Below are 49,748 nucleotides of genomic sequence, written 5' to 3' on the forward strand. Positions count from 1 at the left end.
ATCTATGGACCAATGTCAGGTCCACTCATTGACATTGTGCACCGCACAAGCCATTTCGCGGTCGCGGCGCCGCTCCCCCCCGGCGCTCCGGATTCATTCCATCAAGCGACTTCAGGAGAACAGCCATGCTGGGCGTTGGTCAGACACTGCCGGACTTCAAGATCATCGGCGTCAAGCCGGGCTTCAACAACCACGAGGAAAACGGCGTCTCCGCCTTCGAGGCCGTCACCCAGGACAGCTTCGAGGGCAAGTGGAAGGTGATCTTCTTCTACCCCAAGGACTTCACCTTCGTGTGCCCCACCGAGATCGCCGAGTTCGCCTCGCTGGCCCGTGACTTCGACGACCGCGACACCGTGGTCCTGGGCGGCTCGACCGACAACGAGTTCGTCAAACTGGCCTGGCGCCGCGACCACGCCGACCTGTCGAAGCTGCCGATCTGGCAGTTCGCCGACAACGGCGGCAAATTCGCCCGCGACCTGGGCGTCCTCGACGAGGCCGAGGGCGTCGCCCTGCGCGCCACCTTCGTGGTCGACCCGCACAACGTCGTGCAGCACGTCTATGTCACCAATCTGAACGTGGGCCGCGCCCCGGCCGACACCCTGCGTGTCGTCGACGCCCTGCAGACCGACGAGCTGTGCGCCTGCAACCGCCCGGTGGGCGGCGAGACGCTCGCTGCGTAAGGCGGCGTCCTGAGTGGCGGGAGGCGGCGGCGTTTGTATCGCCGCCTCCCGCGCTCGCTGTTTTTTGGGCGCTATGCTCGGCTCGCCCCCGGTCCGATCTCCGATCGGCCGGAGGACAGGCTCCGCCTCGCGACTTGAGCGCGGTCGCGCCCGACCACCCATGACTTCATGCGGCTCAAGCAGCGCGCGACCGCGTCGCGTGCGATAGCCGCTTCCCGAAGGGAACCTCCCAAAATGTCGATCGACGCCCTGCGCGACCTGATGCCCGCCTACGCCAGGGACATTTCGCTGAACCTCGGCTCCCTCGCCTCGGAGACGGTGCTGAACGACCAGCAGAAATGGGGCTGTTTCCTCGCCTCGGCCCATGCGGTCGGCGTCGCTCCGGTGGTCAGGGCGATCGAGGCCCAGGCGGCGGCCATCCTGTCGCCCGAGGCGATGAATGCGGCCAAGGCCGCCGCCGCCATCATGGGCATGAACAACATCTACTACCGGTCGCTGCATCTGATGAAGAACCATGAATACACGACCATCCCCGCCCGGCTGCGGATGAACGTCCTCGCCAATCCGGGCGTCGACAAGATGGATTTCGAACTGTGGTCGACGGCGGTCTCGGCCATCAATGGCTGCGGCTCCTGTCTGGACGCCCATGAGGGCGCGCTGCGCAAGCACGGCGTGCCGGCGACCCAGGTGCAGGCGGCGCTGCGCATCGCCGCGGTGGTCCACGCCGCCAGCCGGATCGTGGCGTCGGAAACGGCGCTGGCCGCCTAGGATCCGGACTCCGCCGGGGCCTCGGCGTACTCCAGATAGCGGAGCCAGCGCTGGTAGCCGGCGCCCATGACCGCATCGACGCCGTCGGCCATGGCGCCGATGCCCGGGCCTTCGACCGTCATGGTCCAGGTCGGTGTCCAGCCCCGGTTCGCCGCGGGCCAGCTGACCACCAGTTCCGCCCGGGTCGTCTTGCCGCGCAGCGGTCCGAAGGGCGCGTCGAACACCATCCGGTCGGCCGTGACCGAGACGGTGCGGCCATGGTCGAAAGCGGTCCCGTCGGCCAGTGTCTCGCACCAGCAGCCGCCGGGCGCGAGGTCGAGGCTCAGATTGGCGGCCGAGCCCGAATAGGTGTGGGCGGCGTCCCACCACCGGGGGAGCGCCACGAATGCGGCTGGAATGTCATCGGGCGCGATCTCGGCGCCGGCCGCATAGCGCAGGGTGAAGCTGTCGGCGGTGCGCGACACGACCTCGGCGGCGGCCGGCGCCGCCAAAAGGGCCAGGACGACGGCGGCGATCAGGGGCTTGAGCATGGACGATCCTCCCGCCGCCATGGGGCGACGAACGGCGCCGGTCGTCAAGCCGGGGTGAAGGTCAGGGGCGCGCCCCAGAACTGGGCGACCAGATCCGATTGCGGCCCGGCCTTGCCGCTGGTCAGGAAGTCCCGGCGGCCCGAGCCGCCCAGATCATATTCCGGATGGCGCTCGAAATAGCGCGCCAGGGCGTCCGCCACGGCGGTCGGCTGGTGGATCACCGGCGTGCCGGGCGGCAGGGCCGCGGCGAACAGGTCGGCGACGATCTCATAGTGGGTGCAGCCCAGGATGGCCTGGTCGGGATGGCGGCCGATGCGGCGCCGCAGGGCGTCGACATGGTCCTCGACCACCACCTTCAGCTCCTCGATCGGGGCGCCCAGCTCGATCAGGCCGGCCAGACCCGGGCATGGTTCGGAGAAGACGGCCAGATCCTCGCGCCGCTTGTCGATCTCGATCTCGTAGACCCGACTCATCGCCGTGGCGGCGGTGCAGAAGACGCCGGTGATGTCGATGGCCTCGATCTTGTCGGGGCGCCGCTCGGCCTCATAGGTCCAGGGCAGGCCCGTGGCCGCCTCGATGGTCGGGACGATGATGCCCAGCACATTGATCGGTCGGCCGTGGCGCGCCCGCGCCTCGGGCACCCAGCTCTGCTGCAGCCGGCGCAGGGCGATGGCGCTGGCCGTGTTGCAGGCCAGGACGATGACATTGGCCCCGGCCTCGAACAGCCGTTCGCAGCCCGCGCGGGTCAGTTCGACGATCTCCTCGCCGCCGCGTCCGCCATAGGGGGCGTTGGCCTGGTCGGCCAGATAGACGAAATCGCGGTCGGGGAACCGCCGCGTCAGTTCGCGGTGGACCGTCAGCCCGCCCACGCCGGAGTCGAATACGCCAATCGCCATGGCGCGGGCTTTAGACTTGCCGCCCCCTCCCGTCCACCGGGGAAGATTACGGCCCGTTCATGTGACAGTCAGCAGCCCGAGCGCCTAGGGTCGCGGAAACGAACGCCCCGCACGGAGTTTCTCATGCACAGACGTCACCTTCTCATCGCCGGAGGCAGCATGCTCGCCCTCTCGGCCTGCGCCTCGAACGGAACCCCCATGGGCGGAGCTGCGCCAACCTCCACCCTCGCGGCCGACGCCGCCGTCGCGAGGGCGGTCCTGCCGGTGCAGACACCGCGCGCCGAGCTGCTGCAACCCTGGACCGGCCCGTTCGGCGGGGTGCCGCCGTGGGACAAGGTGACGGCGCCGAAACTGCGCGCCGCCCTGCTGGAAGGCATTGATCTGCAGCGCGCCGAGATCGAGGCGATCGCTGACAATCCCGAGCCCGCCACCTTCGCCAACACCATGGTCGCCATGCAGATGGCCGGCGAGCCGCTGGACCGAGCCGGGTCCATCTATGGCGTCATGACGTCGAACATCGGCTCGGACGACTACAACGCCGTCGACACCGAGGTGTCGCCCCTGTTGTCGGCCGCCGGCGACGAGATCACCTTCAACGAAAAGCTGTTCGCCCGCATCAGGACCGTGGCCGACAACGCCCTCGCCATGGGCCTGACCGCCGAGCAGACGCGCATCGCCGAACGCAGCCGCGACGCCTTCGTGCGCAACGGCGCCGCCCTGGACGCCGCCGGCAAGGCCGAGCTGGGCCGGATCAACACCGCCCTGGCCAACGCCTTCACCGCCTTCAGCCAGAAGGTCGTGGCCGACGAGAACACCTGGACGGTCATCCCGACCGAAGCCGGCGTGGCCGGCCTCCCTGCCTCGAACAAGGCCGCCGCGGCCGCCGCGGCCCGCAGCCGCAATGTGCAGGGCTGGGCCATCGTCAACACCCGCTCCAGCGTCGATCCCTTCCTCAGCTTCGCCGACGACCGGGCCTTGCGCGAAGTGGTCTGGAAGAAGTTCGTCAACCGCGGCGACAACGGCGACGGCAACGACACCAATGCGATCATCGCGGGGATCGTGAAGCTGCGTCAGGACCGCGCCCGCCTGCTGGGCTTCACCAACCACGCCGAGTGGCGGATGCAGGACACCATGGCCAAGACGCCGCGCGCCGCCATGGATCTGATGAATCGCGTCTGGGCCCCGGCCAAGGCGCGGGTGGCGGAAGAGGTCGCGGACATGCGCGCGATCGCCGGTCACGAGATCGAGCCGTGGGACTATCTGTACTACGCCGAGAAGGTCCGGAAGGCGAAGTACGACCTCGACCAGAACGAGCTGAAACCCTATTTCGAGCTCAACAACGTTCGCGCCGGCTCGTTCGAGATGGCGCGCCGCCTGTACGGTTTCACCTTCGACAAGCTGCCCGCGGGCGCCGTGCCGGTCTTCCATCCGGACGTGACCGTCTATGAGGTCAAGGACGCCGGCCGGCCCATCGGCCTGTACTACGCCGACGACTACTCACGCGCCGGCAAGCGTTCGGGCGCCTGGATGACGACCTACCGGTCGCATTCGACCTATGACGGCGACAAGAACACCCTCGGCTCGAACAACAACAACTTCACCAAGGCCGAAGGCGGCGAGCCGATCCTGATCTCGCTCGACGACGCCGAGACGATGTTCCACGAGTTCGGCCACACCCTGCACGCCTATGCGTCGAAGGTGACCTATCCGGCGCTCGGCGGCACGCCGCGCGACTATGTCGAATATCCGTCGCAGGTGCATGAGCACTGGGTGCTGAGCCGGCCGATCCTGGACGGCTTCATGAAGCACTACCAGACCGGCGAACCGATGCCGCAGGCGCTGGTCGACAAGGTCCAGGCGGCCCAGACCTTCAACCAGGGCTATGCCACGGTCAGCTATCTGTCCTCCGCCCTGGTCGACATGGACCTGCATACGCAGACCACGCCGCCGACCGACATCGACGCCTTCGAGCGCGAGAGCCTGGAACGCTACGGCATGCCGAAGGAGATCGTGATGCGGCACCGCCTGCCGCAGTTCAATCACCTGTTCACCTCGGACGCCTATTCGGCCGGGTATTATTCCTACCTCTGGTCAGAGGTCATGGACGCCGACACCTGGGCCTATTTCGAGGAGTCGGGCGACGTCTTCAATCCGGATATCGCGAGCCGCTACAAGGCTATCATCCTCGCCGAGGGCAACACCACCGACCGCGCCGAGGCCTATCGCCGCTTCCGCGGCCGCGACCCGGACGTGACGGCCCTGCTCAAGGTGCGGGGCTTCCCGACGTCGTAAGGGGCCCTACAGCCCTTCGGGCTGCTTGAGGCCGCCGCGCGGGGCGCGGGTGCGAGATGAAGAGGCCGGCGGAGCGATCCTCCGGCCTCTTTCGTCTGTGCGGATCACGCCGGCCGGGCGGGGGCGACCATGGCGAGTATGCGGTCGCCACGGCGGGCCCGGGCGTAGTCGTCCTGACGCGAGGCGGGCAGGCTGCGCACGGCTTCCTGCTGCACCCGACGGACGCAACTGTCGTTGACCACGGCGCGCGGGCCGAGGGCGCAGACCCGGCGGGCAGCCGCGGCGGCGCGGGCGTCGAAGGTTTGGGCGCCCGAGCCGGTCGACAGGTCGAGGTCGCTGAAGGGGATGCGAACCTCCTGGGCGGTCGCCGGCGCGGCGTAAAGCAGGGCGGCGGCGGTGAGGGAAAGCGCTGTTCTGATCATCTGAAGTCCTCCGGTCGCGGGGGGATGCGACCACAAGGCAGATGAGGGTCTCATATGACAGCCACCAGACCAGAACCGTGATGTTTCCTTGATTCCAGACCGAGTACTGCTCAGCCGTTCAGAAGCCTGACTTATGTCAAAGCGGGGCCGCCCGGGGGGAGCGGCCCCGTTTGGCGTCAGACGACCAGCGGAAGACGGCTCAGGGCGTAGTCGACCTGGACGCGGCCCGGAAGCAACCGTACGGCCTCCGCCTTGACGGCCGCGCGGCAGAAGGCGCGGTCGTTGACGAGACTGCCGGGTGCGCGCGCATTGCGGCACAGTTTGCGGGCGGCGGCCTCGACCCGGCTGTCGAAGGCGTCGGCGCCGGCGGCGCTGGACATGTCCAGATCGCCCCAGGCGATTCGCGCCTCCTGGGCCGAGGCGGATCCGGCGGCGGCGAGGGCGAGGACGGCGGCGAGAGAAGCGAGGGCTTTCATGACGAACTCCTGGGGAGGTCAACGTCGCTCTTGGCGGCGACGGGGTGTCAGATGCGCCCGGCCCGTTGCAACCGCGTGAGCATTCGGAGGCGAAATCGCGACGCTGGATGAATTCGCGGAAACCTGAACGGCGATCAGCCGCTGTTGCGCAGGCCCGCCGCCACCCCGTTCAGGGCCAGCAATATGCCCTCGCGCACCCGCGGATCGTCGTCGCCGGCGCGGCGGCGGCGGATCAGTTCGATCTGCACATGGTTCAGGGGTTCGACATAGGGCATGCGCAGGCGGATCAGGCGATCCAGCTCGGGCTGGCCGCCCAGCAGCGCCGCCTGCCCGGTGATGGCCAGGACCGCCGCGCGGGTTCGATCCCACTCCCCCTCGATGGCGGCGAAGATGCGCTCGGCCAGCGCACTGTCCGGCACGAGGGACGCGTAGCGGCGGGCGATGGTCATGTCGGCCTTGGCCATGACCATCTCCATGTTCTGGATCAGGGTGCGGAAGAAGGGCCAGTCGCGGGCCATGGTCCGCAGCTCGTCCATGTCGGTGCCCCCATCCAGGAGTTCGGTGACCGCCGAGCCGAAGCCGAACCAGCCCGGCAGCATGACGCGCGACTGCGACCAGCTGAACACCCAGGGGATGGCGCGCAGGTCCTCGATCGCCGTCGACGCCGTGCGCGAGGCGGGCCGCGAGCCGATCTTGAGGTCGGCGATCTCGGCGATCGGCGTGGCCGCGCGGAAATAGTCGACGAAGCCGTCGGTCTCGTAGACCAGGGCCCGGTAGGCGGCCATCGAGGCCCGCGACAGGGCGGCGGCGGTCTCGCCGTGTCTGGCTGTGAAGGTCTCGTCCTCCGGCGGACGCAGCGACGCCAGCAGCACGCCGCAGGTCAGGGCGTCGAGGTTGCGCCGCGCGACCTCGGGCTCTCCGTATTTGTTGGCGATGACCTCGCCCTGTTCGGTGACGCGGATACGCCCGGCCACCGTGCCCTGGGGCTGGGCGATCACGGCGGCGAAGCTGGAGCCCCCGCCCCTGCCCACCGCCCCGCCCCGGCCATGGAACAGCTGCAGCCTCAGCCCGGCCGCGTCCGTCACCCCCTTCAGGGCCTGCGACGCCTCGTGCAGCTCCCAGGTCGAGGTCAGGTAGGAGCCGTCCTTGTTGGAGTCGGAATAGCCGATCATCACTTCCTGAACGCCGCGCGCGCGGGCGACGGCGAGGGCCGACGGCTCCCGCAACAGACGCTCCAGCGTCGGGCGCGAGGCGCGCAGGTCGTCGATGGTCTCGAACAGGGGCGCGGCCTGGACCGGACAGGCGGCCGGGTCGGACGGCCGGTAGAGACCGACCTCCTTGAGCAGCAGATAGACCTCCAGCAGGTCCGAGGCCGCGTCGGTCTTGGAGACGATGTGGGTGCGGATCGCCTGCGGCCCGAACAGGCGCAGGGCCTCGGCCGCCGCCTGCAATATGCCGCGCTCCTTCAACGTCTCCTCGGCACAGGCCGCATAGGGATTGAACAGCGGCCGCCCCGAGGCGAGTTCGGCGGCGAGGACCGTCAGGCGCGCGTCCTCTTCGAGGGCGGCGTAGTCGTCGCAGACGCCCGCAACCTTCAGCAAGTCGGCGACGACGCGCTCGTGCACGTCCGAATTCTGGCGCAGGTCCAGGGTCGCCATGTGGAAGCCGAAGACGTCGGCGGCCGTGATCAGCCCGGCCAGACGGTCGTCCTCGAACACCGCGCCGTGGTTGCTGACCAGACTGTCCTGCAGCACCGCCAGATCGGCGCGGAAGGCGTCCGGCCCGGCATAGGGTTCGGCGGCGAATGAAGGCGCGCGCGGGGCGGGCTGGCCGGTCAGGACCGGATGGGTGGCGGCCAGCCGGGCGTAGATTTCGCTGAGGGCGCGGCGGTAGGGCTCGTCGGCCCGGTGGGGCGAGCGATCGCCCGACGCCTCGGCCAGCGCCCTGAGCGCCGGTGAGATGGCGCTCAGCGACCCGGACAGGCTGAGCTCGGCCCCCAGGGCGTTCACCTCGTCGAGGTAGAAGCGCAGCACGGCCCGGGCCTGGCTGCGGAAGGCGGCGGTCAGGACCGCCCCGTCGACATTGGGGTTGCCGTCCCGGTCTCCCCCGACCCAGGTGCCGATGCGGATGAAGGGGGCCAGGTCCGGCGCTTCCAGCCGCCGGCGCCAGTCCGCCAGCTGCGCCGGGGCGACGTGCAGGAAGACGCGGTCGAGGAAGGAGACGACGGTGTCGATCTCGTCCTGCACCACCAGCCCCGTCCGCCGCACCAGACGCGTGGCCCACAGGATGGTGACCTGCCGCCTCAGCCCCGCGTTCCGGGCGTCGATATCGCAGGCCGCGCCGGTCTGGTCGCAGGCGTCCAGCAGGTCCGACACGGCGGCGATACGGTCGATGACGCTCTTGCGCCGGACCTCGGACGGGTGGGCGGTCAGCACCGGCGAGATCAGGGCGCCGGCCAGAAGCTCGCGCACGTCGGCCCGGCTGGCCCCCGCTGCGTCCAGCCGCTGAAGCGCGCCGTCAGGCGTGTCGGCCCGGGCCCCGGCCGCCGTCTGTTCCTGGGCCCGGCGCTTGCCGGCCCGGTCCTCGGCCACATTGGCCAGCAGGGAGAAGGCGGCGAAGCCGTGGGCCAGGCCGACGGCGTCGTCCAGCGACAGCGCGGCCAGCAGGGCCTCCAGCCGTGAGGCGTCGTTGGAGGCCGGGTCCCTGTGATAGGCCACCGACGCCTGCCGCACCGCCTCGATGCGGTCGTACAGATCCTGCCCGCCCTCGTCGCGGATGACCTCGCCCAGCAGCCCGCCCAGCAGGCGAACCTCATCGCGCAGGCGGTCCCCATACTCAGGAAGGGGGGCGGCTGGGCTCATGGGCGGCGCCTCTCTGGAAGCGGCATGGGAGTCGGCACAAGCGCCGGGGGGCGACGTTGAGTCAACCGCCGAAACGGGTCTTTTCGGTCAAGTTTTGCTGCAGTGCGGACAATTAATGTTGCGGCGCGGCAGTTTCGTGTTTCCATGCCCGGCGGGGGATTTTGCGAGGTCCGACATGTCCACAAGTCCGGTCTATCAGGAAGTCACGGCGGCCAACGCCGCCTATGCCGAAAGCTTCGGCGACAAGGGCGGGCTGGCCCTGCCGCCTGCCCGCGCCTTCGCCATCCTGACCTGCATGGACGCCCGCCTCGACCCGGCGAAATACGCCGGCCTGGCCGAGGGCGACGCCCATGTGATCCGCAACGCCGGCGGGCGCGCCAGCGACGACGCCATCCGCTCGCTGGTGATCTCGCACAAGCTGCTGGGCACGAAGGAATGGTTCGTCATCCACCACACCGACTGCGGCATGCAACTGTTTGACGGGGATACGATCGCCGGCCTGCTTGAGACCAGCCGGGCGACGGCGTCCTTCGACGGCTCCGTCTGGACCAACACCGGCGCCGAGGGCGGATCGACCGCCGGGCATTACGTTCAGTGGCTGGCGTTCAAGGACCTGGGCAAGAGCGTCGTCGACGACGTGAAGCGGATCCGCGAACATCCTCTGACGCCGAAGGACGTCCCGGTTCACGGCTTCATCTACGACGTGAAGACGGGACGGCTGCTGCCGGTCGAGACCTGACGCGCGGGCAGAGTCGACAAACCGCCCCTTTTCCCCCATAAGCCGCCGCTTCCGACGCAAGTGAACCTCGCGTCTCCACCCACACGACCCCGGTTTCGGCCGGACGAGGTGGGCGAGAACCCTCCGCCGACGTGATCGTCGCCGGAGGCCATTTCGCTATGGAGACCGTTTCATCCGTCGGATTGGGTGGCCGCAGGGCCGACGAGGTTGTGAATGTTCGAGGCTCTGAACGAGCGGCTGACAGGCGTCTTCGACCGGATCACCGGACGCGGCGCCCTGTCCGAGAAGGACGTCTCCGATGCGATGCGCGAAGTCCGCGTGGCGCTGCTCGAGGCCGACGTCGCCCTGCCCGTCGTCAAGGACTTCATCGCCTTCGCCACCGAACGCGCCACGGGCGAGGACGTCATCCGCTCGGTCAAGCCCGCCGATCAGGTGGTCAAGATCGTCTATGACGGCCTGGTCGAGATGCTGGGCGGGGACGAGCCGACCCCGATCAATCTGAACGCCACGCCGCCCGCCGTCATCCTGATGGCCGGCCTGCAGGGCTCGGGCAAGACCACGACCTCGGCCAAGCTGGCGCTGCGGCTGACCAAGTTCGACCGCAAGAAGGTCATGATGGCCTCGCTGGACACGCGTCGTCCGGCGGCCATGGAGCAGCTGCAGACCCTCGGCAAACAGATCGAGGTCGCGACCCTGCCCATCGTGGCCGGCGAGTCGCCGATCCAGATCACCCGGCGCGCCCTGCAGTCCGCGAAACTCCAGGGCTTCGATGTCCTGATCCTCGACACCGCCGGCCGGATCACGCTGGACGAGGCCCTGATGGCCGAGGTGGCCGAGGTCGCCGCCGTCGCCAAACCCGTTGAGACCCTGCTGGTCGCCGACAGCCTGACCGGTCAGGACGCCGTCCGCACCGCGAAAGCCTTCCACGACCGTCTGCCCCTGACCGGCCTGGTCCTGACCCGCGCCGACGGCGACGGGCGCGGCGGGGCCATGCTGTCCATGCGCGCCGTCACCGGCCTGCCGATCAAATACATCGGCGCGGGCGAGAAGGTCGACGCGCTGGAAGTCTTCGACGCCCGCCGCGTCGCCGGCCGCATCCTCGGTCAGGGGGACATCGTCGCCCTGGTCGAGAAGGCTTCCCAGGAGCTGGACCAGTCCAAGGCCGAGGCCATGGCGCGGAAACTGGCCAAGGGCCAGTTCGACCTCAACGACCTCGCCGCCCAGCTGCAGCAGATGAAGAAGATGGGCGGTCTTCAGGGCATCATGGGCATGCTGCCCGGGGTGGCCAAGATGAAGGCCCAGATGGCCGACAGCGGCGTCGACGACCGCATGATTGCCCGCCAGGAAGCCATCATCTCCTCGATGACGAAGGCCGAGCGCAAGAAGCCCGACCTGCTGAACGCCAGCCGCAAGAAGCGCATCGCCAAAGGCGCCGGCGTCGAGGTTCAGGACATCAACCGCCTGCTCAAACAGCACCGCCAGATGGCCGACATGGTCAAGTCCATGTCCAAGGGCGGCGGCAAGGGCATGAAGCAGATGGCCGCCATGATGGGCGGCCTCGGCGGCGGAATGGGCGGCGGCCCCGACATGGCCCGCCTCAAGGCGATGGGGGGCGGCCGCATGCCCGAGCCCAGCGCCGACGACATGAAAGCCCTCCAGGACCGCCTCGCGGGTCTGGGCGGCGGACAACTTCCGGGGGGGCTTCCGGGTCTGCCCGGCCTTCCCAAGAAATAGTCCTTCCCTCCCAAGAAATAATCCGACTTAACGAAAGAGACTGAAAATGCTGAAGATTCGTCTGGCCCGCGGCGGCGCCAAGAAGCGCCCCTACTACTACATCGTCGTCGCCGACAGCCACTCGCCGCGCGATGGCAAATTCATCGAGCGCGTCGGCACCTACAATCCGATGCTGCCGCGCGACGGCGAGCAGAAGCGCGTCACCCTGAAGACCGACCGGATCACGGAATGGCTCGCCAAGGGCGCCCAGCCGACCGACCGCGTGGCCCGCTTCCTGAGCCAGGACGAAGCCCTGGCCGACAAGGTCAAATGGACCCAGTCGAACAACCCGAAGAAGGCCGAGCCGGGCAAGAAGGCCCAGGAACGCGCCGCCGAGCGCGCCCAGCGCGAAGCCGACCGTGCGGAAGCCGAAGCCGCCGCCAAGGTGGAAGCCGCCGAAGCCGCCGTCCGCGCCAAGGAAGAAGCGGCCGCTGCTGCTGAAGCCGCGAAGAACGCGCCGGCGCCCGAGCCCGAAGCCGTTGCTGAAGAGGCCCCGGCCGAGGCCGCCGCTGAAGAGGCTCCGGCCGCTGAAGCCGTGACGGAAGAGGCTCCGGCCGAAGCTCCCGCGGAAGAAGCTCCGGCCGCTGAAGCGACCGAAGAAGAGAAGACCGAGGCCTGATCCGGTGATCCTTCTCCCCTCCGGGGGAGAAGGTGGCCGCCGAAGGCGGTCGGATGAGGGGGATGTTGGACGCGACGCGGAACGGGTGAGATCGGGCAATCTTTAACAGCCCCCTCATCCGTCCCGCTCCGCGGTCCACCTTCTCCCCCGAGGGGAGAAGGACGAATGACCGAAAGCAAACTCATCCTCGTCGGCCAGGTCGCCGGCGGGTTCGGGGTCAAGGGCGAGGTGCGGGTCACGGCCTGGACCGCCGACCCCATGGCCCTGCTGTCCTATGGCGTCCTGCTGCGCGCCGACGGCACGCCCGGACTGACCCTGACCTCGGCCCGGCCCGAGAAGACCGCCGTGGTCGGCCGCGCCAAGGAGATCGCCACCAAGGAACAGGCCGACGCCCTGCGCGGGCTGAAGCTGTACATCCACCGCGACCGCCTGCCCGAACCCGATGAGGACGAATTCTACCTGACCGATCTGGTCGGGCTGGAGGCGCGCGACCCGGACGGCGTCGTGCTGGGCCCGGTCCGCGCGGTGCAGAATTTCGGCGCCGACGACATGCTGGAGATCGCGCCCGCGTTGGGCGGCCCGACCTGGTACCTGCCGTTCACCAAGGAGGCCGTGCCCGAACTGCACATCGCCGACGGCTGGCTGCTGGCCGTCAAGCCGACCGAGATCGGCGAGCGCGAACCGGACTGACGATCCGGCGAAGACCGCCATCCGGCTGCACCGCATGAACTGCAACGCCCGGACCGCCATCCGTGCGGAACGCGCTGATCCGGCCATGCAGCGAATTGGAGCCCGCGCCGGGCATGGCGCGTTGCCCCGTCATGCCCTCCACCGTCATCCGCCGCTTCAGCTATGACGAGCCCCGGCGCCGCCTGCGCGTGACTTTCGTCTCGGGCGACGTCTACGACTACGTCGGCGTGCCGCCCGAGGTGGAGGCGGCCTTCCGGGCCGCCTTCTCCAAGGGCCGCTTCTTCGCCTCGGACATCCGCGACCGCTACCCGTTCGAGCGGGTGCTGATCGCCACGCCCTAGGGATGGATTGCGCAGCTCTTCCCATCCCTGTCGTCACAGCTCACCACGCATGTGGAGACCGTTGCCAACCACAAGTCTTCGACGGGTCGTTGACCTTGGCAAATGCGGTCAATGGCTATGTGTTGGCTTTCAGGGCGCTGACGGCGCACAGCTCTTGATCGCTTCCACCGTGTCGTTGACCCAGTGCGCGTACGGACCCTGCGAGCCGCGGATTTCCAGATCAACCTGCGACCAATCTGGCGCGTAACCCGCCGTAGTGATGACCCAGTATTCGGCGTGTGGAGCACGGGGCGCAAGCGGTAGGTTCCGGGGACGATCCGGAATCAGAAGTACAGGCGCCGGGCGTAGTGGCGGCAATCGCGAATAGGCGGCGATCGCGTCCCGAAAGCCAATGCAGGTCCGGTCGGTGACCCGACCCTCGCGCCTGTTCCCGGCAAGCGTCGCCACCCATGATTGATCAGCGGCAAGAACGATCTCCATGCGCACGCCCGACGCCCCCCTCGCCACAATACTCACCGGCGTCAAAGGCGTAGCCAGGGGCGGCTCGAATGGACCTGCAGGGGAGGGCGACGAAACACACCCGCCCAAGGCGCCGATCACGCCGACTGCCGCGAGGGTGGCGACGCATTTATGTAGCAGGACAGGGTTGCGCATCCGGATTTACCTCCGCTCCCAGCTGGTTGTAGGGCGTGTCTTTATTGTATGCGTAAATTCGGTACCCGGTTGGCGAAGAAGCGTCGAGGACGACAACATAGACCGACACGTGTGAAAGTTCTGCGCGTTCCGGATTGGTAGCACTGTACTGGCTGGACATATTGATGAATTCCGCCCACTCGCCGCCGCTCAGGTTTCCGTCGCCGCTTGGATGATTATGGATGTCTCCCATCCAGTTTCCCGAATGAACCCCCGCAACATCAATGGACACATTCGGCACAGACCCGAGCACTGCGGGATCACCGACAGTGATATTCGGTTGAAGGTTAACTTGCCCATTGGCTCCCAAAAGCAGGTAGGAGCCGAATTCCCGGTTGGCGAGGCTGGAGCCGTCATTCAATGACGCGGCCTTCGCAATCAACGCCGCAGCGCCGGCAGCCGCCGCGGCATCAGCATTCCAGATTTTTCGTGACACGGGATCGGCGCAAGGATCCACCTGACCTTCCGGCGGCGTCTCGTCCTCTTCCTCCAGTTCCCACTGATTGGTTCCACCGGGCTCGTTGGCGCCGCCTCCACCGCTTCCGCCCCGGCTCGGATAGGTTCCATCGGGCCTGCGGCGCTGACCCGTTACCGTGATGTCGTCGAGGGGGTAGCCGGGATCGGTCATGTCCGCTCCTTCGGTTCGACGTGAGCCTATCCTGCCTGTTTCGCCTAAAACAAGCGCGGCCTGATCACCTTGGGTTGATCACCCCTCCTCGTCCGCCGCCATGCCCATCATGTGGAAGCCGGCGTCGACGTGGATGACCTCGCCGGTGGTCGAGAAGCCGAGGTCCGAGCACAGCCACAGGGCGGCGCCGGCGACGCCCTCCATCGAGGTGTCCTCCTTCATCGCCGACATGGCCCGGCCCTGGCTGATCATGCCGCGGCCGCCCGAGATGCCGGCCAGCGACAGGGTGCGCATGGCCCCGGCCGAGATGGCGTTGCAGCGGATGCCGCGCGGCCCCAGGTCGCGGGCGATGTAGCGGGTCGCCGCCTCCAGCGCCGCCTTGGCCACGCCCATGGTGTTGTAATTGGGAATGGCCCGTTCCGAGCCGAGATAGGTCATGGTCACCAGCGAGCCGCCGTTGGGCATCAGCTTCGACGCCCGTTTGGCCACGTCGACGAAGCTGAAGGCCGAGATGTTCATGGCCAGCAGGAAGCTGTCGCGGCTGGTGTTGTCGACGAACGAGCCCTTGAGCTCGTCCTTGTTGGCGAAGGCCACCGAATGGACGACGAAATCGATCGTGCCGAAGGCCTTTTCCAGCTCGGCGAAGGCCTGGTCCATCGAGGCGTCGTCGGTGACGTCGGCCTGGATCAGCAGCTTGGCCCCGACGCTCTCGGCCAGCGGCCGCACCCGGCGCTCCAGCCCCTCGCCGAGGTAGGTGAAGGCCAGTTCGGCGCCCTGGGCGGCCAGCTGGGAGGCGATGCCCCAGGCGATGGAGTTCGAATTGGCGACCCCCATGATCAGGCCCTTCTTGCCCTTCATGAGTTCGCCGGTCGGCATGTTCCAGCCTTCGGAAGCGGCCATGGGATGCATCTCCATCTTGCGTCGGCCGCTCAGGTCGGGGCCGTTCCGTGTGGCCGGAGGGGTAGCAGCGGCGGCCGCGCGGGGGAAGTCGCGATGGCGCCAGGGCCTCCCGCGTTCCCCCTGTCGCAAATCGACGTTATGGTTGTGCCGCTTCGACAGGAGGACGGCATGAGGGTCGATCGTCTGAAGGGGGTGGTGGAAATCACCGGCGCCCGGATCGTCCACGAGGTCGCGCCGCCGGCCGCGGGCCGGGCCGCGTCCATGGAGGCCAGGACGGCCGAGGCCGTGGATCTGCTGAAGGCGCGGGTCGACGCCACCGTGCCCGGCCAGCTGGAAACCCCCGAACGGCAGGCGCTGCGCACGCTCCAGCTTCAGGAGGGCGGGCGCAAGGCCTCCCTGTCCGAGCTGGAGCGGACCATCGGCAGCGACGATCTGGTCGACCTCAACTATCTGCTGCGCGGCCTGGACGCGGCGCGGCCGGTGGGGCGGATCACCATCCTCGACGGCGGCGGGCGGGCGCTGGGCGACGCCACGGGCTTCCTGATCACGCCGAACCTGCTGCTGACCAACCAGCACGTCTTCCCCGACATGGCCACGGCCGCCGGATCGCGCGTCGATTTCGACTGCGAGCTGGACCGGCTGGGCTTCCCGCGTCCGACCACCACCTTCGCCTTCGATCCGGGCCGGTTCTTCGTCGTCGACCCCGCCCTGGACATGGCCCTGGTCGCGGTCCGCGCCCGGCCGCTGAGGGGCGAGGGCCGGCTGTCGGACTTCGGCTGGCTGAGGCTCAGCCCCGAGGTGGGCAAGATCAACGTCGGCGAGGCCATCACCATCATCCAGCATCCCAACGGCCGGACCAAACAGGTGGCGATGCGCGAGAACCGGCTGCTGGACATCACCGCCGACCACCTGACCTATGAATCCGACACCGCGCCGGGATCGTCGGGCGCGCCGGTGTTCAACGATTCCTGGCAGGTCGTGGCCCTGCACCATTCGGGCGTGCCGCGTAAGGACGCCCAGGGGCGCTGGCTGCTGCGGAACGGCAAGCCCGCGACCGACGACGACGACGACGCCGACATCGACTGGATCGCCAATGAGGGCGTCCGCGCCAGCCGCATCGCTGCGACGGCCCTGTCGCTGGCGCCCGCCGGGCCGCTGCGGGACGAGCTGGAAGCCTGTTGTCTGGGCCGCGCCGAGCCGCCGGTCCCGGCGACGGAGCGGTCGGCGGCCCCGGCGCAGGTTATGGACGGCGCGCCCGCCGTCGGTTCCGCGGGGTCCACGGTCCTGACCCTACCCCTGACCATCACCGTCAGTCTCGGCCAGACGACCGGGTCGGCCTTCGCCGCGAGCGCGGGCGCGGGGGCCGGGGCGATCGAGAAGGTGGTCGAGCCGTGGCACGACCCGGACTACCCCTCGCGGACCGGCTACGACCCCCGCTTTCTCGGCCTCTCCGTGCCCCTGCCGACGCTGCGGGACGCCTCGGTCGCGGCGCGGATGCACGACGGCGGCATGGTGGTGCCCTACCAGAATTTCTCTCTGGTCATGCACAGGGCCCGGCGCGTCTGCCTGTTCACCGCCTCCAACGTCGACGGATCCGACGCCGCCAAGGAACCGGATCCGACCCAGTCCTACAATCGCGACGCCCTGGGCGGTCTGGGCGAGAACGATTTCGAGCGCTGGTTCCTCGACCCGCGCCTGCCGGCCGAAGCCCAGTTGCCGGACCGCTTCTTCGACAAGGACCGCAAGGCCTTCGACAAGGGCCATCTGGTCCGGCGCGAGGAGGTCTGCTGGGGCGCCGACTACGCCCAGGTGCGCCGCGCCAACGGCGACACCTATCACGTCACCAACTGCACGCCGCAGGTGGCGGGCTTCAACCGCTCGAACCGCCGGGGCGTCTGGGGCCTGCTGGAAAACCTGATCGAGGCCCAGGGCCGGATCGAGCGCTACGCCCTGTTCGCCGGGCCGCTGCTGGCGGCGGACGATCCGGTCTTCGTCGGCGTGGACGACGACGGGCCGATCCAGGTGAGGATCCCGCGCGCCTACTGGAAGGTGGTGGTCGCCCGCGGTCCGGCCGGGCTGGAGGCGTTCGGCTTCCTGCTGGAGCAGGATCTGACCCAGGTCGCGTTCGAATTCGCCGTCGACCCCGTGTGGCGCGCCCGCATGGTCCCGCTGAAGACCCTGCAGGACCGGATCGGCCTGATCCGCTTTCCCCGGGCCGTGATGCGGGCCGACAAGGGCGTCTGAGGCCTCAGCCGGCCTCGGCCTCGCGCCGGCGGGTGAGCCGCTGCAGCAGCGGCGCCGCCGTGACGCCGTGGACCAGGATCGAGACCAGGATGATGAAGCCGACGATGGCCCACAGCCGCTCGCTGTCGCCGAACGCGCCGTGGTTCAGCGCATAGGCGACGTAATAGACCGAGCCGACGCCGCGGATGCCCAGGAAGGACAGCAGCAGCCGCTCGCGCATCGGCTGACGCGATCCGATCATGGCGATCATTCCCGCCACCGGCCGCACCACGAAGACCACGGCCAGGCCGATCAGGGCGTCGCTCCAGGTCAGGGAGGCCAGCAGGCCGTTGGCCAGGGCGCCGCCGAACAGGACCAGCAGCAGCATCATCAGCAGCCGCTCGATCTGGTCGGAGAAGTCGTGCATCTCCTGATGGAACTCGTGATCCCGCTCCCACGATCGCAGGGTCAGGGCGCAGACGAAGACGGCCAGAAAACCGTAGCCGTGCGCCAGCTCGGCCGCGGCGTAGGCCAGCAGGGTCGCCGCCAGGCCCACCAGGCCGTCGCCGAACCGGGCGGCGCCCTGGCCGCGGCGGAAGACCAGACGCCCGAACAGCCGGCCGCACAGGACGCCGACGCCAAGCCCGGCCGCCAGCTTCCAGCCGACCTTGATCGTGAACCAGTCGGTCAGGCCCGAGGTCGTGGCGAGGCCTCCGGCCGCCGCCAGTATGGCCAGATGCACGAAGGGGAAGGCCAGGGCGTCGTTCAATCCGGCTTCCGAGGTCAGGCCGAAGCGCACCTCGTCCTCGTCGCCCGATTGCGGGGGGCCGACCTGGACGTCGGCGGCCAGCACCGGATCCGTGGGAGCCATAGCCGCGCCCAGCAGCAGGGCCATGGCCAGGCTGAAGCCGAGGCCGGCCATGCCCAGCCAGGCCACGGCCACGATCGTCAGGGGCATGGCCACGGCCAGCAGCCGCCAGGTCGAGGACCAGCGCCGCCAGCCCAGCCGCCGGTCCAGCTTCAGCCCGGCCCCCATCAGGCTGATGATGACCACCAGTTCGGTGAGCCGCTCGGTCGCCGTGTCCCACGTCCTCGGGTCGGGGTTGAACGACAGCAGGCCGGTGCTGAAGATCACCAAGCCCAGGGCCACGCACAGGATGGCCAGGGTCAGCGGCAACCGCTTCAGACCCACCGGCGCCCAGGACACCAGCAGGATCACGGCCCCGAGGCCGAGCAGGAACAGAATGTAGGGGTCGAGGGTCAGGGAATGTCCAACTCGGATGTCAGGCCCAACCTAGCGCGCCGGACGCCGGTTGGCTCCCGCGATCAGACCTTCGACAGGATCAGCGTGCCGTTCGTCCCGCCGAAGCCGAAGCTGTTGGACATGACGTGCTTCAGCTCGCCGTCGTGGCGTTCGCGCAGGATCGGCATGCCCTCGAACTCGGGGTCGAGGGTGTCGATGTGGGCGCTCTGGGCGGCGAAGCCGTTCTTCATCATCAGGAGGCAGTAGATCGCCTCCTGCGCCCCGGCCGCGCCCAGCGAATGGCCCGTCAGCGACTTGGTCGAGGAGATCATCGGCAGGTCGTCGCCGAAGACGTTACGGACGGCGCCCATTTCCTTGCTGTCCCCGACCGGCGTCGAGGTGCCGTGCGGGTTGAGGTAGTCGATCCGGGGATGGCCGGCCATTTCGAGGGCGATCTTCATGCAGCGCTCGGCGCCCTCGCCCGAGGGGGCGACCATGTCGTAGCCGTCGGAGTTGGCGCCGTAGCCGGTGACCTCGGCGTAGATGGTCGCGCCGCGCGCCACGGCCCGCTCATACTCTTCCAGCACCACGATGCCGGCGCCGCCGGCGATGACGAAGCCGTCGCGGTCCTTGTCATAGGCGCGGCTGGCCTTGCCCGGGGTTTCGTTGAAGTCGGACGACATGGCGCCCATGGCGTCGAACATGTTGGACATCGACCAGTCGATGTCCTCGACCCCGCCGGCGAAGACCACGTCCTGCTTGCCCCAGGCGATCTGTTCGGCGCCCGCGCCGATACAGTGGGCGCTGGTCGCGCAGGCCGAGGAGATCGAATAGTTGATGCCCTTGAGCTGGAACCAGGTCGCCAGCACGGCCGAGGGGCCCGAGGCCATGGCCTTGGGCACGGCGAACGGCCCGATGCGCTTGGGCGAGGTCTTCTCGACCGTGGTGGCGGCGGCCTGAAGGATGACCTGGGTCGAGGGGCCGCCCTCGCCGACGATCAGGCCGATGCGCTCGGACCTGATCTCGTCCGCGGTCATGCCGCTGTCCTTCAGCGCCTCCTCGAAGGCGATGTGGCCCCAGGCGGTGCCGTTGGCGAGGAAGCGGGCGGCGCGCCGATCGACCAGCGGAGCCCAGTCCTCGGCCGTGGCGCCCAGGGCCGGCGGGGCCCAGACCTGCGAGCGGAAGCCGTATTTGATGTGGTCCGGCGCGGCCACGACGCCCGACCGCGCCTCGCGCAGCGAGGCGGTGACCTCTTCCTGGCCCGTGCCGATGGAAGAGACGATACCCAGGCCGGTGACGACGACACGCCGCATGATGGTTTCCCTTGTCAGTCTTCAGTCGCCGCGTTGTCCGCGGTCTTCAGTGAAAGCGGATCAGCCGCCGACCAGTTCAGCCGCGCCGCCGAACAGGCCGACGCGCATGTCCTGGCAGGTGTAGATGACCTCGCCGTCCGCCTCGAGCACGCCGTCGGCGATGCCCATGACGAGGCGGCGGTTGATGACCCGCTTCAGATCGATCTTGTACACCACCTTCTTGATGTCAGGCGTGACCTGGCCGGTGAATTTGACGTCGCCGACGCCCAGGGCGCGGCCCTTGCCGGGTCCGCCGATCCAGCCGAGGTAGAAGCCGACCAGCTGCCACATGGCGTCCAGCCCCAGACAGCCCGGCATGACCGGATCGCCGATGAAGTGGCACTGGAAGAACCAGAGGTCCGGATGGATATCCAGCTCGGCCTCGACATAGCCCTTGCCGTGCGCGCCGCCGTCGCCGTTGATCGTCGTGATCCGGTCGAACATCAGCATCGGCGGGGCCGGCAGCTTCGCATTGCCGGGACCGAACAGGTCGCCCCGGCCGGCCGCCAGCAGGGCTTCATAATCGAACGACGACGGATGTTTTGACTGGCTCAACGGCGGCCTCCGGCAGGTGTTGCCGTCGGGGTACACGAGGCAGGCGGCAGGCTCAACATGCGTTGTGACGCCCTGCCGCAGGGGAAGGGACGGCCTAGCGGCCCCGCCCGGCCGGCCGCGAGGCGCTGCACAGCGCCCGCTCCTGGGCCCCGAACACCGCCGTCTGGCGGACCCAGCCGCGCAGGCGGCGCACCCGGACCTCGCACCAGCCGTCCTCGCAGGCGTCCATCGAGGCCAGGGCGTGGGGGCTGAGGCGGGCCCGCACGGGGGCGGTGTCCGAACGGCCGGCGCGGATCGGAACCTCGACGTCCGAGGCGTTCAGCAGGCTGCGGCGGCTGGAGACCACGCTGCGGTGGACCCAGGCCACGGCCCCCTCGGGATCGCAGATCTTGCGCCATTCGGTGGTCTCGGCGATCACCTGCACCGGCAGGCCCGAGGCGCGGTATTCCCACAGGATGCGGTAATCCAGCCCGGGGCCGTAGCGGGCCCGGACCTCGGACGACTTCAGCGACAGCCAGCGCGGCACGGGCTGGCCGCTGGGCGTGGGCCGCCCGTCGGGCATGGTCTGGCCCGCCCCGGCGATCACGCCGGCGCCGAGAACCGCCGCGATGACAGCCAGCCTTTGGAGGCGGGAGCGAGCTTTGCTAGACACCGTCTGCATCCGTGAAATCCAAGGCTTCGAATGTCAGCGCCCCGGCTTAAGGTCGTATTAACCAGACGCCTTCCGGACGCGGTCGAAACCCGCGCGCGGGAGCTGTTCGACGCCGAACTGAACCTGACCGACCGGCCGATGGATCGCGCGGCTCTGGAGGCGGCCGTCGCGCGCGCCGATGTGCTGGTCCCGACCATCACCGACGTGATCGACGCCGACCTCATCGCGAAGGCCGGCGACCAGCTGAAGATGATCGCCAATTTCGGCGCCGGCGTGGACCATATCGACATCGACGCCGCCGTGGCGCGCGGGATCATCGTCACCAATACGCCGGGCGTCCTGACCGAGGACACGGCCGACCTGGCCATGGCCCTGATCCTCGCGGTCAGCCGCCGCATCGTCGAGGGAGCCCAGGTGGTGGCCGAGGGCCGTTTCGAGGGCTGGACCCCGACCTGGATGTGCGGGCGCAAGCTGTGGGGCAAGCGGCTGGGCATCGTCGGCATGGGCCGCATCGGCCAGGCCCTGGCGCGGCGCGCCCGGGCCTTCGGCATGCAGGTCCACTATCACAACCGCAAACCCGTCCCGGACATGATCGCCGAGGAGCTGGGCGCCACCTGGTGGGACGATCTGGACCAGATGCTGGCGCGGATGGACCTGATCTCGCTGAACTGCCCGGCGACGAAGGAGACCCACCATCTGCTGTCGGCCGACCGGCTGGCCCGGCTGCAGCCGCACGCCATCCTGATCAACACCGCCCGCGGCGAGCTGATCGACGAGGCGGCCCTGGCCGGCGCCGTCGCGCGCCGCGCGATCGCCGGCGTGGGGCTGGACGTCTATGAGCACGAGCCGGCCATCCATCCGGGCCTGCTGAATCACGCCAATGTCGTGCTGCTGCCGCACCTGGGCTCCGCGACCCTGGAGGCGCGTCAGGACATGGGCGACCGGGTCATCGCCAATATCCTGACCTTCCAGAACGGCCACCGTCCGGCCGACCGGGTCATTCCGGCCATGCTCTGACGCCCCAAGCTTGACGGAACCGCCAAGCCCGGCTTGGTTGGCCCCGGGGAAGTATCGGGGGCGTATCGACATGGCGGGAATGAACAAGGCGGCGCGAGCCGCCCTGTCGAGGCGCGGCCTGCTGGCCGGCGCGGGTGTTCTGGCGGCGGTCGCCGCCCTTCGGCCCCACGCCGCCCTGGCCCAGGCGGACGGGGGCGTCGCCGCCTATCCGCTGGAAACCTTCTTCGCGCCCTCGCGCACCCGCGCCGTCACCCTGTCGCCGTCGGGCCGCCGGATCGCGATCCTGGAGCAGCTGGGCACGGAGGACGAACCGCGCGGCGTCATCGATCTGATCCAGTCCGATGATCCCGAGGGCCCCCGCCGCCGGATCGAGCTGGGCCCCATCGAGGCCGAGGCGATGGAATGGGGCAATGACGACCGTCTGCTGGTCCGGATCGCCATCAGGCAGAACACCGGAACTCACAGGCTCACCGGATCGAACCGCATCGTCGAGGGCGTCGACTATGTTTCGCGGCGCGTGATCTCGGTCGACGCCAACGACGGCGACGCCGTGGTCATGTTCCAGGATCAACGCCAGCGCATGCGCTACAGCCTGGACATGGGCCGGGTTATCGACCTGCTGCCCCGGGAACCCGACCATGTGCTGATGACCGCCTGGGAGCGGGACGGCGTGCTGGGCCTGCACAAGGTCAATATCACCACGGGTTCGGCCGAACGGCTGGAGCGGGGCGGCTCCGGAACCTTCGCCTGGCAGACCCAGGCCGGGGTGGCGGTCATGCGTCACGACATCAATGTGCGCGGCACCATGGAAACCGTCTACGCCCGCGCGCCGGGCGAGACCGAATGGACCCTGGCGCGGCGGACCCGCGTGGTCGATGCGCCGGACTTTTCCTGGGTGGCCGAAACCGATCGCCCGGGGATCGTCCTGGTGTCCGCCAGGGGCGAGACCGAGGACACCGAATCCGTCCGCGAAATGGATCTGCGCACCCTGGCCGCGGGTCCGCCGATGAATGCCCGCCCGGGCCGCGACGTGATGTACGGCCTCAAGGATTCGGCCGGCCGATACCTGGGCGCCGCCTACTATGGCCAACGGCTCGAGTATGAGTTCGCGGAGCCCGCCCTGGCCGCGCACCACCGCGCCCTGAACCGCTTCTTCGAGAACGACTGCGACGTCTACCTGACCGACGTCGACGTCGCCCGCAACCGTTTCATCGCCTATGTCACCGGTCCGCGCGAACCCGGGGCCTGGTTCTTCTATGACAAGACGGCGCGGGCCATCGTGGCGGTCGGCGCGGCCCATGTGCTGGCCGCCGACCGTCTGGGCGCCACGGAGACCCTGTCCGTCTCCACCCGCGACGGCGCGACCATCGAGGCCTATCTGACGGCCCCTCCCGGCGGCCGGCCGGGTCCTCTCGTGGTCCTGCCCCACGGCGGCCCGGAAGTACGCGACACCCGCACCTGGGACCGTCAGGTCCAGGGGCTGGCGGCGCAGGGATGGTGGGTGCTGCAACCCAATTTCCGCGGCTCGGGCGGCTATGGCCAGGGCTTCGCGCGCCAGGGCTGGACCCGCTGGGGCGACCGTATGCAGGAAGACATCGAGGACGCCGTGGCCCAGGCCATCGCCCTGCGCGGTCTCGATGCGGGCAGGGTCGCCATCATGGGAAGCAGCTATGGCGGCTATGCGGCCCTGATGGGCGCGGTGCGCCGGCCCGACCTGTACAAGGCGGCCATCTCGATCTGCGGCGTCGGCGACCTGCCCGAGATGCTGGCGTGGGAAAACCGCGAGGACGACACGCCCGGCAAGCAGATCTACGAATTCTGGACCAAACGCATCGGCGACCCGGAGACGGCCGGACCGGCGCTGGAGCAGGCCTCGCCCCGGCGCCGCGCCGCCGAGATCGCCTGCCCGGTCCTGCTGGTCCACGGCGTCGAGGACGGCATTGTGCCGGTGCTCCAGTCGCGCCGCATGCGCGACGCCCTGCGCGCGGCGGGCAAGACCGTGGAACTGGTCGAGATCGATGACGCCGGCCACGCCGACTGGGAGGATTCGCAGGAGCAGGCCTTGATGACCCGCTACGTCGCCCTGCTGCGTCAGGCCTTCGCCTGAGCCACGCCGCCGCAAACCGGGCAGTCCGGATCGGCGGCGACCCTGACGACCCGCGAGGCGCCCGCCAGGCCGTCATAGATCAACAGGCGGCCCGTCAGGGGCTGGCCCGCGCCGGTGATCAGCTTGATCGCCTCCAGCGCCGCCATCGAGCCGACCACGCCGGCCAGGGCGCCGACCACGCCGACGCGGGCGCAGGTTTCGGCGTCCGGCGGGACCTCGGCCGCCAGGCAACGGTAGCAGGGACGCCCCCGGAACACGCCGACCTGTCCGGTCCAGCGGCCCAGGGCGCCCGAGACCAGCGGAACCCCCGCGGCCACGCAGGCGGCGTTGACAGCGAAGCGCGTGGGAAAGTCGTCGGTCCCGTCGATGATGACGTCGCAGCCCTCGATCAGGCGCGCGCCGTTGTCGCCGGTCAGCCGCTCCGCGACCGGTTCGATCCGGACATGGGGATTGAGGGCCGTCAGGGCCCCTGCCCCGACCACGACCTTGGCCCGGCCGACATCCGGCGTGGTGAAGGCGATCTGGCGCTGCAGATTGGACAGGCCGACGGCATCGTCGTCGATCAGCCTCAGGACGCCCACTCCGGCCGCGGCCAGATAGAGGGCGGCCGGTCCCCCGACCCCGCCCATGCCGACGATGGCGACGCGGGCGGCCTTCAGCCGCTGCTGGCCCGGCCCCCCGACCTCGGACAGGACCAGGTGGCGGGCATAGCGCTCGATTTCATCGTCGGAAAAGCTCACCGCTCTCCGTTAGGCCGCGATCGGCCCGGCGTCACGCCGCCTTGCGCAACGCCATGATCGTTTCGGCCTCGCGCGGCGTGATGCTGGAGAGGCAGGGCAGGCCCAGCTTCCCGAGCAGGTCGGCCGGATCGGCGCACAGACCCATGGGCTCCGCCAGGGCCCGCTCGGTGATCACGGTGTCGACCAGGATCCGCAGGCCCGAATGGCGCGGGTCGACCAGCAGACGGCGCATCAGCCGGTCGATATCGCCCCGGCCGCCCTCGATCGCCTGCAGGATATGACCCTCGTGGAACATCACGCAGCTGGTGAGGTCATCGCGCCGGTTGTTTCGCTCGGCATGGCCCAGAATCTGGGCGACAGACAGGGTCGAGGCACCGGTCGCGCCGACCGCTTCGCTGGCATAGATGATGCGATGAAGCACGATAATTGCCTCGAATACCGAAATGTATGGAAGAAGATCCTGAATGTAACGGGTTACATAGGCAAAATGATGACGCATTCCCGCCATTGTATTTGCTTGGCTTCCGGCTTGCCCCGCCGCATTTCGGTCGCCATGTCTGGGACATGACAAACGCGAATCCTTCCTTCCCCGACTGGCACGGCACCACGATTCTGGCGGTTCGAAAAGACGGCCGGACAGTAATCGCGGGCGACGGGCAGGTCTCCATGGGCCCCACCATCGTCAAGGGCGCGGCGCGCAAGGTCCGCGTCCTCGCCGGCGGCAAGGTGCTGGCCGGCTTCGCCGGCGCCACCGCCGACGCCTTCACCCTGATCGAGCGGCTGGAAGCCAAGCTGGAACAGTATCCGGACCAGCTGGCCCGCGCCTGCGTCGATCTGGCCAAGGACTGGCGCACCGACCGCTATCTGCGCCGGCTCGAGGCCATGCTGCTGGTCGCGGACAAGAACTCGATCTTCACCGTCACCGGCGTGGGGGACGTGCTGGAGCCCGAGCATGGCGTGGCGGCGGTGGGATCAGGCGGCAACTACGCCCTCTCGGCCGCGCGGGCGCTGATGGACTATTCCGATCTGGACGCCGAGGCGATCGCGCGCCGCGCCATGGCGATCGCGGCGGACATCTGCGTCTACACCAACGGCAATCTGACGGTTGAGACGCTGGAGTGACCCCTTCGTGTCCTTTGTGACCGTCTTCGTGTCCTTCGTGATGAACCAGCCCTCCCGGACCCGGGCCCCCGCCCCTATCTCAACCTCATGACCGACCTCTCCCCCCGCGAAATCGTTTCCGAACTCGACCGGTTCATCGTCGGCCAGGACGACGCCAAGCGCGCCGTCGCCGTGGCGCTGCGCAACCGCTGGCGCCGGAAGCGCGTGCCCGACGACCTTCGCGAGGAGGTGACGCCCAAGAACATCCTGATGATCGGGCCCACCGGCGTCGGCAAGACCGAGATCGCCCGGCGCCTGGCCCGACTGGCCGGATCGCCCTTTCTCAAGGTCGAGGCGACCAAATTCACCGAGGTCGGCTATGTCGGCCGCGACGTCGACCAGATCATGCGCGACCTCGTCGAGGCCGCCCTGGTCATGGTGCGCGACAAGCGGCGCACGGGCGTCAAGGCCAGGGCCGAGGGCGCGGCCGAGGAGCGCATCCTCGACGCCCTCGTCGGACCGGGATCCCAGCCCGCCACGCGCGAATGCTTCCGCAAGAAGCTGCGCGCCGGCGAGATGGACGACAAGGAGATCGAGGTCACCCTGGCCGACACGGCCTCGCCGATGCAGGGGCTGGACCTGCCCGGCGGCGGCAATGTCGGCATGATCAATCTGTCTGAAATGCTGGGCAAGCTGGGCGGCGCCCGCACGAAGACGGCCAAACTCACCGTGCGCGACGCCGTCGGCCCCCTGACGACCGAGGAAAGCGACAAGCTGCTGGATCAGGAAAGCCTGACCACCGAAGCCCTGATGCTGGCCGAGAACGAAGGCATCGTCTTCATCGACGAGATCGACAAGGTGGCGAGCCGCTCCGACCGCTCGGGCGGCGACGTGTCGCGCGAGGGGGTGCAGCGCGACCTGCTGCCGCTGATCGAGGGCACCACCGTCTCGACGAAATACGGGCCGGTGAAGTCGGACCACGTCCTGTTCATCGCCTCGGGCGCCTTCCACGTCGCCAAGCCGTCAGACCTGTTGCCGGAACTCCAGGGCCGGTTGCCGATCCGGGTCGAGCTGAAGGCCCTGACGCGCGACGACTTCGTGCGCATCCTGACCGAGCCCGAGGCCAATCTGATCCGCCAGAACCAGGCCTTGCTGGCCACCGAGAACGTCACCCTGACCTTCACCCCCGACGCGGTCGAGGCCATGGCCGACGCCGCCGTGGCGGCCAATGGCGCGGTCGAGAACATCGGCGCGCGGCGGCTGGTGACCGTGATCGAGCGGGTGCTGGAGGAAACCAGCTTCAAGGCCTCGGACCTGAACGGCCAGACCGTGGCCTTCGACGGCCCGAGGGTGCGCGACCTCGTCGGCGACCTGTCCCGGGACGCCGATCTGAGCCGGTTCATTCTCTAGACCCGGCAACCCGCGGGTCCTTGCGACCGTATCTTCTCGTCCCAGTCACGCGAAGGACGCTCCATGACCCCGAACCGTTCGACCGGTTTCGCCGCCGCCCTGTCGGCCTGCGCGGCGTTGACCGCCCTGTCCTCGACCGCCGAAGCCCGGCCGCGCGTCGTCAATCTGGACCAGTTCGACGGCCGCTGGTTCGAGATCGCGCGCAGTCCGAACGACGTGCAGAAGGACTGTCGCCGCGCCCGGATCGATTTCAATCCGCAGACCCGGGCCGATCGCTACAGCGTCGTTGTGACCTGCACCCGCCGCGACGACGACCGCGTCGAGGTCCTGCGCGCCAACGCCCGCGTCACCGATCCGGGGACCAACACCCGCTTCCGTTTCACCCTGACCGGCCTGCTCGGCGTCGGCGGCCTGGCGGGGCAGAACTACTGGGTCCAGGACCATGCGCCGGATTACAGCTGGGCGATCCTGGCCCTGCCGAACAAGTCGGACTGGTGGGTCTGGCATCGCAGCCAGAGCCCGTCGGAGGCCGAGCGCGCCCGGGTGCTGACCCGCGCCCGCGCCCTGGGGCTCGACACCGCCGGCGTGGTCCACACCGGCCGCTGACCCCGGCGGGCTCCGGCTTGAAATCGGAACACAAGCGGAACATAAGTCGGGAATGTCCGCCGCCGCCGTGCACATAGAGCTGGTCTTCAGCCGCCCGGAGACGACCCTGTCGGTCACCCGGGGCGCGGCGCGGCTGATGGTCGACCTGGGCTATGCGCCGCTGCTGGAGGTGGGCCTGCCCAACGGCCGGCGCGCCGACGTCATGGCCTTGGGGCCGCGCGGCGACATCGTCATCTGCGAGGTCAAGTCGGGGCTCGACGACTATCGCGTCGACCGCAAATGGGGCGAGTACGGCCCCTTCTGCGACGCCTTCTACTTTGCGGTGGCGCCCGAGTTTCCGTCGGACATCCTGCCCGACCATCCGGGCCTGATCGTCGCCGACGGCTTCGGCGGAGCGGTGGTGCGCGACGCGCCCCTGGCCCCCTTGGCGCCGGCCCGGCGCAAGGCCCTGACCATCGCCTTCGCCCGCCTCGGCGCCCTGCGAACCCTGCGCCACGACCCGACCGGTCAGGCCGGCGGCTGAGCCTTGTCGACCACCAGCCCGCTCTCGCCCGACGTCATGATGGCCGAGGTGGAGGCGGCGCAGCCGCTCAGGCCGGTTTCCCCGATCCGGACCATGGCCGTCAGCGGATAGGTGCGGTCGCTCATTCCATCCGAGCATTCGGTGGCGACGAGGGTGATGCTGAACGTCAGTCCGGCCGCGGTCTTCGACTCCAGGGTCGCCGTGGTGCCCTGGATGACCGGTTGCGGTTGCGGCGCGCGGTGTTCGGGCGGCTCGGGGCTCGTATAGACCATCTCGGTCCCGGTCAGTTCGACGCTCCAGAACGGCTCGGTTCCCAGGGCCCGCACGGGCCGGCCCAGGTCCACCCCGGCCAGCATCGTCGCCGGCTTGGCGGCCGGCGGGGCGGCCGCGGGCTCCCCGCCCTGCGAACAGGCCGACAGGGCGAGGACGGAAACGGCGAGAGCGATCGGACGCATGGGGGACTCCGGATATGGGCGCAAAAAGCGCGGCGCGGACGTCCCGGTCAAGTCCGGAGCGTCAGAGCCGGCCCTTCCGCTTGAATCAGGCCGGCGGCGGCATGACCGACACCACCACGGCCGCCAGGGCGGCCGAATAGCCCCGGGGATTGGACCACTCCGGCATGAAGTCGAAATTCATGCCGTAGATCGAGGCGATCAGGGGCGGCGGCAGGATCCAGGTCGCCGGATCCATGGGCGGCTCGCCGTCGGAACGGCCCGCGCAGTGGACGCGGATGACGCCGGCCGACCGTTGGAGACTTGAGGCCTAGGGCTGGCCCGAAGGCGCGTCGGCCGAGGCCATGAGCACGCCTTCGACGGTCTGCGGCGGGGCTTTGTAGATGAAGCCGTAGGTCGGATAGACGGAGGTGCCCAGATCATGGATCGGGTTGTACCAGACCTTGACCGCGCTCCAGTCACCCGAGGGCGAAACGTCGACCACGGTGACGTTTTCCTCGACCTTGCCGCGGCTGCCGCCCCAGTTGGCGTGGGTCACGCGGATGACGCGGTCGGTCAGGATGTCGGAGACCACGGCCACATGGCCCCGGCTCATCCGGCCGCTGGGCTGGAAGGCCAGCACGGCGCCGGTCTCGGGCCGGCCGCCGGTGCGGAACTTGCCCTGGGCCTGACGCCACCAGGTCAGGGCGTCGCCGAAGATGTTGATGCCCGAAAACATGCGGGCGAAGGTCACGCACTGCCAGTAGGGCTCATCGGCCTTCGCGACGGGCGCATAGCCCAGCGCAGAAAATCCGAGGGTCGCCGCAACCGCGGCGGCTGTGAGCCGTTTCATCATGCTGGCGTGTGTCCCGACTGCCGAAGACCAAGCCTTAGACGATAGTTTTCGTGGGTTGAAGAACCCTTTCAGGCGAATCCGTGTGCGGTTTTGTCGCAGTTCGCCGCGCCTGGCGCCGGTCGGCCAGACCCCTCAAAGCCTTGCGGGCCGGGCGTTCGACCAGGTGATAGGTCGCCATGGCCGCCACCGGGATCGCCGCGACCACCGCCAGCCACACAATGATGTGAAACCGCTTGTCGTCGGCTCCGGTCAGCCGCGCCGCGACATTGGTCATGACCAGCAGGACCGGCGCGCAGACCATGTAGATCGAATAGCTGATCTCCCCCAGATAGACCCCCGCCTTCGAGCCCATCAGGCCCGCCCGGGCGTTGTCCAGCGAGCCGAGGCCGAGGATCAGCCCGCCCGCCAGCAGGACGGTGACGGGGTCCCACAGACCCAGCGAGGCGCTGGCCAGCACGCCCAGGCCGCTGATCACGGCGACCGCACCGGCGTACGGGATCGGGGCGCGGCGATAGACCAGGTACAGGGCGCAGCCGAGCGCGAAACAGGGCACGATCCGGAGCGCGCCCCAGCGGAAGGTCGCCTCTGTCAGGGAGAAGCCCGCGAGCGGCTGAAAGGTCGCGTAGATCGCCAGCGCCAGCGCCACCGCGCCGATGACCGCCGCCACGGGCCGCTCCCGCATCCGCCAGGCGATGAAGGCGTAGAGCGGGAAGGTCAGATAGGCGAACCACTCCGCCGAGATCGACCAGGACGGATGGTTGAACGCCGCGGTCGGGGCCAGACCCCAGGCGTGGGTCATGGTCAGATGCGCCGGCAGGGACCGCCAGTCGGTCAGGCTGCCGTCGATGCTCAGGCCCGCGGCCGTGCCGGCGATCCCCAGGGCGACCATGCCGAACAGGGTGAGCAGATGCAGCGGATAGACCCGCGCGATCCGCGCCCACAGGAAGCCGCCGTATGAATAGCGTTTCCGCCCCGCGGCCTCGAGATAGACGTGGCTGAGGATGAAGCCCGACAGGACGAAGAAGACCTCGACGCCCAGATACCCCTTGGTCACGGCCACGGGGACCCAGCTGACGTCCAGATGCGGCCAGGCCGTATAGAGCACCACCCACAGGGCGGCGAGGAAGCGCAGACCCGTCAGGGCGCGCAGGTCGGGAGGGGTCTGGACGGGCGTCATGGCCGGCCAGACTGCCCGAGCAGCGTTGGAAAACGATTAAGCCCCGGCGAGAGGCCTCACGCCGCGCATTCCGCCGGCTTCGTCTCGCCGGGCGCATACATCTCGCAGGAGCGATCGATCTCGCCCTGGATCATGGCGCAGGGATTGGCCGAGTTGCAGGGCGGATGGGTGGCGGGGCTGACGGCGATGCAGCGCTGGACCAGCCGGGCCGAGGCGTCGGCGCCGATCTCGGACAGGCAGGAGACCGGTTCGCCGGTCGCGGCCGTCTGAGTCGGAACCTCTTCCTGCGGCGGCGCGTCGACCGGCATCTCGGGCGGCGGCGCATTCGCCGGAGCGGGTTCGGCTTCCGGCGTCGCGGCGGGCTGCTGACAGCCGCCGATCAGAAGGGCGAGTGTCGCAAGGGCGAGAACGGTCCGGCGCATCAGGCTCTCCGATCAGTCGCGAGGAGGGTCACCATAGGCATGGTTCGGCCCCCCGCGAAAGCCCGCCGGGCCGGGCTTACCGGCCCAGGGCGGCCCGCTGCAGGGCGAACAGGTCGGCGCAGCCGCCTTCGGCCAGCTGGAACAGCCGATCGAACTCGGCGCGGGAGAAGCCGCGCTTCTCGCCCGTGGCCTGGATCTCGACGATCGCTCCCGCGCCGGTCAGGACGAAGTTGGAATCCGCCTCGGCGGTGGAATCCTCCTCATAGTCGAGGTCCAGCACCGGCAGGTCGTTGCAGACGCCGCAAGAAACGGCCGCGACCTGGTCGAGAATGGGGTCGGTCTTCAGCACGCCCTCGGCGCGCAGATAGTCGAAGGCCGAGGCCATGGCGACCCAGGCCCCGGTGATCGCCGCCGTGCGGGTGCCGCCGTCGGCCTGGATGACGTCGCAGTCCAGCACCACCTGGCGCTCACCCAGCAGTTTCAGGTCGACCACCGCGCGCAGCGAGCGGCCGATCAGCCGCTGGATCTCCTGCGTCCGGCCGGTCTGTTTGCCGCTGGCGGCCTCGCGGCGGCCGCGGGTGTGGGTGGCGCGGGGCAGCATGCCGTATTCCGCCGTGACCCAGCCCGCGCCCTTGCCGCGCATCCAGCCGGGGACGGTCTCTTCCACCGAGGCCGTCACCAGCACCTTCGTATGGCCGAAGGCGACCAGGCACGAGCCCTCGGCGTAGCGGTTCACGCCGGTCTCGAGCGTGACGGCGCGGAGTTGTTCGGGCGTGCGTTCGGAGGGGCGCATACGGTATTCCTTGGAAGCGGCGGCTGGGGTGCTTATCCTGAAACCGTGACCCTGTCCCCAGCATCTTTGGCCCCCGCATCTTCGGTTCGCCTGCGTCCGGCCCCGCCTGACGACGCTTCGGCGCGCGCCGCGCGGGAAGGCCGGGCCAGGCCATGAAACCGCCCCTGCTGACCTCGACGGCGATGGAGACGGGCAGCCTGACCGGCCTTGACCAGCGCGCCCGCGACATCTTCCGCCGCATCGTCGAGACCTATCTGGAGACCGGTGATCCCGTCGGATCGCGCACCCTGTCGATGACCGGGGTGGCCCTGTCGCCCGCGTCGATCCGCAACACCATGCAGGACCTGACCCTGGCCGGCCTGCTGGGCGCGCCGCACACTTCGGCGGGCCGGATCCCCACCCACGCCGGCCTGCGCCTGTTCGTCGACGGCCTGCTGGAGATCGGCGACATCGGCGCCGAGGAGCGGCGCGAGATCGACGCCCGCCTCGCAGGGCGCGGCCGCAGTTTCGAGGAGGCGCTGAACGAGGCCTCCAGCCTGCTGTCCGGCCTCGCCGGCGGGGCCAGCATCGTCGCCAGCCCGGTGCGCGAGGCGGGGGTCAAACATGTCGAGTTCGTCGCCCTCGGCCACGATCAGGCCCTGGCCGTGCTGGTCGGGGACGACGGCTCGGTCGAGAACCGGCTGATGCCGCTCAAGGCCGGGGTCACCCCCTCGACCCTGACCGAGGCCTCAAACTTCCTCAACGCCCGGCTCAAGGGCCGTCCCCTGCACGAGGCGCGCACCGAGATGCGCACCGAACTGGACGCCGCCCGCCGCGAGCTGAACGCCGCCGCCGCCCGCCTGGTCGAGGACGGCATGGCCGCCTGGTCCGGCGGGGCCGAGCGCGAACGGTCGCTGATCGTGCGCGGCCGCGCCAATCTGCTGCACGACCGCGAGACGGCCGAGGATCTGGAGAAGGTCCGCATCCTGTTCGACGATCTGGAGCAGAAGGAGCAGCTGATCGGCCTGCTGGACGGGGTGTCCACGGCCCAGGGCGTGCGCATCTTCATCGGCGCCGAAACGCGGTTGTTCTCACTTTCGGGTTCCGCCGTGATCGCGGCGCCCTATATGACGGGCCGACAGCGGGTTCTGGGCGCCATCGGCGTGATCGGACCCGCGCGACTGAACTATGCCCGCATCATACCGTTGGTGGACTACACCGCCCGGGTGCTGGGGCGAATGCTGGACGGACAAGAGCCTTGAGCGACACACACGACGACTTCCCCCACTCCGAAGAGCTGGCCGCCGACATCGCGGAGGCCGAGGCCAACGCCGAGGCCGGCCTTGACGACGGCCTGGGCCCCATCGACGCCCTGATCGCCGAGCGCGACCAGTGGAAGGACCGCGCCCTGCGCGCCGTCGCCGAGGCCGAGAACACGAAAAAGCGCGCCGAGACCCAGTCCAACGACGCCCGCGCCTACGCCATCCAGCGTTTCGCCCGCGACCTGCTGGGCGTGGCCGACAACCTCGAGCGGGCGCTGCAGGCGGCTCCGAAAGACGCCGACGCCGGAGAGGCCGGCCTGGTCACGGGTCTGGAGCTGACCCAGAAGTCCCTGCTGTCGGCCTTCGAGGCCAACAATCTGAAACGCGTCGCCCCCGAGCCGGGCGAGCCCTTCGACCCCCATCTGCATCAGGCCATGATGGAACAGCCGTCCGACACGGTTCAGGGCGGTCAGGTGATCCAGACGCTTCAGGCCGGCTACGCCCTGTTCGGCCGCACCGTGCGCCCGGCCATGGTGGTCGTCGCCGCCAAGGGCTCCGGCGCCGCGGCCGGAAACGCCGCCTATGCGGCGGCGAGCGCGACCGGCGGCAATTTCGACGGCAAGGCCTAGGCTTTCAGCCGGGCCTCGAACAGGGCCAGCAGCTTGCTCCACCCATCCGCGGCGTCGGCGGCGCGATAGCTGTCGCGGTAATCGGCGTGGAAGCCGTGCGGCGCGGCCGGATAGACGTCGATCCGGCTGTCCGTCTGGCCCGCCCGCTGCAGGGCCGCGCGCATGGTCTCGACGCTGGGCAGGGGAATGCCCCGGTCCGCCTCGCCGTACAGGCCCAGCACGGGCGCCTTCAAATCGGCGGCCAGATCGACCGGCCACGGCTGGCCGGCCGCCGTCTGTTCCGGCGTGGCGTTGGCCGCCGGGGCCAGACGGCCGTACCAGGCCACGCCGGCGTCGATGGCGGCGAAACGGGCCGCCGCCTGCCACACCACCTTGCCGCCCCAGCAGAAGCCGGTGATCCCGACCTTGTCGGTATTGGCCCACAGCTGCGAACTGGCCCAATCGAGGGTGGCGGCGATATCGCCCATGACCTGTTCATAGCCGACCGCGGCCACGATCTGCTGGATGCGCGTCATGTCCGACAGCGGCGCCGGATCCTCGACCCGCACGAAGAAGGCCGGGGCGATGGCCGCATAGCCGGCTTTCGCCAGCCGGCGGCAGACGTCGCGGATGTATTCGTGGACGCCGAAGATCTCCGACACCACCACCACCACCGGGAACGGCCCGTCGCCGGCCGGCCGGGCGATGTAAGCAGGCAGGGCGAAGCCGTCGGGCGCCGGATAGGTCGTTTCCTCCAGCGTCAGACCGTCGTCGCCGGTGGTGATCGGCGCCGCCTGCCGCGCCAGGGCCGCGGGGGCGTAGCCGGCGAAGGCCAGGCCGCCGACGACGCCGGTCGCCAGGGCGCGGCGACTGAAGCGGAAATCATCGGCCTCGGGGCCTTCGGGGCGGATCAGGTTCGTCATCGGCGGCCTCCGGCTCTGGAAAGGCCGGACCTTGGCGCGGCCCCGTCCGAGCGTCCATTCACGTTTGCTGTGAAGCTGGCGCAGCCCGGCGCAGGGTCAGGTTGATGCGCCCGCCGCCCGGAACGAGGGTCGATGAGCCGGCGATGACCCGGTCGATCCCGTGCCGCGCCAGCCTCGCCGGCCCGGTCAGGGCGCAGACGTCCCCCGACGCGAGCCGGAACGTCTTCGTCGGCCCGCCGCCCGCCGCGCCGATGCGGAACATGGCGGCGTCGCCCAGCGAGACCGACAACACCGGCGCCGTCATCTCGGCCTCGTCCCGGTCCTGATGCAGGCCCATCTTCGCCCCTTCGCGGTACAGATTGACCAGACAGGCGTCCGGCGGCGGTTCCGCCCCCGTCAGATCGCGCCACAGGTCCAGCAGGAGCCGCGGAATGGGCGGCCAGGCCTCGCCGGTTCCCGGATGCGTCGCCTGGTACCGGTAGCCCCCCCGGTCCGACACCCAGCCCAGCGGCCCCAGACTGGTCATACGCACCGAAAAGGGCCGCCCGCCGGGCGTCACCGGCCGGTAAAACGGCGCGACCGCCTCGGCCGCCAGCACCTCGGCCAGCAGGCCGGCCTGTTCGGACGCGGAAAGGGCTCCCGGCCAGAACCGGAAGCCCTCCATTCCCGTATCGATCTCAAGGCGCGCGGACATCAGCGCAGTTTAAACCCATGCCCCCGCGCTCAAGTAGCGCGAAGCGCGATAGCGCCCCAAAACAGAGCGCTGAGGCGCTTCGCGCCTCAGCGCGTGTAATAATAATCCGCGATCTCGCAGACGTTGATGTTGTTGCGGATCAGGCTCTGGCCGTTGGTGAATTCGGCCTTGAAGTCGAACAGGCAGGCGCCGGTGCCGTCGTCGATGTTCATCACGATGCTGGCGTTGTTGGCCAGGACGTCGTCGCCCAGGATGTCTTCCTCCCAGTCGTCCCGGCTCGTGTTCGACGCATAGAAGCGCAGCATGACCCAGCCGGTGTTGTTGTGGATGCGGACGCGGCGGTTGCGGCCGTCGCGCGACTGCACCGGCGCGGAGGCGGCGGCGGGCGTGACGACGGCGGCCCGTTCGGGCGCGGCCACGGTGACGGCGGCCGCCGCGGTCGAGGCCAGGGCCGCCAGCACCAGGGCGGCGCGGGCGACGGTCTTGCGGACGTTCATATCGGTTTCTCCCCGGACACCGGCCCCCCCGGCCGGCCAACGTCCCATTAACTACACCAATGTTCGGTGAAATCATCCCTTCAGTTGAAGCGGCGAATCTTCGCCCCGGGGCGTTTGGGACTTGCGGCAGGGGGGGTGTTTCCCATATCGGCCTCAACCGCTGTAAATCCCCGCAGTTCGTGGGGCTTTGCGGCCGGACCGTACCAACCGACCTCAAGACCCCGACACCGGGGGCGGTCACGCGCGGCGCTTCGCTTTAAAAGGCCGCCGCACCGCCCGCTGAAAATGGAGTGAAAGACCAACACATGGCCAAGATCATCGGCATCGACCTGGGCACCACCAACTCGTGCGTGGCCGTCATGGACGGCAAGAATCCCAAGGTCATCGAGAACGCCGAGGGCAACCGCACCACGCCCTCCGTCATCGCCATCCAGGAGGGCGGCGAAACCCTCGTGGGTCAGCCCGCGCGCCGTCAGGCCGTGACCAATCCGACCAACACCTTCTTCGCCATCAAGCGCCTGATCGGCCGCTCGTTCGACGACCCCGTGGTCGCCAAGGACAAGAAGATGGTGCCCTATGAGATCGTCAAGGGCCCGACCGGCGACGCCTGGGTGCGCGCCAACGGCAAGGACTATTCGCCCCAGCAGATCTCGGCCTTCACCCTCGGCAAGATGAAGGAGGCCGCTGAGGCCTATCTCGGCGAGACCGTGACCCAGGCCGTCATCACCGTCCCGGCCTATTTCAACGACGCCCAGCGTCAGGCGACCAAGGACGCCGGCAAGATCGCCGGCCTCGAGGTGCTGCGCATCATCAACGAGCCGACTGCGGCCGCCCTGGCCTATGGGCTGGACAAGAACGACGGCCAGAAGATCGCCGTCTATGACCTCGGCGGCGGCACCTTCGACGTCTCGATCCTCGAGATCGGCGACGGCGTGTTCGAGGTGAAGTCGACCAACGGCGACACCTTCCTCGGCGGCGAGGACTTCGACCTGCGCCTGGTCGACTACCTGGCCGACGAGTTCAAGAAGGAGCAGGGCGTCGACCTGCGCTCCGACAAACTGGCCCTGCAGCGCCTCAAGGAAGAGGCCGAGAAGGCCAAGAAGGAGCTCAGCTCCACGACCCAGTACGAGGTCAATCTGCCGTTCATCACCATGAACGCCTCGGGCCCGCTGCACCTCAACATCAAGCTGTCGCGCGCCAAGCTGGAAGCCCTCGTCGACGACCTGGTCCAGCGCACCATCGAGCCGTGCGCCAAGGCCCTGAAGGACGCCGGCATGAAGGCGTCGGACATCGACGAAGTGGTCCTCGTCGGCGGCATGACGCGCATGCCGATGGTCCAGGAAGCCGTGAAGAAATTCTTCGGCAAGGAGCCGCACAAGGGCGTCAACCCCGATGAAGTCGTGGCGCTCGGCGCCGCGGTCCAAGCGGGCGTGCTGCAGGGCGACGTCAAGGACGTGCTGCTGCTGGACGTGACCCCGCTGACCCTCGGCATCGAGACCCTGGGCGGCGTCTTCACCCCGCTGATCGAACGCAACACGACGATCCCGACCAAGAAGAGCCAGGTCTTCTCGACCGCCGACGACAACCAGTCGGCCGTGACGATCCGGGTCTTCCAGGGCGAGCGTCCCATGGCCGCCGACAACAAGGTGCTGGGCCAGTTCGACCTGATGGGCATTCCCCCGGCGCCGCGCGGCATGCCCCAGATCGAGGTCGCCTTCGACATCGACGCCAACGGCATCGTTCACGTCACCGCCAAGGACAAGGCGACCAACAAGGAACAGTCGATCCGCATCCAGGCCAACGGCGGCCTTTCGGACGCCGACATCGACAAGATGGTCAAGGAAGCCGAGGCCAACGCCGCGACCGACAAGGCGAAGAAGGAAATGGTCGAGGCGGTCAACGCCGCCGACAGCCTGATCCACTCGACCGAAAAAGCCATGGCCGAGCACGGCGACAAGGTCGGGGCCGAAGAGAAGACCGCGATCGAAACCGCCCTCGCCGAACTGAAGACGGCCAAGGACGGCACGGATCCGGAAGACATCCGGACGAAGACCAACACCCTGGTCCAGGCCTCGATGAAGCTGGGCGAGGCCATGTACGCCTCGCAACAGGGCGCCGGCGACGACGCCTCGGCTGAAGCCCCCGCCGACGACGGCGTGGTCGACGCCGAGTTCGAGGAAGTCGCGCCCGACGGCGACGACGAAAAGAAGAGCGCGTAAGCCACACCGGCTCCGCGATCACCCCGGCCCCGCTTGTCTGATGACGGGCGGGGCCGTTTCATGAACTTGCATCATTTTACCGGGCGCCCATGTCAGCCCGGTCAGCCGTTTCGGTCTTTCCCGCCCGGCAAGAGGCGCGGACCGTCGGCAAGGGTAAGAGGACGAACGCCTGATGGCGACGCGTGACTATTACGAGATTCTCGAGGTCGAACGGACCATCGACGCCGCCGGCCTGAAGGCGGCCTATCGCAAGCTGGCCATGAAGCATCACCCCGACAAGAACGGCGGGTGTGAGGACGCCATGGCGCGCTTCAAGGAAATCTCCGAAGCCTATTCCGTCCTGTCGGACGACCAGAAACGCGCCGCCTACGACCGCTTCGGCCACGCCGGGGTCAACGGCGGCGGCGGCGGGTTCGGGGGTCAGGGCCAGGGCTTCACCGACGTCAACGACATCTTCTCCCAGGTCTTCGGCGAGGCGTTCGGCGACGTCTTCGGCGGCCGCACCGGCGGCGGCGCCCGCCAGCACGGCCCGCGCCGCGGCTCGGACCTGCGCTACGATCTCGAGATCACGCTGGAGCAGGCCTACAAGGGCGCCGACGTCGAGATCGCCGTCCCCACCACCGCCACCTGCGACACCTGCGAAGGCACGGGGGCCAAGGCCGGCACCAAGCCGACCACCTGCACCACCTGCCAGGGGGCGGGCCGGGTCCGCTCCGCCAACGGCTTCTTCCAGGTCGAACGCACCTGCCCCCGCTGCGGCGGCCACGGCCAGATGATCGCCGAGCCCTGCACCAGCTGCGCCGGCCACGGCCAGGTGCGCAAGAACCGCATGCTGCAGCTCAAGGTCCCCGCCGGGGTCGACGACGGCTCGCGCATCCGCCTGTCAGGTGAAGGCGACGCCGGCCAGCGCGGCGGTCCGCGCGGCGACCTCTATGTCTTCCTCTCGGTGACGCCGCACGAACTGTTCGAGCGCGACAACCTCGACCTGCTGGTCACCGTCCCCGTGCCGATGACCACGGCGGCCCTCGGCGGCGAGATCGACGCACCCTGCCTGACGTCCGAGGCCTGCGATGGCCGCTGCCGCGCGCCGGTCAGCGTCCCCGCCGGCGCCCAGACCGGCAAGACCGTCCGCATCAAGGGCAAGGGCATGCCCCATCTGAACGGCAAGAACCGCGGCGATCTGGTGGTCGAACTGTTCGTCGAGACCCCGACCGACCTGACGGCGCACCAGAAGGAGCTGCTGCAGGAACTGGCCGCCTCCCTCGGTGAAAGCCAGACCCCGCGCAACTCGTCCTTCGCCGGCAAGGCCAAACGGTTCTGGGCCGACATCCTGGGTTCGGAAACGCCGCAATAGCGTCCGCCGGTCGGTCCGGGATGACGGTCCGGGATAAACCCTTCACAATGCGACGAATGGTTCGGGGGCTTTCATGAGCGTCATCTTCCACGCGGGCATCTCGGGCGCGCGCGGCCGCATGGGCCGGGCCGTATCGACGGTGCTGGACGAGCGCGAGGACGTGGTGGTCGCGGCCCGCTTCGACCGCGGCGAGACGCCCGACCTGTCGCTGTGCGACGTCATCATCGACTTCTCGACGCCCGAGGCCTCGGTCGAACTGGCCCGGGCCTGCGCCGAGCGCGGCGGTCCGGCCCTCGTCATCGGCTCGACCGGCCTGACGCCCGAGCAGGAGACCGACATCCACAAGGCGTCGGAAAAGATCGCCATCGTTCGCAGCGGGAACTTCTCCCTGGGCGTCAACATCCTGATCGGCCTCGTCGAACACGCGGCCCAGCGGCTGGACCCGCGCGACTGGGACATCGAGGTCCTGGAGGCGCATCACCGCAAGAAGGCCGACGCCCCCTCGGGCACCGCCCTGATGCTGGGCGAGGCCGCCGCCAACGGCCGCGGGGTGGACCTGGCCGACGTCCGCACCGCCCCTTACGACGGCATCACCGGCGAGCGCACGCCCGGCAAGATCGGCTTCGCCTCGCTGCGGGCCGGCGGCGTCATCGGCGAGCACACCGTCCTGTTCGCCTCCGAGGACGAGACGCTGACGCTCAGCCATTCGGCCATCGACCGGTCCCTGTTCGCCCGCGGCGCCGTCGCCGCCGCCGCCTGGGTCCGCAGCCGCAAGCCCGGCCTCTACGACATGCAGGACGTGCTGGGCTTCAGGCAGGCGTAGGGCGGGGATTGAGGCCCGGGCCTCAAGTAGCCCGAAGGGCGATAGGCCCTGGTATCAGTGCGCGTGCCGGCGCCGGCCGTGGCCGCCGGTGAACAGCAACTTGATGAAGAACATCACGGCGATCACCACGGCGAAGCCGAGGAACAGAGCCAGCACGGTCATCCAGAAGCCCAGCGTCAGCAGCGGCGGCATCACGAAGGCGCCGCCGTCCAGCAGCGGGCGCAGCAGGCCCACCAGGATGAAGACGAGGGCGGCCCCCAGCGACGTGGACCAGAGCCGGCTCCAGGCGGGCATCATGACGGTGGCGATCACCGCGATGACCAGGCCCGTGACCTGATTGATGGTGTCGAACCCGCCCTGGGCCAGGCCGAACAGGCCGGTCAGAAACGCGCCGATCGAATCGAACAGGGACTCCATACGCCAACCTCCTGGATACGGCCGAGCTTGGCCGGAAGCAGGGTTAACGCACCCCGGGCCGAATGGCTCCGCTTAACGTCCGGTCGAGCCGAAACCGCCCGCGCCGCGCGCCGTTTCGTCCAGCCCTCCGACCTCCATCATCTCGGCCTGCGCATAGCGGGCGATGACCATCTGGGCGATGCGCTCGCCGCGCTGGATCACGAACGACTCCTGCCCGTGGTTGATCAGGATCACCCCCACCTCGCCGCGATAGTCGCTGTCGATGGTGCCCGGCGAGTTCAGACAGGTGATCCCGTGCTTGAGCGCCAGACCCGACCGCGGCCGCACCTGGGCTTCAAAACCGGGCTCCAGTGCGATCTTGAGGCCTGTGGGCACGAGGGTCCGCGCGCCCGGCGCCAGGATGACCGGCAGGTTCTCGTCAATGGCCGCCCGAAGGTCCATCCCCGCAGAGCCCGAGGTCTCATAGGCGGGCAGCGGCAGGCCTTCAGCGTGCGGCAGGCGTTCGATCCGGACGGTCGTCATGGGTGAGCTGGCTTCATTCGAGCGGATAAGGCGGGAGATCGCCTCCGCGATCCATACCGCGCCGCTCATTGCTGCGATGCCTTGCCCTGTTCACTGGCGGAGAACCTCCAGTGGAGAAGGCACGGGTGACCGGGGAAAGCTCGGTGGAGAACGTGTGGACAGATCAGACGAAATGATCGGCGATCCGGGCGGCCAGCTTCCTCGCCACCTCGGTCTTCGACTGGCGCGGCCAGCTCTCTGCGTTTCCGTCCTTCGTGAACAGGGTCACCGTGTTGCCGTCCGCCCCGAACACATCGTCGGACACGTCATTGCCGACGATCCAGTCGCAGCCCTTGCGCGACAGCTTGGCCCGGGCGTTGGCCTCCAGGTCGGTGGTCTCGGCCGCGAAGCCGACGACCAGTTTCGGCCGCCGCTGGCCCGGCGCCGACACGCCGGCCAGAATGTCGGGATTCTCGATCAGGGCCAGCGAGGGCGGCCCGCCCGGCGCCTTCTTGATCTTGCCCGAGGCCACGCCGTCCACCCGCCAGTCGGCCACGGCGGCGCTCATCACCGCGATGTCGGCCGGCCCGTCTGTCGTATTCAGGGCCGCCTCGACCGCGGCCTTCATCTCGCGCGCCGTCTCGACCCAGACCCGCTCGACCCCGACGGGCGCGGCCAGGGCCACCGGCCCCGACACCAGCGTCACCTGCGCGCCGAGTTGCGCCAGCGCCCCGGCGATCGCATAGCCCTGCTTGCCGCTGGACCGGTTGGTCAGGCCGCGCACGGGGTCGATCGGCTCGAAGGTCGGACCGGCGGTCACCACCGCCTTGCGGCCCGCCAGCGGACGCCCGTCCTGTCCGGCCAGCAGGCCCTCGATCGCGTCCATGATGGCCGCCGGCTCGGCCATCCGGCCGGGGCCGAACTCGCCGCAGGCCATCTCGCCCTCGTCGGGCCCGACCACAGCAGCGCCATGGAAGCCGTCGAAACCCTTCAGCCGCGCCATGTTCGCCTGCACCGCCGGATGCAGCCACATCCGCACATTCATCGCCGGGGCCAGCAGCACCCGCTTGTCCGTGGCCAGCAGAGTCGTCGAGGCCAGGTCTTCGGCCAGGCCGTTGGCCGCCTTGGCGATCAGCCCCGCCGTCGCCGGCGCCACCACGACCAGATCGGCCCAGCGCGACAGCTCGATATGGCCCATGGCCGTCTCGTCCTCGGGCATGAACAGGGCCTGGCGCACCGGACGGCCGGTCAGGGCGGCCAGCGACATCGGCGTCACGAACTCGGCCCCCGCCGCCGTCAGCACGCTCATGACCTCGGCCCCGGCCTTCCTCAGCAGACGCGTCAGGGCCAGCGCCTTGTAGGCGGCGATGCCGCCGCCGACGATCAGCAGGATCTTGCGTCCGGACAGGGCGGGGCTGGTCATGCCGGTCATCTAGCCATCCGGGCGTCCGGCGTCGAGGGAGGCGCGCCGAAAACGGAACATTGCGCGAACACAGGACCTGTGGTTATGCTCAAGCCCAAGAGTTTCAACCCTTGGGAGGATAGAATGATCTCCAGGCTCTGGATCGTGGCCGCGATGGCCGCGGTGGCGGGCGTTTCCGCTTGCGGCAATGGCGGTTCGGCCGTCGAGACGCGCGATCGCGCGGCGGACGGGGGCGAAGCGGTGCTGACCGCGGCCTCGGGCGCGCCCGCGACAACCGCCGCCGCGGACCCCGCGATCGAGGCGGTCAAGCCGGTCCTCACCGCCAATCGGCGCGAGACGGTGGACGCCAAGGTCACGCGGCTGTTCGAGCGTAACGGAGCGGATTTCGGATCGCGCACGCCGCAGGACTATCTGGCGAAGATCCAGGCCTTCACGACCCGGCCGCCGGCGGGCACGGACCGGGTCAAACGGCCGAATGGCGACGTGCTGCTGTATCAGGCCTCGACCAACACCTTCGCGGTGGTGTCGCGCGACGGCGTGCCCAAGACCATGTTCAAACCACGCGAGGGCGCGGCCTACTGGGCCGAACAAAAGGACCGCGCGCCGACCTTCGGTCAGAGGCGGGCGTCATCGGATCAATAAGGCGGACGGCGGTCCGGCGGACGCGGCGTCAGGCCTCGTCCGTCTCCTTGCGGTCGGCCATGTCGCGCATCAGCTCCAGGGCCAGCTTCTGCTGGCGGCTGGACAGCTGGGGCGCCAGGCGGCCGATTTCGATGGTGTAGCGCGTGGCCGGAAAGTCGTGCTCGTAAGCCGCCGCGCCCTCGGCCACACCCGCCATCTGGGCCCCGGTCAGGCCTTCGAAGAAATAGCCGATGTCGACCTTGAAGAATCGCGCGATATCCCAAAGCTTGGAGGCGGAAATCCGGTTCGCCCCCTTCTCGTACTTCTGGATCTGCTGGAAGGTCAGGCCCAGGGCCCGGCCAAGGTCACTCTGGTTGTAGCCAAGCGCCAACCGCTTCTCGCACACGCGCCGGCCGACATGCCGGTCCACGGGATGAGGGCCGTCTTCGCCCTTGCCTCTCGCCATCGTTACTCGTCCTTCGGTTGGTACCGTAAAGCCTGAATGCGCCCGGCTTTGCGCCCTGTCATCAAAAAATGCAAAAAGTCCCGCGCCACGCCCAGCCTTGGTTGAGTAACGGGTTCCAGGCCTCGCGTGACGCGGGAAAACTCGCCTGAAAGACGAAACGCCGCGGATGTCAGGCGGGCAATTCACGCCGACGCAACCAGCTCCAGGGCGCCGCCAGAGCCAGGCCGGCCAGCACCGCCAGCCAGAACAACAGGTCCCCTAACCGGCCATAGGGCGTCACCCCCACGGGTCGCGGCAGGCGGGCGTCGATGACCCCGCTCTCGCCCGGATCCAGACGCTGGTCGCCGACGATCCGGCCCCACGGATCGATCATGGCCGAAACCCCGGTCGGCGTGGACCGGACCACCGGCAGGCCCGTCTCGATGGCCCGATAGCTGGCCAGATTCAGGTGCTGCAGCGGCCCCGAGGTGCGCCCGAACCAGGCGTCGTTCGAGATGTTGACGATCCATCCCGGCCGCCCCCCGCCGCCGGGGGTGAAGCCGGGATAGAGGCTCTCGTAGCAGATCAGCGGCTGGGCCCGCGGCGCGCCCGGGATCTCGATCGGCGCCGGCACGGGTCCGGGGCTGAAATCGGTCGGCATATGCGTCAGGCTGCGCACGCCCAGCGCCCCCATCAGCCCCCCCGCCGGCAGGTATTCGCCGAACGGCACCAGCCGGTATTTGTCATAGGTGGCGGTGATGCGCAGGCCGCCGGCGCCCTCGTCGGTCAGCACGAACAGGCTGTTGAAATAGCGGCCGCCCCCGGGCGCCGCCGGATCGGGCACGCCCCGGCCCAGGCCCATGATCAGACTCTGGCCCGGCTGCACCGCGCGCGCGATCGCCTCGGCGTCGGCCGAGCCGGGCGCGAACACCTGATTGGCCGAGGCCGGCAGCGCCCCTTCGGGCCAGATGACCAGGTCGGGCGTCATCGCCCCGGCGTGACCCGTCAGATTGACGTAGCGGTCCACGATCCCCTGATAGGCCTCGGGGGTCCATTTGGATTCCTGCGGCACATCCGCCTGGACGATGCGGACCACCGTGTCGGTCAGCTCGAGCCGCGCCTGCGACAGTCTCACGGCTCCGCCGATCACAAGGGCGCCCAGCGCCGCCGCGCCCAGAACCGCCGCGCCGATCCGGGCCTTGCGCGATCCCGCGCCCAGCAGGGGGCCGAAGGCCGCCGCCCCCGCCACGGTGACGAAGCCCAGGCCGTAGACGCCGACCACCGCCGCGAACTGGGACGCCGCCGAGCCGGCCCTCCAGCTGGCCCCGGCCGGATTCCACGGAAAGCCGGTCAGCACATGGCCGCGCAGCCATTCCAGCAGGCAGAACAGGGCGGCGAAGACCAGCACCCGGCGGACGCCGTCGGGCCGGAAGCGGCGGTACAGGGCCGTCGCCGTCCCCCAGAACAGGCCCAGGCCGATCGGCAGCAGGCTGGCGGCGAACGGCGCCATCCAGGCCTGGGCCGGGTTGACGAGGAAGGCCTCGGCCACCCACCAGCAGCTGATGAAGAAATAGGCGAAGCCGGCCAGCCAGCCCATCCAGAAGGCCCCGCGCGCGCCGACCGACCGCTCGGCCAGGAACATCAGCAGGGCGTAGCCCAGCAGGCCGGGCAGGACGCCGAACGGCGGATGCGCCAGGGCCGCCGCGGCGCCCGCCGCCAGCGCCAGGCCGATGCGGCCGAAGCGCAGGATCAGCCGCGCCCCCGGACCGTCTTCGGGGCCGTCGTTCTCAAGCGTCGCCGTGGGATGGGTCATCGCGCCTGTATGGGTCGGCGACGCCCAGGCTGGCAAGAATGGATCGCTCCTCGCCCTCCATCGCCTCGGCCTCGTCATCGGCCTCATGGTCGCGGCCCAGCAGATGCAGGACGCCATGCACGGTCAGATGGCTGAGATGATCGGCCATCGTCTTGCCCTGCGTCTTCGCCTCGGCCGCGCAGACGCCGAAGGCCAGCACCAGATCGCCCAGATGCGGCGCGGCGCTCTCCGCCGCCGGGAAGGACAGCACATTGGTCGGCCCGTCCTTGTGACGAAACCGGTGATTAAGTTCGCCAACCGCCGCGTCGTCGGTGAGCAGGATGACCAGGTCGCCTGTCGCCGACCCCAGGGCCGCCATGGCCGCCCGCTCGACCACCGCCGCCGCGCCGGGCAGGGCGTCGGTCCAGGCCGCGTCCTCGATCTCGACCTCGATCACGCCCCGGAATCCCGAAGGTCCGGGTCCTCGAGGTCGGCGGCGGGACGGCGGCTGGCGGCGTCGGCGTCATAGGCGCGCACGATCCGCTCGACCATGGCGTGACGCACCACGTCCTGGGCCTCGAACCGCTGCACCCCCACCCCCTTCACGTCCTCAAGGATGCGCAGGGCGTGCTTCAGGCCGGAATCGCGCGGGTTCAGCAGATCGACCTGCGACGGGTCGCCCGTCACCACCATGCGCGCGCCCTCGCCCAGCCGGGTCAGGACCATCTTCATCTGCAGCCGCGAGGTGTTCTGGGCCTCGTCGACGATGATGAAGGCGTGCGCCAGGGTGCGGCCGCGCATGAAGGCGATCGGCGCCGCCTCGATCTCGCCCTTGTCGCGCCGGCGGCGCACGTCATCGGGGCCGAGGATGTCGTTCAGCGCCTCCCAGATCGGGGCCAGATAGGGATCGACCTTCTCGTTCAGATCGCCCGGCAGAAAGCCCAGCTTCTCGCCCGCCTCGACGGCCGGGCGGGTGATCACAAGCCGGTCCACCTGCCCCCGCCGCAGCAGGGAGGCGCCGTAGGCCGCCGCGAGGAAGGTCTTGCCCGTACCCGCCGGGCCGACGCCGAAGGTCAGTTCGCAGCGGCTCAGCAGCGACAGATAGTTGGCCTGGGCCGCCGTCTTGGGCGCGATCGCCCCGCGCCGCCCGACCGGCAGGGCCACCGCGTCGGGGGCCACGCTCCCCTGCCCTGCCCGCGGCTGGGCTGTGGCGGCGCCGAGGGCCGTTCGCACATCGGCCTCGGTGATCTCGGCGCCCGTGTCGGCGCGTTTGACCAGGGTCTCGATGACCCGTTTCGCCTGCGACCGGTCACGGGCCGAGCCGTTGATCGACACCCCTCCGCCCGGCGTCTCGACCAGAACCTTGAAGCGGTCCTCGATCAGGGCCAGGTGCCGGCTGCCCGGACCGATGACGGCGTGCAGGGCCTCGTCGCCCAACGCCAGAAACTCACTCTCACGCGCCAATCTGTTGTTTCCCTGTCGCTCGACGCGCGGCGTCTCGCTGCTTGAGGGGCGTCGCCCCGTCATGAATGAGCCGGCCCTTCAGCGAATTCTGCTGGCCGTATTCGATCGCCACCGGAACGATCCGGCCGATCAGATGATCCGCGTCGTCGACGTGGACCGATTGCAGCCAGGGCGAACGGCCCACGGCCTGGCCCGGATGCCGGCCCGCCTTTTCGAACAGGACGCCGACCGTCCGGCCCGCCGTGTCCCTGTTGAACACCAGTTGCTGCTCCCCCAGCAGCGCCTGCAGGGCGTGCAGCCGCTCGCGCGATACGGTGACCGGAACCTGCCCCGCCATGGTCGCGGCCGGCGTGCCCGGGCGGGGCGAGTACATGAAGGCGAAGGCCGAGGCGTATCGGACCCGCCGCACCAGATCCATCGTCTCCTCGAAGTCCCGGTCCGTCTCGCCCGGGAAGCCGACGATGAAGTCCCCCGCCATGGCGATGTCGGGCCGGGCCGCGCGGATCCGCTCGACCAGGTCGAGATATTTCGCCCGCCCGTGCTTGCGGTTCATCAGCCTCAGAATCCGGTCCGACCCCGCCTGCACCGGCAGATGCAGCCACGGCATCAGGGCGTCCAGTTCGCCATGGGCGGCGATCAGGTCGTCCGACATGTCGTTGGGGTGGCTGGTCGTATAGCGGATGCGGTCCAGTCCGGGGATGTCGGCCAGCGCATACGCCAGCCGCGCAAGCGTCGACGGCATCCCGTCCGACCCCTCGCCGTCATAGGCGTTGACGTTCTGGCCCAGCAGGGTGACCTCGCGCACCCCCCGCGCCGCCAGTTCCCGCGCCTCGGCCAGCACCGCCGCCACCGGCCGCGACCATTCGGCCCCGCGCGTATAGGGCACGACGCAGAAGCTGCAGAATTTGTCGCATCCCTCCTGCACCGTCAGGAAGGCTGTCGGCCCGTCGACGCCGCGCGCCGCCGGCAGGGCGTCGAACTTGTCGACCGGGGCGAAGTCGGCCCCGATCCGCTCGCCCCGCGCCCGCGCGGTGCGGGTCAGCAGCTCGGGCAGCTGGTGATAGGCCTGCGGCCCCACCACGATGTCCACCGCCGGCTGCCGGCGCATGATCTCCTCGCCCTCGGCCTGGGCGACGCAGCCGGCCACGGCGATGGTCATGCGCGGCCGGCCGGCGGCGAGGCCCAGGTCCCGCATCTCGCGCAGCTTGCCGAGTTCCGAATAGACCTTCTCGGCCGCCTTCTCGCGGATATGGCAGGTGTTCAGAATGACGAAGTCCGCGCCCTCGGCCGTATCCGTCACGGCATAGCCCAGCGGCCGCAGCACATCCGCCATGCGCTCGGAGTCATAGACGTTCATCTGGCAGCCGTAGGTCTTGATGAACAGCCGCTTCGGCGCGGCCTGTCCGTCCGACGCGCCCGGCGGGACGAGGGTCTCGGTCATGCCGCGACTTTTACTGCGGGCCGGCGCGACGCGCCATGCCCCGCAGCCGCGTCAGCCCTTGTCCAGATCGGCGGGATCGATGTCGGCCGGGTCGATCCGCGCCGCGTGACGCTTGAAGATCAGCCCCTCGCGCTTGGACGGTTCCGCCCCCTCGATCGCCTTGCCGTAGAGCTCCAGCTTGTGGCCGATCAGCTCATACCCCAGCCGCTCGGCGATCTCGCTCTTCAACCGCTCGATCTCGGCGTCGAAGAATTCGATCACCTCGCCCGACCGGGTGTCGATCAGGTGGTCGTGGTGATCGTCCCCCGCCTCTTCATAGCGGCTGCGCCCGTCGCCGAAGTCATGTTTCTCGACCACGCCCGCCTCTTCGAACAGGCGCACGGTGCGATAGACGGTGGCGATCGAGATATGGGGGTCGATGGCCGAGGCGCGGCGGTACAGCTCCTCGACATCCGGATGATCCTCGGCGCTCGACAGCACGCGCGCGATGACGCGGCGCTGTTCGGTCATTCGCATGCCGCGGTCGGCGCAGAGTTTTTCGATCCGGTCCATGGCCGCAGGATAGGCGGGCCGCCCGACTTATGGAAGCCGTGCAGGGAGGTCGAGAGCCAGCAACAGGGCGTCGCGCCGCGAACCGTCGGCGCGGGCGTAGTAGCGGGGTCGCCGCCCGGCCTCGCTGAAGCCCGCGCGGCCATAGAGGGCGCGCGCCGCCTCATTGTCCTCGGCCACCTCGAGGAACAGCCGCCGCGCCCCCCGCGCCGCCGCCTCT

53 protein-coding genes are annotated in these 49,748 nt (G+C 69.3%); 21 read left to right on the forward strand and 32 right to left on the reverse strand.

The window, feature by feature from the left end:
- The first annotated feature begins 125 nt into the window (after window positions 1–125).
- Together WC555_RS09850 and WC555_RS09855 are read left to right on the forward strand one after the other, a co-directional pair.
- On the forward strand, window positions 126–680 hold the full coding sequence (locus WC555_RS09850) for a peroxiredoxin (protein WP_373253229.1): 555 nt from the start codon (window positions 126–128) through the stop codon (window positions 678–680).
- A gap of 234 nt (window positions 681–914) precedes the next feature.
- Window positions 915–1,448, forward strand: coding sequence for a carboxymuconolactone decarboxylase family protein (locus WC555_RS09855; protein WP_373253230.1), 534 nt, complete (start codon window positions 915–917; stop codon window positions 1,446–1,448).
- Here the strand turns inward: WC555_RS09855 and WC555_RS09860 are convergent.
- Together WC555_RS09860 and WC555_RS09865 are read right to left on the reverse strand one after the other, a co-directional pair.
- Window positions 1,445–1,978, reverse strand: a complete 534-nt coding sequence (locus WC555_RS09860; protein ID WP_373253231.1) for a hypothetical protein — start codon at window positions 1,976–1,978, stop codon at window positions 1,445–1,447. The two genes, WC555_RS09855 and WC555_RS09860, sit on opposite strands and share 4 nt — an antisense overlap.
- 44 nt (window positions 1,979–2,022) lie before the next feature.
- Window positions 2,023–2,874, reverse strand: coding sequence for a glutamate racemase (locus tag WC555_RS09865; protein WP_373253233.1), 852 nt, complete (start codon window positions 2,872–2,874; stop codon window positions 2,023–2,025).
- A 123-nt stretch (window positions 2,875–2,997) separates the two neighbouring features.
- Here WC555_RS09865 and WC555_RS09870 point away from each other — a divergent pair, with 123 nt between their 5' ends.
- Window positions 2,998–5,166 carry a M3 family metallopeptidase gene (locus tag WC555_RS09870; protein WP_373253234.1) on the forward strand — a complete coding sequence of 723 codons (2,169 nt, stop codon included), beginning with the start codon at window positions 2,998–3,000 and terminating at the stop codon, window positions 5,164–5,166.
- Window positions 5,167–5,270: 104 nt separating this feature from the next.
- On the opposite strand, the gene WC555_RS09875 is transcribed toward WC555_RS09870, so the two are convergent.
- The 3 genes from WC555_RS09875 to ppc form a co-directional block, all read right to left on the reverse strand.
- Complete coding sequence (locus WC555_RS09875) at window positions 5,271–5,588, reverse strand: UrcA family protein (RefSeq protein ID WP_373253236.1); 318 nt, start codon at window positions 5,586–5,588, stop codon at window positions 5,271–5,273.
- A 176-nt stretch (window positions 5,589–5,764) separates the two neighbouring features.
- A complete protein-coding gene (locus WC555_RS09880) occupies window positions 5,765–6,064 on the reverse strand; it encodes a UrcA family protein (RefSeq protein WP_373253237.1) in 300 nt (99 codons plus the stop codon).
- A gap of 134 nt (window positions 6,065–6,198) precedes the next feature.
- A complete protein-coding gene (gene ppc, locus WC555_RS09885; RefSeq protein ID WP_373253238.1) occupies window positions 6,199–8,925 on the reverse strand; it encodes a phosphoenolpyruvate carboxylase in 2,727 nt (908 codons plus the stop codon).
- Window positions 8,926–9,100: 175 nt separating this feature from the next.
- On the opposite strand from ppc, the gene WC555_RS09890 reads away from it, so the two are divergent.
- From WC555_RS09890 to WC555_RS09910, 5 genes are all read left to right on the forward strand, one after another.
- Window positions 9,101–9,664: a beta-class carbonic anhydrase gene (locus WC555_RS09890; RefSeq protein ID WP_373253240.1), complete on the forward strand. Its 564-nt coding sequence runs from the start codon at window positions 9,101–9,103 to the stop codon at window positions 9,662–9,664.
- A 213-nt stretch (window positions 9,665–9,877) separates the two neighbouring features.
- Window positions 9,878–11,398 carry a signal recognition particle protein gene (gene ffh, locus WC555_RS09895; RefSeq protein ID WP_373253241.1) on the forward strand — a complete coding sequence of 507 codons (1,521 nt, stop codon included), beginning with the start codon at window positions 9,878–9,880 and terminating at the stop codon, window positions 11,396–11,398.
- Between the two features lie 46 nt (window positions 11,399–11,444).
- Window positions 11,445–12,056 carry a 30S ribosomal protein S16 gene (rpsP, locus tag WC555_RS09900; protein WP_373253243.1) on the forward strand — a complete coding sequence of 204 codons (612 nt, stop codon included), beginning with the start codon at window positions 11,445–11,447 and terminating at the stop codon, window positions 12,054–12,056.
- A 165-nt stretch (window positions 12,057–12,221) separates the two neighbouring features.
- Entirely contained in the window at window positions 12,222–12,746 is a 525-nt protein-coding gene (gene rimM, locus WC555_RS09905) for a ribosome maturation factor RimM (protein ID WP_373253244.1), read from the forward strand.
- Between the two features lie 113 nt (window positions 12,747–12,859).
- Entirely contained in the window at window positions 12,860–13,087 is a 228-nt protein-coding gene (locus tag WC555_RS09910; protein WP_373253245.1) for a KTSC domain-containing protein, read from the forward strand.
- Window positions 13,088–13,715: 628 nt separating this feature from the next.
- Here the strand turns inward: WC555_RS09910 and WC555_RS09915 are convergent.
- Window positions 13,716–14,408, reverse strand: a complete 693-nt coding sequence (locus WC555_RS09915; RefSeq protein ID WP_373253246.1) for a hypothetical protein — start codon at window positions 14,406–14,408, stop codon at window positions 13,716–13,718.
- Between the two features lie 78 nt (window positions 14,409–14,486).
- Window positions 14,487–15,284, reverse strand: coding sequence for an enoyl-ACP reductase (locus WC555_RS09920; RefSeq protein ID WP_373253294.1), 798 nt, complete (start codon window positions 15,282–15,284; stop codon window positions 14,487–14,489).
- A 192-nt stretch (window positions 15,285–15,476) separates the two neighbouring features.
- On the opposite strand from WC555_RS09920, the gene WC555_RS09925 reads away from it, so the two are divergent.
- Window positions 15,477–17,552: a DNA/RNA non-specific endonuclease gene (locus tag WC555_RS09925; protein WP_373253247.1), complete on the forward strand. Its 2,076-nt coding sequence runs from the start codon at window positions 15,477–15,479 to the stop codon at window positions 17,550–17,552.
- 4 nt (window positions 17,553–17,556) lie between these two features.
- Here the strand turns inward: WC555_RS09925 and WC555_RS09930 are convergent, their stop codons facing one another.
- The 4 genes from WC555_RS09930 to WC555_RS09945 all read right to left on the reverse strand — a co-directional run bounded on the left by WC555_RS09930 (window position 17,557) and on the right by WC555_RS09945 (window position 21,342).
- Entirely contained in the window at window positions 17,557–18,750 is a 1,194-nt protein-coding gene (locus tag WC555_RS09930; RefSeq protein ID WP_373253248.1) for a cation:proton antiporter, read from the reverse strand.
- A 107-nt stretch (window positions 18,751–18,857) separates the two neighbouring features.
- The gene (gene fabB, locus WC555_RS09935) at window positions 18,858–20,087 is read right to left on the reverse strand and encodes a beta-ketoacyl-ACP synthase I (RefSeq protein WP_373253249.1); all 1,230 of its coding nucleotides are present in this window, start codon (window positions 20,085–20,087) and stop codon (window positions 18,858–18,860) included.
- Between the two features lie 60 nt (window positions 20,088–20,147).
- Window positions 20,148–20,681: a 3-hydroxyacyl-[acyl-carrier-protein] dehydratase FabA gene (gene fabA, locus WC555_RS09940; protein WP_373253251.1), complete on the reverse strand. Its 534-nt coding sequence runs from the start codon at window positions 20,679–20,681 to the stop codon at window positions 20,148–20,150.
- 94 nt (window positions 20,682–20,775) lie between these two features.
- Window positions 20,776–21,342: an SH3 domain-containing protein gene (locus tag WC555_RS09945; RefSeq protein WP_373253253.1), complete on the reverse strand. Its 567-nt coding sequence runs from the start codon at window positions 21,340–21,342 to the stop codon at window positions 20,776–20,778.
- Between the two features lie 21 nt (window positions 21,343–21,363).
- Here WC555_RS09945 and WC555_RS09950 point away from each other — a divergent pair, with 21 nt between their 5' ends.
- Together WC555_RS09950 and WC555_RS09955 are read left to right on the forward strand one after the other, a co-directional pair.
- Window positions 21,364–22,350, forward strand: coding sequence for a 2-hydroxyacid dehydrogenase (locus WC555_RS09950; RefSeq protein WP_373253254.1), 987 nt, complete (start codon window positions 21,364–21,366; stop codon window positions 22,348–22,350).
- 70 nt (window positions 22,351–22,420) lie between these two features.
- The gene (locus WC555_RS09955) at window positions 22,421–24,457 is read left to right on the forward strand and encodes an alpha/beta hydrolase family protein (protein WP_373253255.1); all 2,037 of its coding nucleotides are present in this window, start codon (window positions 22,421–22,423) and stop codon (window positions 24,455–24,457) included.
- Here the strand turns inward: WC555_RS09955 and WC555_RS09960 are convergent.
- The gene (locus WC555_RS09960; RefSeq protein ID WP_373253256.1) at window positions 24,442–25,197 is read right to left on the reverse strand and encodes a ThiF family adenylyltransferase; all 756 of its coding nucleotides are present in this window, start codon (window positions 25,195–25,197) and stop codon (window positions 24,442–24,444) included. The genes WC555_RS09955 and WC555_RS09960 overlap by 16 nt on opposite strands.
- A 31-nt stretch (window positions 25,198–25,228) precedes the next feature.
- Entirely contained in the window at window positions 25,229–25,618 is a 390-nt protein-coding gene (locus WC555_RS09965) for a BLUF domain-containing protein (RefSeq protein WP_373253257.1), read from the reverse strand.
- A gap of 143 nt (window positions 25,619–25,761) precedes the next feature.
- On the opposite strand from WC555_RS09965, the gene hslV reads away from it, so the two are divergent.
- From hslV to mmcB, 4 genes are all read left to right on the forward strand, one after another.
- A complete protein-coding gene (hslV, locus tag WC555_RS09970) occupies window positions 25,762–26,319 on the forward strand; it encodes an ATP-dependent protease subunit HslV (protein WP_373253259.1) in 558 nt (185 codons plus the stop codon).
- An 87-nt stretch (window positions 26,320–26,406) separates the two neighbouring features.
- Entirely contained in the window at window positions 26,407–27,708 is a 1,302-nt protein-coding gene (hslU, locus tag WC555_RS09975) for an ATP-dependent protease ATPase subunit HslU (RefSeq protein ID WP_373253260.1), read from the forward strand.
- A gap of 63 nt (window positions 27,709–27,771) precedes the next feature.
- The gene (locus WC555_RS09980) at window positions 27,772–28,314 is read left to right on the forward strand and encodes a lipocalin family protein (RefSeq protein ID WP_373253262.1); all 543 of its coding nucleotides are present in this window, start codon (window positions 27,772–27,774) and stop codon (window positions 28,312–28,314) included.
- A gap of 52 nt (window positions 28,315–28,366) precedes the next feature.
- Window positions 28,367–28,837 carry a DNA repair putative endonuclease MmcB gene (mmcB, locus tag WC555_RS09985; RefSeq protein ID WP_373253264.1) on the forward strand — a complete coding sequence of 157 codons (471 nt, stop codon included), beginning with the start codon at window positions 28,367–28,369 and terminating at the stop codon, window positions 28,835–28,837.
- On the opposite strand, the gene WC555_RS09990 is transcribed toward mmcB, so the two are convergent.
- From WC555_RS09990 to rph, 6 genes are all read right to left on the reverse strand, one after another.
- A complete protein-coding gene (locus WC555_RS09990; RefSeq protein WP_373253265.1) occupies window positions 28,822–29,292 on the reverse strand; it encodes a COG3650 family protein in 471 nt (156 codons plus the stop codon). The two genes, mmcB and WC555_RS09990, sit on opposite strands and share 16 nt — an antisense overlap.
- 85 nt (window positions 29,293–29,377) lie before the next feature.
- Window positions 29,378–29,527: a CorA family divalent cation transporter gene (locus tag WC555_RS09995; protein ID WP_373253266.1), complete on the reverse strand. Its 150-nt coding sequence runs from the start codon at window positions 29,525–29,527 to the stop codon at window positions 29,378–29,380.
- Window positions 29,528–29,599: 72 nt separating this feature from the next.
- Window positions 29,600–30,124 carry a CHAP domain-containing protein gene (locus tag WC555_RS10000; RefSeq protein WP_373253267.1) on the reverse strand — a complete coding sequence of 175 codons (525 nt, stop codon included), beginning with the start codon at window positions 30,122–30,124 and terminating at the stop codon, window positions 29,600–29,602.
- A gap of 34 nt (window positions 30,125–30,158) precedes the next feature.
- Complete coding sequence (locus tag WC555_RS10005; RefSeq protein WP_373253268.1) at window positions 30,159–31,301, reverse strand: acyltransferase family protein; 1,143 nt, start codon at window positions 31,299–31,301, stop codon at window positions 30,159–30,161.
- 56 nt (window positions 31,302–31,357) lie between these two features.
- On the reverse strand, window positions 31,358–31,723 hold the full coding sequence (locus WC555_RS10010) for a hypothetical protein (RefSeq protein WP_373253270.1): 366 nt from the start codon (window positions 31,721–31,723) through the stop codon (window positions 31,358–31,360).
- Window positions 31,724–31,799: 76 nt separating this feature from the next.
- Entirely contained in the window at window positions 31,800–32,516 is a 717-nt protein-coding gene (gene rph, locus WC555_RS10015) for a ribonuclease PH (RefSeq protein ID WP_373253272.1), read from the reverse strand.
- 182 nt (window positions 32,517–32,698) lie between these two features.
- Here rph and hrcA point away from each other — a divergent pair, with 182 nt between their 5' ends.
- Both hrcA and grpE read left to right on the forward strand, forming a co-directional pair.
- Window positions 32,699–33,757, forward strand: coding sequence for a heat-inducible transcriptional repressor HrcA (gene hrcA, locus WC555_RS10020; RefSeq protein WP_373253295.1), 1,059 nt, complete (start codon window positions 32,699–32,701; stop codon window positions 33,755–33,757).
- A gap of 47 nt (window positions 33,758–33,804) precedes the next feature.
- Window positions 33,805–34,386 carry a nucleotide exchange factor GrpE gene (gene grpE / locus WC555_RS10025; protein WP_373253297.1) on the forward strand — a complete coding sequence of 194 codons (582 nt, stop codon included), beginning with the start codon at window positions 33,805–33,807 and terminating at the stop codon, window positions 34,384–34,386.
- Here grpE and WC555_RS10030 read toward each other — a convergent pair.
- The 3 genes from WC555_RS10030 to WC555_RS10040 form a co-directional block, all read right to left on the reverse strand.
- Entirely contained in the window at window positions 34,383–35,288 is a 906-nt protein-coding gene (locus WC555_RS10030; protein ID WP_373253273.1) for a dienelactone hydrolase family protein, read from the reverse strand. The two genes, grpE and WC555_RS10030, sit on opposite strands and share 4 nt — an antisense overlap.
- 58 nt (window positions 35,289–35,346) lie before the next feature.
- Entirely contained in the window at window positions 35,347–35,982 is a 636-nt protein-coding gene (locus WC555_RS10035; protein ID WP_373253274.1) for an alpha-ketoglutarate-dependent dioxygenase AlkB, read from the reverse strand.
- A gap of 86 nt (window positions 35,983–36,068) precedes the next feature.
- Window positions 36,069–36,479, reverse strand: a complete 411-nt coding sequence (locus WC555_RS10040; RefSeq protein WP_373253275.1) for a hypothetical protein — start codon at window positions 36,477–36,479, stop codon at window positions 36,069–36,071.
- Between the two features lie 305 nt (window positions 36,480–36,784).
- On the opposite strand from WC555_RS10040, the gene dnaK reads away from it, so the two are divergent.
- From dnaK to dapB, 3 genes are all read left to right on the forward strand, one after another.
- Window positions 36,785–38,698, forward strand: a complete 1,914-nt coding sequence (gene dnaK, locus WC555_RS10045) for a molecular chaperone DnaK (protein ID WP_373253276.1) — start codon at window positions 36,785–36,787, stop codon at window positions 38,696–38,698.
- 172 nt (window positions 38,699–38,870) lie between these two features.
- Window positions 38,871–40,052 carry a molecular chaperone DnaJ gene (dnaJ, locus tag WC555_RS10050; RefSeq protein ID WP_373253278.1) on the forward strand — a complete coding sequence of 394 codons (1,182 nt, stop codon included), beginning with the start codon at window positions 38,871–38,873 and terminating at the stop codon, window positions 40,050–40,052.
- 73 nt (window positions 40,053–40,125) lie between these two features.
- Window positions 40,126–40,875, forward strand: a complete 750-nt coding sequence (gene dapB / locus WC555_RS10055; RefSeq protein WP_373253279.1) for a 4-hydroxy-tetrahydrodipicolinate reductase — start codon at window positions 40,126–40,128, stop codon at window positions 40,873–40,875.
- A gap of 54 nt (window positions 40,876–40,929) precedes the next feature.
- Here the strand turns inward: dapB and WC555_RS10060 are convergent, their stop codons facing one another.
- The 3 genes from WC555_RS10060 to coaBC form a co-directional block, all read right to left on the reverse strand.
- A complete protein-coding gene (locus tag WC555_RS10060; RefSeq protein ID WP_373253281.1) occupies window positions 40,930–41,292 on the reverse strand; it encodes a hypothetical protein in 363 nt (120 codons plus the stop codon).
- A 72-nt stretch (window positions 41,293–41,364) separates the two neighbouring features.
- Window positions 41,365–41,814 (reverse strand): dUTP diphosphatase, encoded by a 450-nt coding sequence (dut, locus tag WC555_RS10065; RefSeq protein WP_373253282.1) that lies wholly within the window; start codon window positions 41,812–41,814, stop codon window positions 41,365–41,367.
- 163 nt (window positions 41,815–41,977) lie between these two features.
- Window positions 41,978–43,216 (reverse strand): bifunctional phosphopantothenoylcysteine decarboxylase/phosphopantothenate--cysteine ligase CoaBC, encoded by a 1,239-nt coding sequence (gene coaBC / locus WC555_RS10070; protein ID WP_373253298.1) that lies wholly within the window; start codon window positions 43,214–43,216, stop codon window positions 41,978–41,980.
- 123 nt (window positions 43,217–43,339) lie between these two features.
- On the opposite strand from coaBC, the gene WC555_RS10075 reads away from it, so the two are divergent.
- Window positions 43,340–43,858 carry an S-type pyocin family protein gene (locus WC555_RS10075; protein ID WP_373253284.1) on the forward strand — a complete coding sequence of 173 codons (519 nt, stop codon included), beginning with the start codon at window positions 43,340–43,342 and terminating at the stop codon, window positions 43,856–43,858.
- Window positions 43,859–43,886: 28 nt separating this feature from the next.
- On the opposite strand, the gene WC555_RS10080 is transcribed toward WC555_RS10075, so the two are convergent.
- The 7 genes from WC555_RS10080 to WC555_RS10110 all read right to left on the reverse strand — a co-directional run.
- A complete protein-coding gene (locus tag WC555_RS10080) occupies window positions 43,887–44,303 on the reverse strand; it encodes a helix-turn-helix domain-containing protein (RefSeq protein WP_373253285.1) in 417 nt (138 codons plus the stop codon).
- Window positions 44,304–44,472: 169 nt separating this feature from the next.
- Window positions 44,473–46,095 carry an apolipoprotein N-acyltransferase gene (gene lnt / locus WC555_RS10085; RefSeq protein WP_373253286.1) on the reverse strand — a complete coding sequence of 541 codons (1,623 nt, stop codon included), beginning with the start codon at window positions 46,093–46,095 and terminating at the stop codon, window positions 44,473–44,475.
- Window positions 46,070–46,531 (reverse strand): rRNA maturation RNase YbeY, encoded by a 462-nt coding sequence (gene ybeY / locus WC555_RS10090; RefSeq protein ID WP_373253288.1) that lies wholly within the window; start codon window positions 46,529–46,531, stop codon window positions 46,070–46,072. Before ybeY ends, lnt begins: the two co-directional genes overlap by 26 nt.
- Window positions 46,528–47,538: a PhoH family protein gene (locus WC555_RS10095; protein ID WP_373253289.1), complete on the reverse strand. Its 1,011-nt coding sequence runs from the start codon at window positions 47,536–47,538 to the stop codon at window positions 46,528–46,530. Before WC555_RS10095 ends, ybeY begins: the two co-directional genes overlap by 4 nt.
- Window positions 47,528–48,979, reverse strand: a complete 1,452-nt coding sequence (gene miaB / locus WC555_RS10100) for a tRNA (N6-isopentenyl adenosine(37)-C2)-methylthiotransferase MiaB (protein ID WP_373253290.1) — start codon at window positions 48,977–48,979, stop codon at window positions 47,528–47,530. Before miaB ends, WC555_RS10095 begins: the two co-directional genes overlap by 11 nt.
- A gap of 51 nt (window positions 48,980–49,030) precedes the next feature.
- Complete coding sequence (locus WC555_RS10105; protein ID WP_373253292.1) at window positions 49,031–49,531, reverse strand: Fur family transcriptional regulator; 501 nt, start codon at window positions 49,529–49,531, stop codon at window positions 49,031–49,033.
- A gap of 27 nt (window positions 49,532–49,558) precedes the next feature.
- Window positions 49,559–49,748: GNAT family N-acetyltransferase (locus WC555_RS10110; protein ID WP_373253293.1), on the reverse strand; the 190-nt coding region annotated here is incomplete at its 5' end.

Origin of the sequence: Brevundimonas sp., assembly GCF_041648615.1 — a bacterium.
GTDB lineage: Bacteria > Pseudomonadota > Alphaproteobacteria > Caulobacterales > Caulobacteraceae > Brevundimonas.

What these genes read in the sequence shown, in the direction of transcription:
- WC555_RS09920 (WP_373253294.1), bottom strand. Translation starts at nt 15,284, where the DNA reads ATGCCGACCGGCGAACTCATGAAGGGCAAGAAGGGCCTGATCATGGGG.
- WC555_RS09850 (WP_373253229.1), top strand. Translation starts at nt 126, where the DNA reads ATGCTGGGCGTTGGTCAGACACTGCCGGACTTCAAGATCATCGGCGTC.
- rph (WP_373253272.1), bottom strand. Translation starts at nt 32,516, where the DNA reads ATGCGCCCCTCCGAACGCACGCCCGAACAACTCCGCGCCGTCACGCTC.
- coaBC (WP_373253298.1), bottom strand. Translation starts at nt 43,216, where the DNA reads ATGACCAGCCCCGCCCTGTCCGGACGCAAGATCCTGCTGATCGTCGGC.
- hrcA (WP_373253295.1), top strand. Translation starts at nt 32,699, where the DNA reads ATGGAGACGGGCAGCCTGACCGGCCTTGACCAGCGCGCCCGCGACATC.
- WC555_RS10105 (WP_373253292.1), bottom strand. Translation starts at nt 49,531, where the DNA reads ATGGACCGGATCGAAAAACTCTGCGCCGACCGCGGCATGCGAATGACC.
- WC555_RS10005 (WP_373253268.1), bottom strand. Translation starts at nt 31,301, where the DNA reads ATGACGCCCGTCCAGACCCCTCCCGACCTGCGCGCCCTGACGGGTCTG.
- WC555_RS10030 (WP_373253273.1), bottom strand. Translation starts at nt 35,288, where the DNA reads ATGACGAACCTGATCCGCCCCGAAGGCCCCGAGGCCGATGATTTCCGC.
- WC555_RS09860 (WP_373253231.1), bottom strand. Translation starts at nt 1,978, where the DNA reads ATGCTCAAGCCCCTGATCGCCGCCGTCGTCCTGGCCCTTTTGGCGGCG.
- fabB (WP_373253249.1), bottom strand. Translation starts at nt 20,087, where the DNA reads ATGCGGCGTGTCGTCGTCACCGGCCTGGGTATCGTCTCTTCCATCGGC.
- WC555_RS09995 (WP_373253266.1), bottom strand. Translation starts at nt 29,527, where the DNA reads ATGGATCCGGCGACCTGGATCCTGCCGCCGCCCCTGATCGCCTCGATC.
- WC555_RS09865 (WP_373253233.1), bottom strand. Translation starts at nt 2,874, where the DNA reads ATGGCGATTGGCGTATTCGACTCCGGCGTGGGCGGGCTGACGGTCCAC.
- WC555_RS09880 (WP_373253237.1), bottom strand. Translation starts at nt 6,064, where the DNA reads ATGAAAGCCCTCGCTTCTCTCGCCGCCGTCCTCGCCCTCGCCGCCGCC.
- dut (WP_373253282.1), bottom strand. Translation starts at nt 41,814, where the DNA reads ATGACGACCGTCCGGATCGAACGCCTGCCGCACGCTGAAGGCCTGCCG.
- WC555_RS09855 (WP_373253230.1), top strand. Translation starts at nt 915, where the DNA reads ATGTCGATCGACGCCCTGCGCGACCTGATGCCCGCCTACGCCAGGGAC.
- WC555_RS10010 (WP_373253270.1), bottom strand. Translation starts at nt 31,723, where the DNA reads ATGCGCCGGACCGTTCTCGCCCTTGCGACACTCGCCCTTCTGATCGGC.
- lnt (WP_373253286.1), bottom strand. Translation starts at nt 46,095, where the DNA reads ATGACCCATCCCACGGCGACGCTTGAGAACGACGGCCCCGAAGACGGT.
- rimM (WP_373253244.1), top strand. Translation starts at nt 12,222, where the DNA reads ATGACCGAAAGCAAACTCATCCTCGTCGGCCAGGTCGCCGGCGGGTTC.
- mmcB (WP_373253264.1), top strand. Translation starts at nt 28,367, where the DNA reads ATGTCCGCCGCCGCCGTGCACATAGAGCTGGTCTTCAGCCGCCCGGAG.
- WC555_RS09950 (WP_373253254.1), top strand. Translation starts at nt 21,364, where the DNA reads ATGTCAGCGCCCCGGCTTAAGGTCGTATTAACCAGACGCCTTCCGGAC.
- WC555_RS10040 (WP_373253275.1), bottom strand. Translation starts at nt 36,479, where the DNA reads ATGAACGTCCGCAAGACCGTCGCCCGCGCCGCCCTGGTGCTGGCGGCC.
- ffh (WP_373253241.1), top strand. Translation starts at nt 9,878, where the DNA reads ATGTTCGAGGCTCTGAACGAGCGGCTGACAGGCGTCTTCGACCGGATC.
- miaB (WP_373253290.1), bottom strand. Translation starts at nt 48,979, where the DNA reads ATGACCGAGACCCTCGTCCCGCCGGGCGCGTCGGACGGACAGGCCGCG.
- WC555_RS10000 (WP_373253267.1), bottom strand. Translation starts at nt 30,124, where the DNA reads ATGATGAAACGGCTCACAGCCGCCGCGGTTGCGGCGACCCTCGGATTT.
- rpsP (WP_373253243.1), top strand. Translation starts at nt 11,445, where the DNA reads ATGCTGAAGATTCGTCTGGCCCGCGGCGGCGCCAAGAAGCGCCCCTAC.
- WC555_RS10035 (WP_373253274.1), bottom strand. Translation starts at nt 35,982, where the DNA reads ATGTCCGCGCGCCTTGAGATCGATACGGGAATGGAGGGCTTCCGGTTC.
- hslU (WP_373253260.1), top strand. Translation starts at nt 26,407, where the DNA reads ATGACCGACCTCTCCCCCCGCGAAATCGTTTCCGAACTCGACCGGTTC.
- WC555_RS09980 (WP_373253262.1), top strand. Translation starts at nt 27,772, where the DNA reads ATGACCCCGAACCGTTCGACCGGTTTCGCCGCCGCCCTGTCGGCCTGC.
- WC555_RS10060 (WP_373253281.1), bottom strand. Translation starts at nt 41,292, where the DNA reads ATGGAGTCCCTGTTCGATTCGATCGGCGCGTTTCTGACCGGCCTGTTC.
- WC555_RS10075 (WP_373253284.1), top strand. Translation starts at nt 43,340, where the DNA reads ATGATCTCCAGGCTCTGGATCGTGGCCGCGATGGCCGCGGTGGCGGGC.
- WC555_RS10080 (WP_373253285.1), bottom strand. Translation starts at nt 44,303, where the DNA reads ATGGCGAGAGGCAAGGGCGAAGACGGCCCTCATCCCGTGGACCGGCAT.
- WC555_RS09915 (WP_373253246.1), bottom strand. Translation starts at nt 14,408, where the DNA reads ATGACCGATCCCGGCTACCCCCTCGACGACATCACGGTAACGGGTCAG.
- hslV (WP_373253259.1), top strand. Translation starts at nt 25,762, where the DNA reads ATGACAAACGCGAATCCTTCCTTCCCCGACTGGCACGGCACCACGATT.
- WC555_RS09925 (WP_373253247.1), top strand. Translation starts at nt 15,477, where the DNA reads ATGAGGGTCGATCGTCTGAAGGGGGTGGTGGAAATCACCGGCGCCCGG.
- WC555_RS09890 (WP_373253240.1), top strand. Translation starts at nt 9,101, where the DNA reads ATGTCCACAAGTCCGGTCTATCAGGAAGTCACGGCGGCCAACGCCGCC.
- ppc (WP_373253238.1), bottom strand. Translation starts at nt 8,925, where the DNA reads ATGAGCCCAGCCGCCCCCCTTCCTGAGTATGGGGACCGCCTGCGCGAT.
- dapB (WP_373253279.1), top strand. Translation starts at nt 40,126, where the DNA reads ATGAGCGTCATCTTCCACGCGGGCATCTCGGGCGCGCGCGGCCGCATG.
- WC555_RS09875 (WP_373253236.1), bottom strand. Translation starts at nt 5,588, where the DNA reads ATGATCAGAACAGCGCTTTCCCTCACCGCCGCCGCCCTGCTTTACGCC.
- dnaJ (WP_373253278.1), top strand. Translation starts at nt 38,871, where the DNA reads ATGGCGACGCGTGACTATTACGAGATTCTCGAGGTCGAACGGACCATC.
- WC555_RS09955 (WP_373253255.1), top strand. Translation starts at nt 22,421, where the DNA reads ATGGCGGGAATGAACAAGGCGGCGCGAGCCGCCCTGTCGAGGCGCGGC.
- WC555_RS09990 (WP_373253265.1), bottom strand. Translation starts at nt 29,292, where the DNA reads ATGCGTCCGATCGCTCTCGCCGTTTCCGTCCTCGCCCTGTCGGCCTGT.
- dnaK (WP_373253276.1), top strand. Translation starts at nt 36,785, where the DNA reads ATGGCCAAGATCATCGGCATCGACCTGGGCACCACCAACTCGTGCGTG.
- WC555_RS09910 (WP_373253245.1), top strand. Translation starts at nt 12,860, where the DNA reads ATGGCGCGTTGCCCCGTCATGCCCTCCACCGTCATCCGCCGCTTCAGC.
- WC555_RS09870 (WP_373253234.1), top strand. Translation starts at nt 2,998, where the DNA reads ATGCACAGACGTCACCTTCTCATCGCCGGAGGCAGCATGCTCGCCCTC.
- WC555_RS09945 (WP_373253253.1), bottom strand. Translation starts at nt 21,342, where the DNA reads ATGCAGACGGTGTCTAGCAAAGCTCGCTCCCGCCTCCAAAGGCTGGCT.